The 55947-nt window shown below is 68.5% G+C and carries 54 protein-coding genes, 1 other RNA gene, 1 pseudogene and 1 riboswitch (2 of these 57 cut by a window edge); of the genes and pseudogenes, 12 read left to right on the top strand and 44 right to left on the bottom strand.

What is annotated here, in order from left to right; all coding sequences use genetic code 11:
- Both secA and AC3IRM_RS13620 read right to left on the bottom strand, forming a co-directional pair.
- On the bottom strand, positions 1 to 114 hold the beginning of the coding sequence (gene secA, locus AC3IRM_RS13615; RefSeq protein ID WP_489203619.1) for a preprotein translocase subunit SecA. It extends 2640 nt beyond the left edge of the window; the window shows 114 of its 2754 coding nt (coding positions 1–114); the start codon lies at positions 112 to 114; its stop codon lies beyond the left edge, outside the window.
- A gap of 392 nt (positions 115 to 506) precedes the next feature.
- Positions 507 to 1418, bottom strand: a complete 912-nt coding sequence (locus tag AC3IRM_RS13620) for a M23 family metallopeptidase (protein WP_489203620.1) — start codon at positions 1416 to 1418, stop codon at positions 507 to 509.
- A gap of 8 nt (positions 1419 to 1426) precedes the next feature.
- Between AC3IRM_RS13620 and AC3IRM_RS13625 the strand changes: the two genes are divergently transcribed.
- Positions 1427 to 1891, top strand: a complete 465-nt coding sequence (locus AC3IRM_RS13625; RefSeq protein ID WP_489203621.1) for a DciA family protein — start codon at positions 1427 to 1429, stop codon at positions 1889 to 1891.
- A 215-nt stretch (positions 1892 to 2106) separates the two neighbouring features.
- On the opposite strand, the gene lpxC is transcribed toward AC3IRM_RS13625, so the two are convergent.
- The 17 genes from lpxC to rsmI form a co-directional block, all read right to left on the bottom strand.
- The gene (gene lpxC, locus AC3IRM_RS13630) at positions 2107 to 3015 is read right to left on the bottom strand and encodes a UDP-3-O-acyl-N-acetylglucosamine deacetylase (protein WP_489203622.1); all 909 of its coding nucleotides are present in this window, start codon (positions 3013 to 3015) and stop codon (positions 2107 to 2109) included.
- A 319-nt stretch (positions 3016 to 3334) separates the two neighbouring features.
- On the bottom strand, positions 3335 to 4618 hold the full coding sequence (gene ftsZ, locus AC3IRM_RS13635) for a cell division protein FtsZ (RefSeq protein ID WP_465076410.1): 1284 nt from the start codon (positions 4616 to 4618) through the stop codon (positions 3335 to 3337).
- Between the two features lie 136 nt (positions 4619 to 4754).
- Positions 4755 to 5990: a cell division protein FtsA gene (gene ftsA / locus AC3IRM_RS13640; protein ID WP_310233257.1), complete on the bottom strand. Its 1236-nt coding sequence runs from the start codon at positions 5988 to 5990 to the stop codon at positions 4755 to 4757.
- On the bottom strand, positions 5987 to 6811 hold the full coding sequence (locus AC3IRM_RS13645; RefSeq protein WP_489203623.1) for a cell division protein FtsQ/DivIB: 825 nt from the start codon (positions 6809 to 6811) through the stop codon (positions 5987 to 5989). Before AC3IRM_RS13645 ends, ftsA begins: the two co-directional genes overlap by 4 nt.
- Positions 6808 to 7782: a D-alanine--D-alanine ligase gene (locus AC3IRM_RS13650; RefSeq protein WP_489203624.1), complete on the bottom strand. Its 975-nt coding sequence runs from the start codon at positions 7780 to 7782 to the stop codon at positions 6808 to 6810. The genes AC3IRM_RS13645 and AC3IRM_RS13650 overlap by 4 nt, the downstream gene beginning before the upstream one ends.
- A complete protein-coding gene (gene murC, locus AC3IRM_RS13655) occupies positions 7779 to 9233 on the bottom strand; it encodes a UDP-N-acetylmuramate--L-alanine ligase (RefSeq protein WP_489203625.1) in 1455 nt (484 codons plus the stop codon). The genes AC3IRM_RS13650 and murC overlap by 4 nt, the downstream gene beginning before the upstream one ends.
- Complete coding sequence (gene ftsW, locus AC3IRM_RS13660) at positions 9230 to 10570, bottom strand: putative lipid II flippase FtsW (RefSeq protein ID WP_489203626.1); 1341 nt, start codon at positions 10568 to 10570, stop codon at positions 9230 to 9232. The genes murC and ftsW overlap by 4 nt, the downstream gene beginning before the upstream one ends.
- Entirely contained in the window at positions 10570 to 11655 is a 1086-nt protein-coding gene (gene mraY / locus AC3IRM_RS13665; protein WP_489203627.1) for a phospho-N-acetylmuramoyl-pentapeptide-transferase, read from the bottom strand. Before mraY ends, ftsW begins: the two co-directional genes overlap by 1 nt.
- Complete coding sequence (locus AC3IRM_RS13670; RefSeq protein WP_489203629.1) at positions 11645 to 13027, bottom strand: UDP-N-acetylmuramoyl-tripeptide--D-alanyl-D-alanine ligase; 1383 nt, start codon at positions 13025 to 13027, stop codon at positions 11645 to 11647. Before AC3IRM_RS13670 ends, mraY begins: the two co-directional genes overlap by 11 nt.
- Positions 13024 to 14502 (bottom strand): UDP-N-acetylmuramoyl-L-alanyl-D-glutamate--2,6-diaminopimelate ligase, encoded by a 1479-nt coding sequence (locus AC3IRM_RS13675; RefSeq protein WP_489205929.1) that lies wholly within the window; start codon positions 14500 to 14502, stop codon positions 13024 to 13026. The genes AC3IRM_RS13670 and AC3IRM_RS13675 overlap by 4 nt, the downstream gene beginning before the upstream one ends.
- An 8-nt stretch (positions 14503 to 14510) precedes the next feature.
- Positions 14511 to 16397 (bottom strand): peptidoglycan D,D-transpeptidase FtsI family protein, encoded by a 1887-nt coding sequence (locus tag AC3IRM_RS13680; RefSeq protein WP_489203630.1) that lies wholly within the window; start codon positions 16395 to 16397, stop codon positions 14511 to 14513.
- Positions 16394 to 16663 (bottom strand): cell division protein FtsL, encoded by a 270-nt coding sequence (gene ftsL, locus AC3IRM_RS13685; RefSeq protein WP_425491041.1) that lies wholly within the window; start codon positions 16661 to 16663, stop codon positions 16394 to 16396. Before ftsL ends, AC3IRM_RS13680 begins: the two co-directional genes overlap by 4 nt.
- Positions 16660 to 17607: a 16S rRNA (cytosine(1402)-N(4))-methyltransferase RsmH gene (gene rsmH, locus AC3IRM_RS13690; protein WP_489203632.1), complete on the bottom strand. Its 948-nt coding sequence runs from the start codon at positions 17605 to 17607 to the stop codon at positions 16660 to 16662. Before rsmH ends, ftsL begins: the two co-directional genes overlap by 4 nt.
- A 20-nt stretch (positions 17608 to 17627) precedes the next feature.
- A complete protein-coding gene (gene mraZ, locus AC3IRM_RS13695) occupies positions 17628 to 18077 on the bottom strand; it encodes a division/cell wall cluster transcriptional repressor MraZ (protein WP_310150322.1) in 450 nt (149 codons plus the stop codon).
- Between the two features lie 498 nt (positions 18078 to 18575).
- Positions 18576 to 18938, bottom strand: an RNA gene (gene rnpB / locus AC3IRM_RS13700) — RNase P RNA component class A.
- A gap of 100 nt (positions 18939 to 19038) precedes the next feature.
- Positions 19039 to 20244, bottom strand: a complete 1206-nt coding sequence (gene chrA, locus AC3IRM_RS13705) for a chromate efflux transporter (RefSeq protein ID WP_489203633.1) — start codon at positions 20242 to 20244, stop codon at positions 19039 to 19041.
- 2 nt (positions 20245 to 20246) lie between these two features.
- Positions 20247 to 21092, bottom strand: coding sequence for a 16S rRNA (cytidine(1402)-2'-O)-methyltransferase (gene rsmI / locus AC3IRM_RS13710; protein WP_489203634.1), 846 nt, complete (start codon positions 21090 to 21092; stop codon positions 20247 to 20249).
- Positions 21093 to 21148: 56 nt separating this feature from the next.
- Here rsmI and AC3IRM_RS13715 point away from each other — a divergent pair, with 56 nt between their 5' ends.
- The 3 genes from AC3IRM_RS13715 to AC3IRM_RS13725 are packed head-to-tail and all read left to right on the top strand — an operon-like array spanning position 21149 to position 22958.
- A complete protein-coding gene (locus tag AC3IRM_RS13715; protein WP_489203635.1) occupies positions 21149 to 22390 on the top strand; it encodes a penicillin-binding protein activator in 1242 nt (413 codons plus the stop codon).
- Positions 22387 to 22767 carry a YraN family protein gene (locus AC3IRM_RS13720; RefSeq protein ID WP_489203636.1) on the top strand — a complete coding sequence of 127 codons (381 nt, stop codon included), beginning with the start codon at positions 22387 to 22389 and terminating at the stop codon, positions 22765 to 22767. The genes AC3IRM_RS13715 and AC3IRM_RS13720 overlap by 4 nt, the downstream gene beginning before the upstream one ends.
- A gap of 29 nt (positions 22768 to 22796) precedes the next feature.
- On the top strand, positions 22797 to 22958 hold the full coding sequence (locus AC3IRM_RS13725; RefSeq protein WP_489203637.1) for a hypothetical protein: 162 nt from the start codon (positions 22797 to 22799) through the stop codon (positions 22956 to 22958).
- 737 nt (positions 22959 to 23695) lie between these two features.
- On the opposite strand, the gene thiL is transcribed toward AC3IRM_RS13725, so the two are convergent.
- From thiL to AC3IRM_RS13750, 5 genes are read right to left on the bottom strand one after another with little or no spacing between them, the layout of a single operon-like run.
- The gene (gene thiL / locus AC3IRM_RS13730) at positions 23696 to 24652 is read right to left on the bottom strand and encodes a thiamine-phosphate kinase (protein ID WP_489203638.1); all 957 of its coding nucleotides are present in this window, start codon (positions 24650 to 24652) and stop codon (positions 23696 to 23698) included.
- A 15-nt stretch (positions 24653 to 24667) separates the two neighbouring features.
- Positions 24668 to 25132 carry a transcription antitermination factor NusB gene (gene nusB, locus AC3IRM_RS13735; RefSeq protein WP_310156278.1) on the bottom strand — a complete coding sequence of 155 codons (465 nt, stop codon included), beginning with the start codon at positions 25130 to 25132 and terminating at the stop codon, positions 24668 to 24670.
- Positions 25129 to 25596: a 6,7-dimethyl-8-ribityllumazine synthase gene (ribH, locus tag AC3IRM_RS13740; RefSeq protein WP_489203639.1), complete on the bottom strand. Its 468-nt coding sequence runs from the start codon at positions 25594 to 25596 to the stop codon at positions 25129 to 25131. Before ribH ends, nusB begins: the two co-directional genes overlap by 4 nt.
- Before the next feature lie 41 nt (positions 25597 to 25637).
- Positions 25638 to 26738 (bottom strand): 3,4-dihydroxy-2-butanone-4-phosphate synthase, encoded by a 1101-nt coding sequence (gene ribB, locus AC3IRM_RS13745; protein WP_489203640.1) that lies wholly within the window; start codon positions 26736 to 26738, stop codon positions 25638 to 25640.
- Complete coding sequence (locus tag AC3IRM_RS13750; protein WP_489203641.1) at positions 26735 to 27352, bottom strand: riboflavin synthase; 618 nt, start codon at positions 27350 to 27352, stop codon at positions 26735 to 26737. Before AC3IRM_RS13750 ends, ribB begins: the two co-directional genes overlap by 4 nt.
- 98 nt (positions 27353 to 27450) lie before the next feature.
- Positions 27451 to 27599: riboswitch (FMN riboswitch) on the bottom strand.
- Positions 27600 to 27994: 395 nt separating this feature from the next.
- Here AC3IRM_RS13750 and AC3IRM_RS13755 point away from each other — a divergent pair.
- The 3 genes from AC3IRM_RS13755 to AC3IRM_RS13765 are packed head-to-tail and all read left to right on the top strand — an operon-like array spanning position 27995 to position 30851.
- A complete protein-coding gene (locus AC3IRM_RS13755; RefSeq protein WP_489203642.1) occupies positions 27995 to 28627 on the top strand; it encodes a hypothetical protein in 633 nt (210 codons plus the stop codon).
- The gene (locus tag AC3IRM_RS13760) at positions 28624 to 30291 is read left to right on the top strand and encodes a hypothetical protein (RefSeq protein ID WP_489203643.1); all 1668 of its coding nucleotides are present in this window, start codon (positions 28624 to 28626) and stop codon (positions 30289 to 30291) included. Before AC3IRM_RS13755 ends, AC3IRM_RS13760 begins: the two co-directional genes overlap by 4 nt.
- Positions 30291 to 30851 carry a hypothetical protein gene (locus tag AC3IRM_RS13765; RefSeq protein WP_489203644.1) on the top strand — a complete coding sequence of 187 codons (561 nt, stop codon included), beginning with the start codon at positions 30291 to 30293 and terminating at the stop codon, positions 30849 to 30851. Before AC3IRM_RS13760 ends, AC3IRM_RS13765 begins: the two co-directional genes overlap by 1 nt.
- Before the next feature lie 17 nt (positions 30852 to 30868).
- On the opposite strand, the gene ribD is transcribed toward AC3IRM_RS13765, so the two are convergent.
- The 3 genes from ribD to glyA form a co-directional block, all read right to left on the bottom strand.
- Positions 30869 to 31966, bottom strand: a complete 1098-nt coding sequence (gene ribD, locus AC3IRM_RS13770) for a bifunctional diaminohydroxyphosphoribosylaminopyrimidine deaminase/5-amino-6-(5-phosphoribosylamino)uracil reductase RibD (RefSeq protein WP_489203645.1) — start codon at positions 31964 to 31966, stop codon at positions 30869 to 30871.
- Between the two features lie 119 nt (positions 31967 to 32085).
- On the bottom strand, positions 32086 to 32607 hold the full coding sequence (gene nrdR / locus AC3IRM_RS13775; protein WP_159680275.1) for a transcriptional regulator NrdR: 522 nt from the start codon (positions 32605 to 32607) through the stop codon (positions 32086 to 32088).
- 105 nt (positions 32608 to 32712) lie between these two features.
- Positions 32713 to 33981, bottom strand: coding sequence for a serine hydroxymethyltransferase (gene glyA, locus AC3IRM_RS13780; protein WP_489203646.1), 1269 nt, complete (start codon positions 33979 to 33981; stop codon positions 32713 to 32715).
- Between the two features lie 161 nt (positions 33982 to 34142).
- On the opposite strand from glyA, the gene ettA reads away from it, so the two are divergent.
- The 3 genes from ettA to pyrF all read left to right on the top strand — a co-directional run bounded on the left by ettA (position 34143) and on the right by pyrF (position 37576).
- A complete protein-coding gene (gene ettA, locus AC3IRM_RS13785) occupies positions 34143 to 35804 on the top strand; it encodes an energy-dependent translational throttle protein EttA (protein ID WP_310156259.1) in 1662 nt (553 codons plus the stop codon).
- 195 nt (positions 35805 to 35999) lie between these two features.
- Complete coding sequence (gene map / locus AC3IRM_RS13790) at positions 36000 to 36737, top strand: type I methionyl aminopeptidase (protein ID WP_489203647.1); 738 nt, start codon at positions 36000 to 36002, stop codon at positions 36735 to 36737.
- An 8-nt stretch (positions 36738 to 36745) separates the two neighbouring features.
- Complete coding sequence (pyrF, locus tag AC3IRM_RS13795; protein WP_489203648.1) at positions 36746 to 37576, top strand: orotidine-5'-phosphate decarboxylase; 831 nt, start codon at positions 36746 to 36748, stop codon at positions 37574 to 37576.
- Positions 37577 to 37865: 289 nt separating this feature from the next.
- Here the strand turns inward: pyrF and AC3IRM_RS13800 are convergent, their stop codons facing one another.
- From AC3IRM_RS13800 to AC3IRM_RS13880, 17 genes and pseudogenes are all read right to left on the bottom strand, one after another.
- On the bottom strand, positions 37866 to 39377 hold the full coding sequence (locus AC3IRM_RS13800; protein ID WP_489203649.1) for a CehA/McbA family metallohydrolase domain-containing protein: 1512 nt from the start codon (positions 39375 to 39377) through the stop codon (positions 37866 to 37868).
- 231 nt (positions 39378 to 39608) lie between these two features.
- The gene (locus tag AC3IRM_RS13805) at positions 39609 to 40469 is read right to left on the bottom strand and encodes a glycosyltransferase family 2 protein (protein WP_489203650.1); all 861 of its coding nucleotides are present in this window, start codon (positions 40467 to 40469) and stop codon (positions 39609 to 39611) included.
- Positions 40470 to 40639: 170 nt separating this feature from the next.
- Positions 40640 to 41467, bottom strand: a pseudogene (locus tag AC3IRM_RS13810) (glycosyltransferase family 2 protein); the annotation flags it as partial.
- A gap of 28 nt (positions 41468 to 41495) precedes the next feature.
- Positions 41496 to 43775 (bottom strand): type II secretion system secretin GspD, encoded by a 2280-nt coding sequence (gene gspD / locus AC3IRM_RS13815; RefSeq protein ID WP_489203651.1) that lies wholly within the window; start codon positions 43773 to 43775, stop codon positions 41496 to 41498.
- Between the two features lie 10 nt (positions 43776 to 43785).
- On the bottom strand, positions 43786 to 44646 hold the full coding sequence (locus tag AC3IRM_RS13820; RefSeq protein WP_489203652.1) for a type II secretion system protein XpsN: 861 nt from the start codon (positions 44644 to 44646) through the stop codon (positions 43786 to 43788).
- On the bottom strand, positions 44636 to 45298 hold the full coding sequence (gene gspM, locus AC3IRM_RS13825) for a type II secretion system protein GspM (protein ID WP_489203653.1): 663 nt from the start codon (positions 45296 to 45298) through the stop codon (positions 44636 to 44638). Before gspM ends, AC3IRM_RS13820 begins: the two co-directional genes overlap by 11 nt.
- Positions 45288 to 46475, bottom strand: coding sequence for a PilN domain-containing protein (locus tag AC3IRM_RS13830; RefSeq protein ID WP_489203654.1), 1188 nt, complete (start codon positions 46473 to 46475; stop codon positions 45288 to 45290). The genes gspM and AC3IRM_RS13830 overlap by 11 nt, the downstream gene beginning before the upstream one ends.
- Positions 46475 to 47332 (bottom strand): type II secretion system minor pseudopilin, encoded by an 858-nt coding sequence (locus AC3IRM_RS13835; RefSeq protein WP_489203655.1) that lies wholly within the window; start codon positions 47330 to 47332, stop codon positions 46475 to 46477. Before AC3IRM_RS13835 ends, AC3IRM_RS13830 begins: the two co-directional genes overlap by 1 nt.
- Positions 47329 to 47964, bottom strand: coding sequence for a type II secretion system protein GspJ (locus AC3IRM_RS13840; protein WP_489203656.1), 636 nt, complete (start codon positions 47962 to 47964; stop codon positions 47329 to 47331). The genes AC3IRM_RS13835 and AC3IRM_RS13840 overlap by 4 nt, the downstream gene beginning before the upstream one ends.
- Positions 47961 to 48386 carry a type II secretion system protein XpsI gene (gene xpsI / locus AC3IRM_RS13845; protein ID WP_489203657.1) on the bottom strand — a complete coding sequence of 142 codons (426 nt, stop codon included), beginning with the start codon at positions 48384 to 48386 and terminating at the stop codon, positions 47961 to 47963. Before xpsI ends, AC3IRM_RS13840 begins: the two co-directional genes overlap by 4 nt.
- Positions 48383 to 48847 carry a type II secretion system protein XpsH gene (gene xpsH, locus AC3IRM_RS13850; RefSeq protein ID WP_489203658.1) on the bottom strand — a complete coding sequence of 155 codons (465 nt, stop codon included), beginning with the start codon at positions 48845 to 48847 and terminating at the stop codon, positions 48383 to 48385. Before xpsH ends, xpsI begins: the two co-directional genes overlap by 4 nt.
- An 80-nt stretch (positions 48848 to 48927) precedes the next feature.
- Positions 48928 to 49398 (bottom strand): type II secretion system major pseudopilin GspG, encoded by a 471-nt coding sequence (gspG, locus tag AC3IRM_RS13855; RefSeq protein WP_489203659.1) that lies wholly within the window; start codon positions 49396 to 49398, stop codon positions 48928 to 48930.
- 23 nt (positions 49399 to 49421) lie between these two features.
- On the bottom strand, positions 49422 to 50639 hold the full coding sequence (xpsF, locus tag AC3IRM_RS13860; protein ID WP_489203660.1) for a type II secretion system protein XpsF: 1218 nt from the start codon (positions 50637 to 50639) through the stop codon (positions 49422 to 49424).
- Between the two features lie 155 nt (positions 50640 to 50794).
- Positions 50795 to 51058, bottom strand: coding sequence for a GIY-YIG nuclease family protein (locus tag AC3IRM_RS13865; RefSeq protein ID WP_489203661.1), 264 nt, complete (start codon positions 51056 to 51058; stop codon positions 50795 to 50797).
- An 84-nt stretch (positions 51059 to 51142) separates the two neighbouring features.
- Complete coding sequence (gene gspE / locus AC3IRM_RS13870; RefSeq protein WP_489203662.1) at positions 51143 to 52876, bottom strand: type II secretion system ATPase GspE; 1734 nt, start codon at positions 52874 to 52876, stop codon at positions 51143 to 51145.
- 70 nt (positions 52877 to 52946) lie between these two features.
- Complete coding sequence (locus AC3IRM_RS13875; protein WP_489203663.1) at positions 52947 to 53582, bottom strand: DUF2242 domain-containing protein; 636 nt, start codon at positions 53580 to 53582, stop codon at positions 52947 to 52949.
- A 109-nt stretch (positions 53583 to 53691) separates the two neighbouring features.
- Entirely contained in the window at positions 53692 to 54099 is a 408-nt protein-coding gene (locus AC3IRM_RS13880) for a hypothetical protein (RefSeq protein ID WP_489203664.1), read from the bottom strand.
- 281 nt (positions 54100 to 54380) lie between these two features.
- Between AC3IRM_RS13880 and AC3IRM_RS13885 the strand changes: the two genes are divergently transcribed.
- Together AC3IRM_RS13885 and AC3IRM_RS13890 are read left to right on the top strand one after the other, a co-directional pair.
- The gene (locus AC3IRM_RS13885) at positions 54381 to 55544 is read left to right on the top strand and encodes an acyltransferase family protein (protein WP_489203665.1); all 1164 of its coding nucleotides are present in this window, start codon (positions 54381 to 54383) and stop codon (positions 55542 to 55544) included.
- A 28-nt stretch (positions 55545 to 55572) separates the two neighbouring features.
- Positions 55573 to 55947 carry the 5' end (the start) of a serine hydrolase gene (locus AC3IRM_RS13890; protein ID WP_489203666.1) on the top strand. It continues 792 nt past the right edge of the window, so the window shows 375 of its 1167 coding nt (coding positions 1–375); its start codon is at positions 55573 to 55575; its stop codon lies off the right edge, out of view.

The following is a 55947-nucleotide window of genomic DNA, read 5'->3' on the forward strand; positions in this document are numbered from 1 at the left end:
CAGCGCCTCCATCTGCGGCTCGAGCGCGTTGATCTTCACCACGATCTTCTCGAGCTGTTTGACGAAACGGTCGTTGCGGCTACCGAAGACGCTGGTGAGCAGGCGATTGAGCATTGGAAGTCCGGGTTCTGGAGACGGAACGCGGCCCGGGGCGGTTTCCCCCGAATCCGCAAACAAGAAAAAGGGCGCTTGGCGCCCCTCGATGGCAACACGCATTGTAGCTTGGGGAGCGCGGGGGTGTTTTCAAGCACTGGGCCGTTCGTGCGCGACCTGCCTTCGACCGCGCACGACATGGCGAGCGAAACATCACCTGCGCCGACGGACTTGAAGCCCTCCCCTGCGACGCGGGTGAGGCTTGGGTGGGGCAATCAGCGCAGCGTGGAGTGCGTGATCAGGCGCGATATCAGTGCGATCCCCACACGGGCGCGAGCGGGAGGTTCGCCCCCATCCCGGCCTTCGACCCGTGAAGGGTCCAATGCCCCGCAAGCGGAGGAAGGAGCAAAGCCCTACTGCCGGCTGACACCCATGTCGCCGAGGAACTTGCGCGGGTTCTGCACGCGGCCGTTCTCCCAGACTTCGAAATGCACGTGGGCACCGGTCGAGCGACCGGTCGAACCGGCCTTGGCGATCTCGTCGCCGACGCGGACCAGGTCACCCACCTTCACCACGTTGCGGGAGTTGTGCGCATAGCGGGTCACGAAGCCGTTGCCGTGGTCCACTTCGACCACGTTGCCATAACCGCTGCGTACGCCCGAATAGCTGACGACGCCATCGGCGACCGTCATCACGCGATCACCGGTGCGGGCGTCGAAGTCGATGCCCTTGTGGAACTGGGCACCACGACCGAACGGATCGGCGCGGTAGCCGTAAGCCGAAGTCATGAAGCTGCTGGCGACCGGCGAGCGTGACGGCAGGGCGTTGCGTTCGATGCGGCGATCGAACAGCAGGGCTTCGAGCACCGAGAGCTGCTGGCCGGAGTTGGCCAGATCGCCTTCGAGCGCGTCCATGCCGCCAAGCAGCTTGCGGGCAGGCATGTCGCGCGCAGGTTCCGCACCACCCTGTCCGACCGGGCGATCGAAATCGAATTCACCGTCTTCCAGGCCCGCACCACGCGCGAGCCGGTCGCCGAGGGCGTTGAGCCGGTTGGCCTGCGCCTGCAGTTCACCCATACGGGCGGCAAGCGCGTTGATCTCGCGCTGCGCTTCGCGGCGGGTTTCTTCGATGCCGCGTTCGTTCGCCGAGGCCACGCCGTGCATGCGCGCGATTTCCGCTGCATTGAGCGCGGCGCCGCCGCACAGGCTGGCGACCGCAACGGCGGTCATGACGGTGAGGGGCTTGCGTGTCGCGAGTGCGCGGGCCTTGGCGGCCACCTGCGCAGCGCGGCCGCGCATATCATTCAACAACGTGTCTAGAGTCATGCGTGCCAATGTCTGATTTCAGGTCCAGGTTCAAGCCACCCCGCATCGGCGCCTCCCGTACCGGGATTCCGACGGCCGCACTGGATGCGGCACTGGGTGGTGCGTCGGCCGATCCGATCCGCCGGGCCATGTGGCTCGACGCGCTGGATCGCCGCCTCGTTCCCCTGTTGCCTCCTTCGCTGGCGCCACATGCGCGGCTGGCCAATGTCGACGGCAACAGGCTGGTCTTCCTCGTCGATTCGCCCATCTGGCACGCCAGGCTGCGCCTGTCGGCCGATGTGCTGCTCGACGCCGCCCGGTCCATCGGGCTGGATGTCAGCGACATCGTGATCAGGACCTCGACCCGGCCGCTGCGACCGGAGGTCGATGCAGGCCGCGTACGCCCGAAACCGCCGTCCGCCGTGGCCCGCAAGGCCGTGGCGGCCGCGCTGGCCTCGTTGCAAGCGCCGGATGGCGACGACAACGGGACATGATGGGTCGGGTGATCCCTTCTCCCCTGGTCACCGACGTCGACGTCGGGTGAAGGGGAGCGGGCATCCTACCGACGGTTCCGCGGTAGGAAGTTAACTGAAAATTAAGTTCTCAGAAATTTAAAGTTAAAATTCTGTTAGCGGCAGGGTCGGCCCTGAACCATGCGGCGAATCCGCCGTCAAAGTTCATCCGCGATTTGCGTAGGTGAATGCCGCAATCAGGCGATCGCGGGCGTGCCGTAGGCGACCGGCGCGGGTGCGGTCTGGTCGAAGCTGACCTTCTCCCACGCATCCGCCTCGGCCAGCAATGCGCGTACCAGCTTGTTGTTGAGCGCGTGACCGGACTTGTAGCCGATGAAGCGGCCGAGAATCGGGTGTCCGGCGAGATACAGGTCGCCCACCGCGTCGAGGATCTTGTGGCGCACGAACTCGTTGGCGTAGCGCAGGCCGTCGTCGTTGAGCACGCGGAACTCATCGAGCACGATCGCGTTGTCCATCGAGCCGCCGAGGCCGAGGTTGCGCTCGCGCATGTATTCGAGATCACGCATGAAACCGAAGGTGCGTGCGCGACTGACCTCGCGGATATAAGCCTCGGTCGAGAACTCGACTTCGGCGCGCGACTGCGCGACCGGAATGGCCGGGTGATCGAAGGCGATGGTGAAGTCGAGCTTGAAGCCGTCGTAGGGTTCGAAGCGCGCGATCTTGTCGCCTTCGCGGACTTCAACCGGCTTGAGCACGCGGATGAAGCGCTTGGGTGCGTCCTGCTCGACCACGCCGGCCGACTGCAGCAGAAACACGAAGGGACCGGACGAGCCGTCCATGATCGGCACTTCGGCCGCGGACAGTTCGATATAAAGGTTGTCGACGCCCAGGCCCGCAAGCGCGGACATCAGGTGCTCGACGGTCTGCACATTGGCCGGGCCACAACTCAGGCCGGTGCACAGTGTGGTTTCGGTGACGAGGTTGCCGTCAGCCGGAATCTCGACCACGGGGTCCAGGTCGACACGGCGGAACACGATGCCGGTGTCGGGCACTGCCGGACGCAGGGTCAGGAACACTTTCTCGCCGCTGTGCAGGCCGACGCCTGTCGCGCGGATCACGTTCTTGATGGTGCGCTGGCGGGGCATGGGGGAGTCCGCAGGGAGGAAGGATCCGCGTGTCCGTCATGGGACTGTCATCGGAACCGGGGGGCAGATTATCACGGCACCGCCTGAACCTGAACGAAAGCGCGGCGGTGTTTCAAGACGCTGGAGGCATGCGGAAATCCATACGACAGCGCCGGAAAACGGTCCACCGGAAAAACCCGGTGGACCCAAAGGCGCCGCGCGGACAACGCGACGCCGGGCAAAACGGCATGGCGGGAGGACGATCCGCCATGCAGCGGCATGCCATCGCCGCGCACCGGTCAACGGTGCGCGCGCAACGGACTGCCGCGATCAACGCGGATCAGTCGGCCTGGCGGCGCAGAAACGCCGGAATATCCAGGTAGCTGCTGTCGCTGCCGAAATCGGCCGCCTTCGGCGCGTCCGACGACTCGGCGCGGGTCGCACCGCGCAGTGGCGATGCCGCCGACGCGCCACCACCGTTGCCGCGCAGCGATGCCGCGATGCTGTGACCCGGGCTGTACGGGGCCACGGCGTCGGACTCGTCTTCGATCAGCATGCCGGTCGTGCCGTCGCGGACGCCACGCTGGTTGTTGCTGATCAGCTGCACCTGCGGCTTGCCGCGGCCGGCGCTGTCACCGTTGTAGCCGGTGGCGCGCGCGGGCGCGCGGTTGAGGCCGGTGGCGACCACGGTCACGCGGACTTCGTCCTGCATGTCGGGATCGAGCACGGTGCCGATGACGATGGTCGCGTCTTCGCTGGCGAAGTTCTCGACGGTGCGGCCGACTTCGTCGAACTCGGCCATCGTGAAGTCAGCGCCGGCGGTGATGTTGACCAGGATGCCGTTGGCGCCGGCCAGGTTGACGTCGTCGAGCAGCGGATTCTGGATCGCGGCTTCGGCAGCGGCCTGCGCGCGGTCGTCGCCACGTGCGTTGCCGGTGCCCATCATCGCCAGGCCCATTTCCGACATCACGGTGCGCACGTCGGCGAAGTCGACGTTGATCAGGCCCGGACGGACGATCAGGTCGGCGATGCCCTGCACGGCGCCCAGCAGCACGTCGTTGGCGGCGCGGAAGGCCTGGATCATCGTGGCGTTGCGGCCGAGCACGGTGATCAGCTTTTCGTTGGGAATGGTGATCAGCGAGTCGCAATGCGCGGACATCTCCTCGATGCCCTTGAGCGCGACCTGCATGCGGCGGCGGCCTTCGAACGGGAACGGCTTGGTGACCACGGCGACGGTCAGGATGCCCATCTCCTTGGCCAGCTGCGCGACGACCGGGGCTGCGCCGGTGCCGGTGCCGCCGCCCATGCCGGCGGTGATGAACACCATGTCGGCGCCCTGCAGCGCGTCCATGATGATCTCGCGATCTTCGAGTGCGGCCTGACGGCCGACCTCCGGGTTGGCGCCCGCGCCCAGACCCTTGGTGACGCTGCTGCCGAGCTGCAGCTGCAGCTTGGCGCCGCAGTTCTTGATCGCCTGCGAATCGGTGTTGGCGGTGATGAACTCCACGCCGTCGACGCTGTTGTTGACCATGTGTGCGACCGCGTTGCCGCCGCCGCCGCCCACGCCGATGACCTTGATCACCGCGTTGGGAGCCATTTTTTCAACCAGTTCGAAATGTGCCATGTCCGTCGTCCTCTGGGTTTGGGCCGGGTTCGGCGTGGTATCCACGTCCTTCCCGGCATCTATTGATTTAGGTACTGCCTGCCGCACTTGCGTCTGTCGCCGTCGCCCTGCCCGCCGCATCCCGCACTGGCGCGAATCAGAATTCGCCGTTGAACCGCGCCCACATCTTTTTCAGCCACCCGCCGGCGCGACCGCCGGACACCACCGGACGGCGCGGATGTTCGATCTGGCTGCCCATCAGCAGCAGGCCCACGCCGCTCGCGTGCACCGGATTGCCGACCACTTCGCCCAAGCCCGTGACGTGCTGCGGGATGCCCACGCGCACCGGCATCTGCAGCATTTCCTCGGCGAGCTCGACCACGCCTTCCATCTTCGAGGCGCCGCCGGTCAGCACCATGCCGGCGCGCACGTGCTGCTCGAAGCCCGAGCGGCGCAGTTCGGCCTGCACCATCTCGAAGATCTCCTCGTAGCGCGCCTGCACCGCCTGCGCCAGCGACTGCCGCGGCAGGCGGCGCGGCGGACGATCGCCGACGCTCGGCACCTGGATCGATTCCTCGCTGGTCGCCAGCTGCGCGAGCGCGCAGGCGTAGCGGACCTTGATCTGCTCGGCTTCCGGCGTCGGCGTGCGCAGCATGTGCGCGATGTCTTCGGTGACCTTGTCGCCGGCGATCGGCAGGCTGGCCGTATGGCAGATCGCGCCCTGCACGAACACCGCCAGGTCGGTCGTGCCGGCGCCCATGTCGACCAGCACGACGCCGAGTTCGCGCTCATCGGACGTGAGCACGGCGGTGCTGGAGGCCAGGGACGACAGGATCAGATCGTCGATCGACAGGCCGCAGCGCTGCACGCACTTGCTGATGTTGGCCGCGGCCGACTGCGCGCAGACCACGAGGTGCGCGTGCACCTCGAGGCGCACGCCGGTCATGCCGACCGGATTGCGGATGCCTTCCTGGGAATCGTCGAGCACGTACTCGCGCGGAATCGCGTGGAGGATCTTCTGGTCGGCCGGGATCGCGACGGCCTTGGCAGCGTCGAGCACGCGGTCGAGATCCGCCCAGGTCACTTCGTTGTCGCGGATCGGCACGATGCCGGGCGAGTTGCGGCACTGCACGTGGTTGCCGGAGATCGACGCGTAGACCGAACGGATCTCGCAGCCGGCCATCAGCTCGGCTTCCTCGACCGCACGCTGGATCGACTGCACCGTCGATTCGATATCCACGACCACGCCGCGCTTGAGCCCGCGCGATTCGTGGCTGCCGATGCCGATGACTTCGATCGGGTTGCCCGGCGAGTACTCGCCGACCAGCGCCACCACTTTCGAGGTGCCGATGTCGAGTCCGACGATGAGCGTCTTGTCGCCTTTGCGGTTCATGTGAGGCCGTGCTTCTGGATGCGTGCGTGGGAGATCGGAGCCACCGCGACGCGGTTGGCGGGTGTGCCGGCAGGCGCCGCAGCGCCTGCCTCGGCGGCGGCTTCGGCCGCTTCGGGCTGCGCCCAGACGAGGGCGAAGCCATTGGTGTAGCGGAGATCGGCGCGTGCGAGCGGCTCGGTGCGGCCGGTGGTCAGGCGCGGCAGCATCCGCGCGAAGCGCGCGAGGCGCAGGCGTGCTTCCTGGCTGCCGACGAGGACTTCGGTGCCGCTCGAGAGCGTCAGCTGCCAGCTGCCGCGCGCATCGAGCGCCACGCGCTCGACCCGCACGCCGGAACCGCCGAACAGATCGCGGGATTCGTTGTAGAGCGCGACGATGTCGGCGATGCGGTTCTCGGGACCTTCGAAGCGCGGCATGTCCGCAGGCGCCTCGACACCCTCTGCGGCGAACAGCCGGCCACGCGTCGACAGCAGGCGTGCGTCGCCCCAGTGCGCGAACGGCACGTGTTCGGCGATCCGCACTTCCAGCACGTCGGGCCACTTCTTCCGCACTTCGACGCCGGCGACCCACGGCACGCGCGCGATGTCGCGCTGCGCATCGCCCAGATCGACGGCGAAGAACCCGCGCTGCGCATGGGGCAGCACCGCGGCGCGCACGCGCGCGGTGTCGACCTGCTCCAGGCCGTCGTTGAGGCGCAGCACGCGCAGCGGCCAGCGATCGGCACCGATCCAGCCGTTGACGACGGCGACCACCGGCAGGGCTACCAGCGCAATCGCCAGTGCCCACGCCAGGACCCGCGCCATCGTGCCGAGCGCCTGGTTCATCGCGGCGCCACCTCCGACGGAACGGTCGCTTCGAGCACGCGCCAGCACAGCGCCGGATAATCGATACCGATCTTCGCCGCCGCCTTGGGCACCAGCGAATGGCTGGTCATGCCCGGCGCGGTGTTCACTTCGAGCAGCAACAGCGCGCCGGTGCGGCGGTCGCGCATCACGTCGACGCGGCCCCAGCCGCTGCAGCCGGCAGCCACGAACGCGTCGACGGCGAGCGCACCGATGCGCGCCTCGTCGTCGCCGTCGAGGCCCGGGCACAGGTACTGGGTATCGTCGGACACGTACTTGGCGTCGTAGTCGTACCACGCGCCCTTGGGCACGATGCGGATCGACGGCAGTGCAAGCGGGCCTTCAACGTCTTCGATCACTGCAACGGTCAGTTCGTCGCCCTCGACCATCTGCTCCATCAGCAGTTCGCCGGGATAGCGCGCGGCGAGCGCCACCGCGGCGTCCAGATCGGCGTCTTCGAACACCCGGCTGATGCCGACGCTCGAACCTTCCTTCGACGGCTTGATGATCACCGGCAGGCCGATCTCGCGCGCAGCGGCATGCACGTCATCGCCCGGCTGCAGACGGCGGTAGCGCGGCGTCGGCAGATCGAGACTCATCCACACCTGCTTGGTGCGGATCTTGTCCATGGTCAACGCGGAACCCAGCACGCGCGAACCGGTATAGGGCACCGCGAAGGCCTCGAGCAGACCCTGCACCACGCCGTTCTCGCCATCGCCGCCATGGAGGATGTTGAAGACCCGATCGAAGCGGCCGGCCACGATGTCCTTCGCGAGCGCGGGCACGCCATCGACGGCATGCGCATCGACGCCGCGCGAGCGCAGCGCGTCGAGCACGCCCTGCCCCGACTGCAGCGAGACTTCGCGCTCGGACCCCGGGCCGCCGAGCAGCACGGCGACGCGACCAAACACGGCCGGATCGGTGAAACGCGGCGGCGACAGCGTCAGGCTCATCGCGCGGCCTCCGTCGTCTGGAAGCCGGACTGCGCCAGCTGCTGGACGGCCGCGCCGATATCGCCGGCGCCCATCATCAACAGCAGATCGCCGTCCTGGAGGATGTCGGGCAGCACGCCGGCGAGTTCGTCGGCGCCGTTGACGACGACGGGATCGATGCGGCCACGTGCACGGATCGCACGCGCCAGCGCTTTCGCGTCCGCGCCGGCGATCGGTGCTTCGCCGGCCGGATACACCTCGGTCAACACCAGCGCGTCGACATCCGACAGCACGCCGGCGAAATCGTCGAACAGATCGCGGGTGCGGCTGTAGCGATGCGGCTGGAACGCCACGACCAGACGGCGATCGCCCCAACCGCCGCGCGCGGCTTCGAACACCGCGGCGAGTTCCTTGGGGTGATGGCCGTAGTCGTCGACCAGCTGCACGCGCGCGCCGGTCGGGGTGACCAGTTCGCCGAGCAGATTGAAGCGACGACCGATGCCCTCGAAGCGGCCGAGCGCGGCGACGATGGCCTCGGGTGCGACGCCGAGCTGCCAGCCCACCGCAGCGGCGGCGAGCGCGTTGAGCACGTTGTGGCGACCGGGCAGCGCGAGACGCGCACGCACGCGGGTGTTCTCGGGCAGGCACAGCGTGAACGTCATCGCCGCGCCGTCCTGGCCGATGTCCTCGGCGCGCACGTCGGCGTCTTCGGACAGACCGTAGGTCATCACGTGGCGCGGCGTCTCCGACGCCAGGCGCGCAACTTCGGCATCGTCGATGCACAGCACCGCCAGGCCGTAGAACGGCAGGCGGTGGAGGAATTCGTGGAACGCGGCCTGCACACGGGCGAAATCGCCGCCGTAGTTTTCCAGGTGATCGGCGTCGATGTTGGTGACGATCGCGACCAGTGGATTCAGGCGAAGGAAGCTGCCGTCGCTTTCGTCGGCCTCGGCCACCAGCCAGTCGCCGCTGCCCAGGCGCGCATTCGCGCCTGCGGCCAGCAGCTGGCCACCCACGACGAACGTCGGGTCGAGGCCACCTTCGGCGAGCACGCTCGCGGTCAACGAGGTTGTCGTCGTCTTGCCGTGCGTGCCGGCCACCGCGATGCTGCGGCGGAAGCGCATCAGCTCGGCGAGCATTTCGGCGCGCGGCACGACGGGAATGCGCTGCGCGCGCGCTTCCATCAGTTCGGGATTGTCGTGGCGGATCGCGCTCGACACGACCACGCAGTCGGTGCCCAGCACGTTGGCCGCGGCATGGCCGCGATGCACCGTCGCGCCCAGGCGCGTCAGGCGGCGCGTGGTCGCGCTGTCGGCGGTGTCGGAGCCCGACACCTTGTAGCCGAGCGTGCACAGCACTTCCGCGATGCCGCTCATGCCGATGCCGCCGATGCCGACGAAATGCACGCGCGAGAACACCTTGGCGAAGTCTTCCTTCGACAGGCCGCGGGTCTGGTGGAGACGACGGATCATGCTTGGCTCCTGCCGCCGAAGCTCGGCTCGACACGCTGCTGCAGGCGGCTGGTGCCGCGCGACGGCGCGCCGGACTGCACGGGCAGCGGCGGCTGGGTGGTGGGCGGCACCGGGCCGGCCGGCGCCGGCGCCGCGGCATCGCCGCGCAACCGGGCGACCTGGCGCTGGGCGCGGTCGAGTTCGTAAGAGACGCGCAGCAGCAGGCCCATCGCGACGCAGGTCATCATCACGCTGGAACCGCCCGACGACACCAGCGGCAGCGTGAGGCCCTTGGTCGGCAGCAGACCGAGATTCACGCCGATCGAGACCATGCTCTGCAGGCCGATCATCAATGCCACGCCGAACGCGCAGTAGCCGGCGAAGTGGCGGCGCATCTCGACGCACTTCAGCCCGACCCAGAACGCGCGGCCGACCAGCGCGACGAACAGGCCGATCACCAGGCACACGCCGATGAAGCCGAGTTCCTCGGCCAGCACCGAGAAGATGAAGTCGGTGTGCGCCTCGGGCAGGTACGAGAGCTTCTGCACCGACGCACCCAGACCCACACCGGCGAACTCGCCGCGGCCCACCGCCATCAACGCATTGCTGAGCTGGTAGCCGGCGCCGAGCTGGTCGGCCCAGGGATCGAGGAACGAGGTCAGGCGACGCACGCGATAGGGCTCGAGGATCGCGATGAAGGCGAAGATCGGCAGGCCGATGATCACCGGCGCGGCCATGCGCGGCATGTGCACGCCGCCGAGCACCAGCATGCCGGCTGTCACCGCGAGGATCAGCGACGCGTGGCCGAAGTCGGGCTGCAGCAGCAGCAGCGCGACCAGTGCCACGGCGACACCAAGCGGCTTGAGCATCGCCGGCCAGGTCGCGTTGACCTCGTCGCGGAAGCGCACGAGGTAGCTCGCCAGCCACACGATGTAGATGACCTTGACCGCCTCGACGACCTGGAAGTTCGACACGCCCAGCCAGATCCAGCGGTGCGCACCGTTGACCGAGCGGCCGAGCCCCGGGACGAAGACCAGTAACAACAAACCGAAACAGGCCAGGAGCACGAAACGGTCGTACTTCTCGATCGTCTTGAGTTCGGTGCGCATCACGGCCAGTGCGAGGCCCAGACCGAGCGCGAGGAACATCAGGTGACGCGTGAGGAAGTAATAGCGGCCGACGCGCATGTCTTCGCCGATCGCGATCGAGCTCGACGCGACCATGATCACGCCGAGCGTCGCGATCGACACGATGATGCCGACCAGCCACGGATCGAAGCGACCGACGATGTCGTCGATCCGCGTCGCCTGGCGGGCGCCGGCGCCGTCGTGGGGCATCTGGTCGTAGGTGCGGGCCATCAGCGCACCTTCAACGTGGCGAGACCGATCAGCACCAGGATCACCGAGATGATCCAGAACCGCACGATCACGCGCGGTTCGGGCCAGCCCTTGAGTTCGAAGTGGTGGTGGATCGGCGCCATGCGGAACACGCGCTTGCCGGTCAACTTGAAGCTGGCGACCTGGATCATCACCGACAGCGTTTCGATGACGAAGATGCCGCCCATGATCACCAGCACCAGTTCCTGGCGCACGATCACCGCCATCGTGCCGAGCACGGCGCCGAGCGCCAGCGCACCGATGTCGCCCATGAACACCATGGCCGGATAGGTGTTGAACCACAGGAACCCGAGCCCGGCCCCGGCGATCGCCGCGCAGATGATCACCAGCTCGCCCGCGCCCGGCACCTGCGGAATCTGCAGATAGTTCGAGAACACCGCGTTGCCCGAGGCATACGCGAACACGCCGAGGCCGCAGGCGACCAGCACAGTCGGCATGATCGCCAGACCGTCGAGGCCGTCGGTGAGGTTCACCGCGTTCGAGAAGCCGACGATCCAGAAGTAGGCGATCGCGACGAAGCTGATGCCGGCCAGCGGCAATGCGATCGACTTGAACAGCGGGACGTAGAACGTCGTCGCTGCAGCCACGTCGGCATAGAGGTAGAGGTACAGACCGGCGGCGAGGCCGAAGATCGACTGCAGCAGATATTTCCAGCGGGACTTCAGACCATTGGGGTCGCGCTTGACGATCTTGATCCAGTCGTCGTACCAGCCGATCGCACCGAAGGCGACCATCACCCCCATCACGACCCACACGTACCTGTTGCGCAGGTCGCCCCACATCAGCACCGACAGGAAGATCGTCAGCAGGATCAGCGCGCCGCCCATGGTCGGCGTGCCGGCCTTGGAGAAATGCGTCTGCGGGCCGTCCTGGCGGATCGGCTGGCCACCCTTGAACTGGGCGAGCTTGCGGATCACCGCCGGACCCAGCCACAGCGACAGCAGCAGCGAGGTCAGCGCCGCGAGGATGCCGCGGAACGTGAGGTACTCGAACAGCTTGAAGAAGTCTTCCAGACCCTGCAGCCAGCGGGCGAGTTCAAGCAGCATGTCCGGTTCCTTCAGTGGTGCGCAGCGCGGTGACCACACGGTCCATCGCACTGCCGCGCGAGCCCTTGACCAGCACGCGCGCATCGGCGTGCAGGTCGGCCCGCAGCGCTTCGATCAGCGCTTCGTGGGTATCGAATCGGCGCGCACCGTCGCCGAAGGCATCGGCCGCGGCCGCACTCAGTGCGCCCAGCGCATACAGCCGCGCGATGCCGGCCGACTTCGCGCGCACGCCGGCCTGGGCGTGCATCGCCGTGCCGTCGGTACCGAGTTCGCGCATGTCGCCCAGTACCAGCCAGCGGTCACCACCGCCGGCGGCGAGCGTGTCGATGGCGGCGTTGAGCGAGCCGGGATTGGCGTTGTAGCTGTCGTCGATCAGCACCGCGCCTTCGGCCACCGTGTAGCGGACCAGACGACCCGCGACGGCCTCGGCGCTGCCGAGCGCGACGACGATGGTCGCCAACGGCACGCCGGCGGCGAGCGCGATGGCCGTCGCGGCGAGCGCGTTGCGCACGTTGTGGCGGCCGGGCAACGGCAGCGCGACGTCGGCCTCGCCCGCAGGCGTGACCAGGCGGAAGTGCGCGCCGATATCGTCGAGCCGCACGTCGCGCGCGGACACGTCGGCCGTAGCCTCGATGCCGAAACGCAAAAGGCGACGGCCGTGGGCACGCTCCGCGAAATACGGTGCGAACGCATCGTCGGCATTGATGATCGCGGTGCCGTCGGCCGGCAGCGCGTCGTAGATCGCGGCCTTGGTGTCGGCGATGCCGAGCAGGCTGCCCATGCGTTCCATGTGCGCCGGCGCGATGTTGTTGACCAGGGCGATGCGCGGCTGCGCGATCGCGGTCAGGTACGCGATGTCGCCCGGCTTGCCGGCGCCCATTTCGTAGACCGCGAAGACTGCGTCTTCCGGCGCATCGAGCACAGCCAGCGGCAGGCCGATCTCGTTGTTGAAGTTGCCGGGGTTGAAACTGGTAGGCGCATGGCGCGACAGGATCGCCGCAACCAGCTGCTTGACGCTGGTCTTGCCGTTGCTGCCGGTGATCGCCACGACCGTTGCGGCGCGTGCACGCTGCACCGCGGTCGCCAGCGCGCCGAGTGCGCGCTGCGGATCGGCGACGACGATCTGCGGCAGGGCGATGTCGAGCGGACGCGCGACCAGCGCCGCACGCGCGCCGCGAGCAGCGGCATCGGCGACATGGTCGTGCCCGTCGAAGTTTTCGCCCTTCAGCGCGACGAACAGCAGTGCGTGGACTTCGGCTGCGTCGAGCTTGCGGGTGTCGGTGGCCACGGCATCGATCGGAAAATCACTGTTGACGCCGTGCAGGCGACCGTTGACCAGCTGGGCGATGCGGGCGAGGGACAGCGGGTTCATCGCGCGCCCTCCGCATGACGTGCATCCAGCGCGGCCTGGGCGACGACGCGGTCGTCGAACGCATGCTGCACGCCGTCGATCTCCTGGTAGGGCTCGTGGCCCTTGCCGGCGATCAGCACGATGTCGCCCGGCTTCGACTCGCCGATCGCGCGTTCGATCGCACGGCGACGGTCGCGCTCGATGGTGACGGCGTCGGGCCTGGCGAAGCCGGCCATGATGTCGGCGATGATCGCGTCGCCGTTCTCGCCGCGGGGGTTGTCGTCGGTGACGATGACCCGGTCGGCATGCGCTTCGGCGATCGCCGCCATCTGCGGACGCTTGCCGGTGTCGCGCTCGCCGCCACAGCCGAACACGCAGACCAGTTCGCCGCGCAGGTGACCGCGCAGCGACTGCAGCGCCTGCTGCAGCGGATCGGGCTTGTGCGAATAGTCGACGACCACCAGCGGCTGCGTGTCGCCGCCACCGAGGCGGTTCATGCGGCCGGCGATCGGCTGCAGACCGGCGAGCACGCGCACGATGTCCGCAGGCGCGTAGTCCAGCGCGCGCAGCACGCCGGCGACGACCAGCAGGTTGTCGACGTTGAAGCGGCCCAGCAGCGCCGCGCGCACCGGCAGCGACTGGCCGTCGACGCGCAGCGTGAACGCGATGCCGCGATCGTCGAGCGCGATGTCGTGCGCGGCGATGTCGGCAGCGGTACTGCCGGCGGCGCTGGTGGTGATCGCGCGAACGCTGTCGGCGAGCTGCGCGGGCAGCGTTGCGCCGAAGGCATCGTCGATGTTGATGACCGCAGCCTTCAAGCCGTCGCGCACGAAGAGCTTGGCCTTCGCCGCGCCGTAGCCGGCCATGTCGCCGTGATAGTCGAGATGGTCGCGGGTGAGATTGGTGAACACCGCGACGTCGTAATGCACGGCGTCGACGCGGCCCTGGTCGAGCGCGTGCGAGCTGACTTCCATCGCCACCGCCTGCGCGCCGCCATCGCGCAGCTGCGCGAGCAGCGCATGCGTCTGCAGCACCAGCGGCGTGGTGAAGCCGGTTGGCTCGACCGCGCCATGCAGGCCGGCGCCGAGCGTGCCGATGGTGCCGGCGCGGGTGCCAATGGCCTCGAAGGCCTGGGCGAGCAGCTGCACGGTCGAGGTCTTGCCGCTGGTGCCGGTCACGCCGACCATCGTCATCGCGTGCGAGGGCTGGCCGTGGAACGTGTCGGCCATGATGCCCATGCGCGCACGCAGGCCGGCAACGGCGATCGCATCGGCCGGCAGCGACGGAATCTCCGGCGGCACCGGTGGTTCGAACAGGATCGCGCTGGCGCCGGCGGCGCGCGCGATGTCGGTGAAGTGCAGGCCGTGCGTGCCGAAGCCGCCGATCGCGACGAAGGCGTCGCCCGGACGGATCGCGCGGCTGTCCTGCACCAGACCGGTGATCACCGTGTCGGCCGGCACCGCGGCCACGTCGGACAGCAGTACGTTGAGCGCCATCGCGCGGCTCATCGCTGGCCTCCGGCGACATGCGTCGCGGCGACCGGCGTGGGCTGCACCGCGGACACCACAGGCGCAGCGGGCGCGGCCGCAGGCGTCGCGGGGACGGCACGGCCCTGCTCGCGCGCACGCTTGGCATCGGCCGTGGCCTGCGCGGCCAGCCAGGTGTCGATGTCGTCGGGCGGCACGTCCATCAGGCGCAGCGCGCCGTCCATCACGCGCTGGAACACCGGCGCCGACACGTAGCCGCCGCCGTAGGTCGAGCCGCCCTTGGAGGTGTCCGGATCGTCGATGACCACGGCCATCGCGAAGCGCGGATTCTCGACCGGCACCAGGCCGGCGAAGAACGCGAGATAACGACGTGCGTAACCGCCGCCGCTGGCCTTGCGCGCGGTGCCGGACTTGCCGGCGACGTGATAGCCGAGGATCGCCGCGCGCGTGCCGGTACCGCCGGGCTCGGTGACGGTCTGCATCATCCGCACGACTTCGTCGGCGACCGCGGCCGAGACCACCTGGCGCGATTCGCCGACGTGACCCTTGACGAAGGTCGGCGTGATCGAACGGCCGTGATTGCCGAGCGTCGCGTAGGCATGCGCGATCTGCATCGGCGTGACCGACAGACCGTAGCCGTAGGACATGCCCTGCTTGCTCGTTCCGCTCCAGCGCGACGGATCCGGGAACAGGCCCGCGGCCTCGCCCGGGAAACCGCTGCCGGTGCTCTGGCCGTAGCCGAAGCTGCGCACGAAGTCGTAGAAATACTGGTTCTCGAGCTTGTGCACGATCATCGCCGAGCCGACGTTCGAGCTCTTGGTGATGATGCCGGTCGTGTCGAGCACACCGTAGTTGCGGAAATCGCTGGTGCGGAAACGGCCGTTCGGGATCCAGCCGGGGCTGGTGTTGAACGTGCTGGCCGGCGAGATCACGCCCTTCTCCAGCGCCGCCGCCACGGTGATCGGCTTCATTGTCGAGCCGGGCTCGAGCAGATCGGTCAGCGCGCGGTTGCGGTGCGCGTCGCGGTTCTCGCCGGTGACACGGTTGTTGTTGTAGGTTGGCAGGTTGGCCATCGCCAGCACCTCGCCGGTCGCCACGTCCAGCACGACGATCGAGCCTGCGCTCGCACCGGTTTCTTCCAGCGCGCGGCGCAGTTCGCGATGCGCGAGGAACTGGATGCGGCGATCGATGCTCAGCACCAGATCCTTGCCCGGCTCGGCGGCGCGCACCAGGCTCACGTGCTCGACGATGCGGCCGTGGCGATCGCGGATCACGTTCTGCGCGCCCGGCACGCCGGCCAGCCATTCGTCGAACGCGAGTTCCACGCCTTCCTGACCGTTGTCGTCGATGTTGGTGAAACCCAGCACGTGCGAGACCGCTTCGCCCTGCGGATAGAACCGGCGGTACTCGCGCTGCGAGAACACACCCGGCACGCCGAGATCCAGCACGCGCTTGGCCGCCACCGGGCTGATCCGGCGGTGGCGCGGGATGTACATGAATTCCTTGTCGGCGCGCTGCGACACCGCGCGCGACAGTTCTTCGAGCGGCAGACCGGTGGCCTGGGCCAGCTCGGGCAGGCGGTCGGGATGCTTGCTCAGTTCCTGCGGATTCGCCCACAGCGATTCGACCGGCGAGGAGATCGCCAGCGGCTCGCCGTTGCGGTCGGTGATCATGCCGCGCGAGGCCGGAATCGGCACTTCGCGGCGGAAACGCGCGTCGGCCTTCTGCTGGTAGAAGGCGTTGTCGATGAGCTGCAGGTCCACCGCGCGGCCGACCAGCGCCACCGCGCCCAGGCCCAGCGCACCGCCGACCAGCATCAGGCGCAGGCGCAGATCGAACTGCGCGCGCTTGCGCGGCTTCTTGGCGTGGCCGTCGCCGGCCTTGATGAACCTGCGGAAGTTCATGGCCGCACCACGACGATCTCGGCCGTCTCGGGGAAGCGCATGCCCAGACGCTCGCGCGCGACCTGGTCGACGCGGTTGCTCATCGCCCAGGTCGCCTGCTCGAGCTGCAGACGGCCGAAGTCGATGTTGAGTTCGTCGCGCGCACGCTCCAGACGGGTCAGGTCGATGTAGAGCTGGCGATAGTCGTGGCGCGCGTGCACCACGCCGATCGCGGTGATCACGTTGGCGGCCAGCAGGATCGCGACGACGAGATGGCGCAGCTTCATGCGGCCGCCTCCAGGTCGAGCTTCTCGGCCACGCGCAGCACCGCGCTGCGGGCGCGCGGATTGGCGCGCAGCTCGGCATCGTCGGCCTTGGTCGCGTCGGCGACGATGCGCAGGCGCGGCACGAACGGCGCGGCTTCGGGCAGACGGCGATTGCCGGCCGGCGCCTTGGCGTGGCCGGCGATGAAGCGCTTGACGATACGGTCTTCCAGCGAGTGGAAGCTGATCACCGCGAGACGGCCGCCCGGGCGCAACGCCGCGAGCGCGGCATCGAGACCGGTTTCGAGATCGGCCAGCTCGCGGTTGATGTGGATGCGGATCGCCTGGAACGAGCGCGTCGCGGGATTCGTTTCCTTCTGGCCCGGCTTGGACTTGCCGCGCGGCACGTTGGCGCCGATCACCGCAGCCAGATCGGCGGTCCGCAGGAACGGCGCTTCGGCACGACGCGCGACGATCGCACGCGCGATGCGGCGGCTCATGCGCTCTTCGCCGTAGGTCCACAGCACGTCGGCGATCGCAGCCTCGTCGGCGCGCGCGATCCACTCGGCGGCGCTTTCGTCGGCGTCGGGATCCATGCGCATGTCGAGCGGACCGTCCTTGCCGAAGCTGAAGCCACGCTCGGCGACATCGAGCTGCGGCGAGGAGACGCCCAGATCGAACAGCACGCCGTCGAGCGGCGCTTGCGCGACCTCGTGCCAGCCGGTGAGCTCGATGAAGCTGCCACGGTAGATCGACACGCGCGGGTCGTCACCGAAGCGGGCTTCGGCGACGGCGATCGCTTCGGGATCCTTGTCCATCAGCAGCAGGCGGCCATCGGCGCCCAGCTGCGCGAGCACGCCGGCGGCATGGCCGCCGCGGCCGAAGGTGCCATCGAGGTAGCGGCCATCCGGGCGCACGTGCAGGCCGTCGAGCACCTGCGCGTACAACACCGGGAGGTGGCCGGACATGACATCCGTACCACCCGCGGTCACAACGGCAATCCTTCGAGATCGTCGCCGGCCATGTCCTCGTCGGTCAGGGTCTGGCGGATCTGCGCCTGGTGCGCCTGCTCGCTCCAGAGCTCGAACTTGTCGCCCATGCCCACCAGCACCGCGCGGCGGTCGATACCCACCGTGTTGCGCTGGCTGGACGGAATGCCGATACGGCCGCTGGCGTCGGGCTCGAGCACCGTGGCGGCGCCGACCAGCTTGAGCTGCAGGGTGCGGTTGCGGGCCAGCGTGCGCGGCAGCGCATTGACCTGGTCGCGCAGCGTCTCCCAGGCCTTGAACGGGTAGAGGTACAAGCCGCCGGCATCGAAGGGGTTGTAGGTCAGGACCAGCCGGTTGTCGCATTCACGCGCGACGAAGTCCCGATAGGCGGTGGGAATCGCCAGTCGGCCCTTCTCGTCGATGGTGATGGCGGTCTCGCCCTGCAACACGTCCGTTCCTGCCCGTTGAGTGCCCGTCTGTAGCGGGCTTTGGCGTTCGGAAAACCACGAAATTCCCGGTTTCCCCACGTGTCGCCACCTTAGGACCCGTCATTTGGGTTGTCAACAGCTTTGTCGAGAACTTTTCACCTGTCTGGTCAATGACTTGCGTCACGCTTCAGAGACTTGTTCAAGCTTTATCCACAAGCACCTGTTTCGTCTCAAATTTTGAGATTTGGCCGATTTTGGCAACCAACGGAACCCTCACGCAGGCTTCACGGAATCAGCGCCGCTGCGGTGCAGCAACGCCGCGCCTGTTCAGGGTTCCCGGGTGTGGGTTGCGCAGGTCTGGGTGGCCGGACGGCCTGGCGCAGATGCTGGCCGGCCCGCCTTGACTGGCCCGGCGCACGTCGTCCCGCCGAAGGAGCGCGGCGGTGTCGTGCGGAATCGGCGTCGACGGCAGCGCTGACGACGCAGCCTCCATTCCTCTGGAGGCTTCGGATATCGAGGTGGCGGAGCCGGCCGATAAGCCGGGTTCTGTCGTGGACAGTCATTCCTCTAGGCGCACCGTCACCGGTACGCTCGAGCAACCTACCCGGACCCGACGCGGGCAACGTCATGAGGTCCCTATTTGGTCTTGCTCCAGGTGGGGTTTGCCGTGCCGGCCTGTTACCAGGCTCGCGGTGCGCTCTTACCGCACCATTTCACCCTTGCCGTCCTGCCGAAGCAGTCTTGGGCGGTATCTTTCTGTTGCACTTTCCGTCGGCTCGCGCCGCCCAGGCGTTACCTGGCACCTTGCCCTGTGGAGCCCGGACTTTCCTCGGCACCGCCGGATGCAAGCACCCGGGGTGACGCGACTGTCTGGCCGACTCCGCCGTGCGCATTCTCGCACGGGACGCCCTGCCGCAGCCGTCGCGCTGCGCAGCGCCGCACGATCATTGCGCCGGAAACTCCAGCGCGGTCAGACGATCCGTCAGATCGTGCCCAGCGCCCACCCGCCCAGCGCCATGGCTGGCACCAGCAACCACACGGGGACGCGCAGCCCGACCAGCGCCAGCAGCGCGACACACACCAGACCCAGGTCGCGCCAGCCGGAGACCGCGCTGGTCCACAGCGGATCGACGAGCGCCGCCAGCAGCAGTCCGACCACCGCTGCATTGATACCCGCCAGCGCGGCGCGCATGCGGTGCCAGCGGCGGATCCGCTGCCAGGCCGGCTGCACACCGACGACCAGCAACATTCCGGGCAGGAACACCGCCACCAGCGCCAGCAAACCACCTGCCCAACCGCCCGGCCCTGCCTGCATGCCCGCGCCGAGGAAGCCGGCGAACGCGAACAGCGGGCCCGGCAGCGCTTGCGCAGCCCCGTAGCCGGCCAGGAACGAGGTCTCCGTCATCCAGCCCGGCGACACCACACTGGTTTCCAGCAGCGGCAGCACCACGTGGCCGCCGCCGAAGACCCACGCGCCGGCGCGATAGAAGGCCGCGAACACGGCGCCATTGGAGGCCGGCATCGTATGGGCCAGCAGAGGCAGGCCCAGCAGCAGCACCGTGAACACCAGCAGCGCGATCCGCGCCGGCCATCGCGCCCCGGAGATCGGGACGTCTGTGCTCGGCAGGCTGTCGTCGATGCGCCACCACCCGGCGCCCAACACCGCGCCCACGCCGATCACCACCAGTTGCATGCCGGCGAAAGGCCAGAGCAGCAACGCGGCCGCCGCACACAGCGCCACCGCCACGGCGGCCGGGCGACGGCAGAACACCTGCGCCATCGTCCACACGGCCTGCGCGACCACCGCCACCGCCACCAGTTTCAGGCCGTGCACCACGCCCACCGGCAATCCGGCGTCCGACTGCAGCAGGCCCAGCGCGAAGCCGATCATCAGCAGCGCCGACGGCAGGGTGAAGCCGCACCACGCCGCGAGCGCGCCCCGCAGTCCGGCCCAGCGCAGGCCCAGCGCCATGCCCACCTGGCTGCTGGCCGGGCCCGGCAGGCACTGGCACAGCGCCACCAGCTCCGCGTAGTCGGCTTCTCCCAGCCAGCGCCGGCGCACCACGAAGGCATCGCGGAAGAACGCCAGATGCGCCGCCGGGCCGCCGAACGAGGTCAGGCCCAGGCGCAGGAACACCCGGAAGATCAGGCCGGGTGTGATGTCCGGCCCGGCCGGGTCGGCACGCACGGTCACGGCTCCGACGGCGCGCCGTAGAGCGACTTGCGCGGCGCCCCGGTGATGTCGGCGGCGAGCTTCGCGGCCAGCGACGGCTTCATCTCACGGGCCAGCAGCGCATAGACCCGGCGACCTTCGGCCAGCCGCGCATCGACGTCGTCGCCTGCACCCTCGATCAGCACCACGAACTCGCCCTTGCGCTGGTCCGCCTCGCCCGCGACGCGCGCGGCCAGCGTCTCCAGCGGGCCGTCGAGCACGGTCTCGAACAGTTTGGTGAGTTCACGCGCGACCACGGCAGGACGTCCGCCGCCGAAGGCCTGCACCGCGTCGGCCAGCATCTCTTCGATGCGGTGCGAGGACTCGTAGAACAGCACGGTGCGCGGTTCGGAGGCGAGCGTCTGCAGGCGTTCGCGCCGCGCGCCCGCCTTGGCCGGCAGGAAACCTTCGAACACGAAGCGGTCGCTCGGCAAACCGGCAACGCTGAGCGCAGCGATCAACGCGCTCGGCCCCGGCGCCGGCGACACCCGCAGGCCGGCGACGCGGGCCGCGCGCACCAGCCGGAAGCCGGGATCGCTGACCAGCGGCGTGCCGGCGTCGCTGACCAGCGCCAGCGATTCGCCGGCCTGCAGCCGCTCGACCAGGCGCGCGGCCAGGCCGTCTTCGTTGTGTTCGTGCAGGGCGATCAACGGGCGCTCGATGCCGAAATGGCCGAGCAGCTGGCGCGTATGCCGGGTGTCCTCGGCGCAGATCGCATCGACGCTGCGCAGCACCGCCTGCGCGCGCGGCGACAGGTCGCCCAGGTTGCCGATCGGCGTCGCCACGACGTGCAGGACGCCGGGGGCGCGGGAAGGGTCGCTCATCGTCTGCACACCAGGAACGCTAGAATGCGCCCATTATCCCGCAGCGGAACCGCGACATGGCAGCAACGGCCCAGCCTTCGAACGCCAGCACGCGCACGACGCGCGCCTTCGGTGCGCAGCCCCGCGCATTGCGCCTGCTCGCCGGCGCCGCGCTGGCCGCGATGCTCGCCAGTTGCGCGACCGTGCAGACCACCGGCAGCGCCGGGCCGGTTGCCGCGCCGTCGGAGGCCCCGGCCGCGCCCGGTCGCTGGACATTCGACGACAGCCGGCCCGCCGCCGAACGTGACGGTTATCGTCCGCCGCGCAAACTCGCCGTGCTTCTGCCGATGAGCGGATCGCTGGCGACCGCCGCCGCGCCGGTGCGAGACGGCCTGCTCGCCGGTTACTACGGCGAACGCCGCGCACGGCCCGAACTCGCGTTCTACGACACCGCCGGCACCGCGACCGGCACTGCGGACGCCTACACCCGCGCGATCGCCGAAGGCGCCGACCAGATCGTCGGTCCATTGGGCCGCGAGGAAGTCGACGCGCTGTTCCGCAGCCCCGCGCAGGTACCGGTGATCGCCCTGAATCGCGGTTCGATGCAGGCCCCCGACAATGCCGCCGCGTTCTCGCTGGCGCCGGAAGACGAAGGCGACGCTGCCGCGCAGTACCTGCTCAAGCGCAACGCGCGCAACGTGCTGGTGCTCAGCAACGGCGAGGACGCTGCGCGCCGCAGCGTCGATGCGCTGACCGCGCGTCTGGCCCAGAACGGCGGCAGCGTGGTCGGCACGCTCGCGATCATCGGCGACACCCCGGTCGACCAGACGCCGGCGCTGCAGAACGCGCTCGCCAGCGGCGCCGGTGTCGATGCGGTGTATCTCGCGATCCGCGGCAACCAGGCACGCGTGCTGGCGCCACAACTGTCGGTCGCCGGGCTTGCCACGCGTCCGCGCGTCGGCAGTTCGCTGCTCTCGCAGGGCACCGGCAAGGCGGAGGAAGACCAGATCCTCGACGGCATCGTGTTCCCGACCGAAAGCTGGTCGACCGGTGCCAGCGCGCGCTCGCTACCGCCGCTCACGACCGTGTCGCGCGATCTGCCGACCGCACGCGGCGGCGCTGCGCGCCTGTTCGCATTCGGTTTCGACGCGTGGTTGCTGAGCGGCTATCTCGAACACCTCGCCCGCACGCCCGATGCCGCGATCGGCGGCGCGACCGGCATGCTGCGCATCGCCGGCGACGGCAATGTCATGCGACAGCCGGCGTGGGCGACGTGGCGCAACGGCCACGTGGTGCCGCAGGCGGACGCCGGCGGTTGAACGACCGGCGGCGCGATGGCGCTGCCGTCGAGCAGGCCGCGGCCGCGCACCTGCAGGCCGCCGGCCTGCAGCCCCTCGCCGCGAACGTCGGTTTCCGCGGCGGCGAACTCGATCTGGTGATGCTCGACGCGCGCGGCGCGTCGCGCGTCGTCGTGTTCGTCGAGGTCCGGCATCGCCGCACCGCGGCGTTCGGCGGCGGCGCGGCTTCGGTCGATGCCGGCAAACGCCGGCGGCTGGTGCTGGCGGCGCAGCAGTTCCTGATGCGCGAGCGCGGCCTGCGCGACCTGCCCTGCCGGTTCGATGTGGTGGAAGCGAGCGGCGATGCGGATGCGCCGACGCTGCGGTGGATCGAGGATGCGTTTCGGGCGGACGACTAATCGGTCCTGCCAGGACGCGATTTCGCTTTGTGTTCGCTTTTTGGTTCCGTCGTGGACTTGCTGGCCTGGTTCTTTCTTCGGCTTTGGCTTTGGCTTTGGCTTTGGCTTTGGCTTTGGCTTTGGCTTTGGCTTTGGCTTTGGCTTTGGCTTTGGCTTTGGCTTTGGCTTTGGCTTTGGCTTTCAGCCTTTGACTTGAATCGAGCCGTAGAGCGAGCCGAGCACCGGAGCCTGGCGTGGCCGAAGAGCAGCCCATGTCTGAGCGCAGCGAGTTTGGGCTGCGTGCCGCGTCAGGCGAGGAGCGGAGGGGACCGATGCGGCTGCATCGCATCGGCTCGCGTCCGGCGAAGGGACCTTTTGGTTCCTTTTGGGTCCATCCAAAAGGGACTCGCACGCGCAGCGGGCGAAAGCTCTGCACTTGCTTGTGCTTCTTCGCTCGTCGCTTTGCGACTTTGATGTTCATGCCGAAGATGAAGATCAACCGCAGGAGCAAAGATCAAGTACAGGGCTTCCGCGCTGTCGCGCGGCTTACTTTTGTCTTGGCAAAAGTAAGCACGACAGTGCGATGCACTGGCGAACGGCGAAGCCGGCCCGAAGGGCGAGCGCCGAAGGCGTGAGTCAAACCGTCTTCGCCGGACGCGTTCCGCCACGATACAGCCGCGACGGTCCCCTGCGCTTCTCGGACGACGGGGCACATTGGGACCTTCACGGTTCCGCAGCCCAAACTCGCTGCGCTCAGACATGGGCTGCTCTTCGACCCCGCCGCCCTGCGATGCTCGGCTCGCTTTACGGCTCGATTCAAGTCAAAAGCTTGAAGCCAAAGCCAGAAGCAAGAACAAAGGCAGAGGCAGAGGCAAAAGCGCGGCAGACCGACCAGACAAGCAGCCGAGAATGCCACCCTAGTATGACCGAGCTCCGACGACGGAGCGCTTCAAGCGGTGAAATGATCCCAGCCGACGCGCGCCGGCGTCCAAGGTGTCCCGTCCGTGATCGTCGCGACGACGCCCTGCCCTCCGAAAATGCGCCCGATCCGGGTCACCGGCACATGCGCATCCAGCGCAGCCGCAAGAATGGCGTCGCGTTGCGCGACCGGCGCGGTGAAGCACAACTCGTAATCGTCGCCGCCGCTCGCCTGCAGCGCGCGACGTGTCTCAACATCGGACACCGCAGTGCGCAGTGCATCCGACACGGGCAAGGCATCCACGTCGACCTCCGCACGCACGTTGCTCGCGCGGCAGACATGCGCGAGATCGGCCAGCAAGCCGTCTGAGATGTCGATCGCAGCATGCGCCACTTCGGAGAGTCGCAAACCGAGTGCGACCCGCGGCGTCGGCCGGTCGAGCCGCGCGCGGAGCACATGATCACGCGCAGCACCGGCCGACCACTGCGCGAGCGCAGCGGCCGCATCGCCGGGCGTGCCGCTGACCCAGACCTCGTCGCCGACCCGCGCTGCATCACGCCGCAGCGCGCGGCCCGGCGCAACGAAACCGAACACCGTCACGCAGACCGATAGTGGCCCGCGCGTGGTGTCGCCGCCGACCAGCGCCACCGCGTGCTGACGCGCGAGCGCGTCGAAGCCATCGAGAAATGCATCCACCCACGCTGCATCGGGTTCGGGCAGGGACAACGACAGCGTGCACCAAGCGGGCACCGCGGCCATTGCCGCGAGGTCGGACAGGTTCACCGCCAGCGCCTTCCAGCCGATGTCGGCCGGCGCGGTGTCGTGCGGGAAATGGATGCCGGCGTTGAGCGTGTCCATCGCCACGACCAGCTGCATGCCGGCGGGCGGCCGCAGCAGCGCGGCATCGTCGCCGATGCCCAGCACCACGTCGTCGCGCGTGACGATGCGCGCAGCGATGCGGTCGATCAGGTCGAATTCGCCGGCCATGCAGCCGTGCCGGGCTCAGCGCCCGCGCAGCGCCCCGACTTCCGGCGCGCGCCATGCGGCCGCGGCCTTGTCGAGCACGCCGTTGACGTAGGTGTGGCCGTGTTCGGAGCCGAAACGCTTGACCGTCTTCAGCGCTTCGTCGATGACGACGCGGTACGGCACGTCGACGCGGTGCTGCAGTTCGTAGGCGGCGATGCGCAGCATCGCGCGCTCGATCGGATCGACCTCTTCGATGGTGCGGTCGAGGAACGGCGCCAGCGCCGCATCGAGCTCGCGATAACGCGTTCCGACGCCGTGGACCAGATCCTCGAAGTACGCGAGATCGGCGACTTCCTTGGCCTGCTCGTGTGCGAACTGGGCGACGATCTCGCGCGGCTCGGTGCCCGACATCTGCATCGCGTAGATGGCCTGCAGCGCGCGACGGCGCGCGCGCGAACGCAGTACAGGGTCGACGCCATGGGGTTTGCGGGTCTGGTTCATCCGATCTTGTCCAACAGGTTGCTCATTTCGATGGCGACCAGCGCCGCTTCTTCGCCCTTGTTGCCGTGGCTGCCGCCGGCGCGCTTCTCGGCGTCGACGTAGTCCTCGACCGCGAGCACGCCATTGGCGACCGGCACCCGGCTGTCGAGCGCCACGCGCATCAGGGCGTCGCTGCAGCCGTCGGCGACCTGCTCGTAATGGCGCGTGTCGCCGCGCACCACGCAGCCCAGACCCAGCAGCGCGGCGTGCGCGCCGGCCGCGGCCAGCCGCGCGCAGACCACCGGGATCTCCCAGGCGCCGGGGACGCGGATCACGTCGACCGCGTTTTCGGCGACGCCGTGATCGGCGAACGCCTTGCGCGCACCGGCGATCAGGGCGTCGGTGATCTTGGGATTCCAGCGGCTGGCGACGATCGCGTAACGCGCGCCGGCCGGGGCGCGCAGGTCGCCTTCGAGGTAGCTCATGGGCATGGGGATTCGCGCAAGGCCGGTCAGTTTAACGCGCGTCAGGGCGCGACGTACTCGACGACCTCGAGGCCGTAGCCGGCGAGGCCGACCTGCTTGCGCGGCGTGCCCAGCACGCGCAGCCGGCCAAGGCCGAGATCGGCCAGGATCTGGCCACCCGCGCCGTTGCGCCGCCACTGGCCCACATCCTTGTCCTTGCCGGGCGGCCGGACCACGGCTTCCTTGCGCAGCCGCGCCAGCAGCGCGTCCGAGTCACGCGGCGCCGACAGCACCACCATGACGCCCTGCCCGGCCTCGGCGATCGCGCGCAACGCATCGCTGCCGGCCACGCCGAAATCGTCGCGGCGCCAGTGCAGCAGGTCGGACAGCGGGTTCTCCACCTGCACGCGCACGAGGGTCGGCGTGTCGGCGTCGGGCGTGCCACGCACCAGCGCGAAGTGCAATTCGTGGACGATGCGGTCGCGATAGGTCACCAGATGGAAGGCGCCGAACTCGGTCTCGATCCCGCGCTCGTCGATGCGCTCGACCGTGTGTTCGGTGGCGAGGCGATGGGCGATGAGATCCGCGATCGAGCCCATCTTCAGGCCGTGTTCGCGGGCGAAGACTTCCAGCTCCGGGCGACGCGCCATGCTGCCGTCCGGATTGAGGATCTCGACCAGCACGCCGGCCGGCTCCAGACCTGCGAGCATCGCCAGATCGACGCCGGCTTCGGTATGACCGGCGCGGGTCAGCACGCCGCCGGGCTGGGCGACCAGCGGGAAAATGTGGCCGGGCTGGTGCAGGTCCTCGGGCTTCGCGTTCGCCTTCACCGCGGTGCGGATCGTATGTGCGCGATCGTGGGCCGAGATGCCGGTGGTCACGCCTTCGGCGGCCTCGATGCTGACGGTGAAGTTGGTCTGGAACTGCGCGGTATTCGCGCGGACCATCGGCGCCAGACCCAGCTGCGCGGCGCGGCTCGGCGTGACCGGCAGGCACACCAGGCCGCGGCCATGGGTGACCATGAAATTGATGTCCGACGGCTTGACCAGCTCGGCGGCCATGATCAGGTCGCCTTCGTTCTCGCGGTCCTCGTCGTCGACGATGACCACCATGCGACCCTGGCGGATCTCTTCCAGCAGTTCGGGAACCGGCGCGAAGTTCATGCCGCCGCTCCCGCCGGAACGACGCCCGCGCTGAGCAGGCGCTCGACGTAACGCGCGACCAGATCGACTTCCAGGTTCACCGCCTCGCCGACCACCGTGCTGCCGAACGCGGTGTGGGCGACGGTGTGCGGCACCAGTGCGACCTCGAAACCCGTCGCATCGACGGCGTTGACCGTCAAGCTGACGCCATCGACGCAGATCGAGCCCTTGTGCGCGACGTATTTCAGCAACGCGACCGGCGCGTCGAAGCGCCAGCGCTGCGCGCGCGCATCGTCGTGCACCGAAGCGACACTGCCGACGCCGTCGACATGGCCGCTGACCATATGGCCACCGAGCCGGTCGGTCGGGCGCATCGCGCGCTCCAGGTTCACCGCGCGGCCCGGCGCCTGCACACCGAGCGTGGTCAGCGACAGGGTTTCGGTGGAAGCGTCGGCCTCGAAATGCGCATCGTCGAACGCGACCACGGTCAGGCAGACGCCATTAACCGCGATGCTCTCGCCCATTGCCACGCCCTCGAACGGCAGCGTGCCGACCGCGATGCGCAACCGCGCGTCGCCGCCGCGCGCTTCGGTGGACACCAGGCGTCCGACGCCCTCGATCAGTCCGGTGAACATGTCGCTGTCTCCCTCCGCACGGGCCTCGCCCGCACGGTCAAGCCGAAAGGGAACGGTCCGGGACGCGACAGCGTGCGCGGCCGAAAGGCCACGCATGAGGTCGTCTTCTCGCATCCGGACTCTGACCGTCGGCTCCGGCATTCGACCGGATCTGCTGACCCGCCGGCGTGTGCCGGCAGCGCTCGCGGGCTCGCGCGTCGCCGCGCCTACCGCCGGTGGGGACTTCCACCCCGCCCCGAAGACATTCGATTGTGTTGCCGGCACCGCCGACCCGCGCATTCTACCAGCGCTGCTGGCGCGATCCGGGCGCCGAGACGGGACGCTTCATCGCGCGCGCCGCTGCACGTACCCGCCTGCGAGCCGGTCGTGGCCGACAGGCCGATGACCTCCTGCTGTGCCGACACTCCGGCGCCGCCGGCCGTGCCTCGATCGGAAAGCGCGCCCCGGCCTGTCGAGGCAATGCCTGACAGCAGGCGCCTTCAATCTCCTGCACCCTGCTCGCAAGCCTCTTCCCGGCATCGATCCGCATCCTCCGTGCTCCCGGAGTCCACCATGAAGCTGTTGCGCACCCGCGTCGCCGCGCTGCTGGCCTGTCTGGCCAGCGCGTGTGCGCACCCCGTCCCCCGACATCAGGACAGCGCCATGCCCGCACCGCCCCAGTCCCGTCACCCCGGCCTGCACATGCAGGATGAAGTGCCCGATATGAGCCCGGCGGAGATGGGCCGTCGGTTCCTGCAGCTGATCGACAGTCTGCAGCGTTACGACCAGCTCACCCTCGATCATGTGCAGCAGGTCATGCGGCTCGAACTGGAAGGTCAGCGCGGCAGGCCTGGTCCGCAGTTCAATGTGCGCATGCCGGAGTCCGGCTGGCATTACGCGATTGGGTTCTCCGAGAGCAATGGTGAGCCGAACCAGACCAGGGCTGAACTCGACTTCCTGCATCGCGAGGACGCCAGCTTCGTGGACATGGCGCCGGTCTGCGCGCTGGATTTCGAGGCGTACCACCAAGCGCTTCTCGCGATGGGTTTCCGTGAGCGCGAGGACCTGGTGAGCTACGAACTGCAGCACTACGTCCCCTTCACCAACGCGCGCGGTGAAACCGAGCACCGCTTGATGCCGCCCCAACCCGTCCCACTGCCGTATGCCGATTACTCGCGAGGCGATGTCGGCGTCAGCATCCGCTACCGGCCTGAGGTGGCGCGCATCGAATCCGACCGCCGGCGTCCCTGCGTGATGCGCATCGCTGTGGGCATGTCATCGGCGCCGCGGCCATGAGTGGCGCCGATGCTACCGATCCGCTGGAAACAGCCCTGCAACGCTTTGCACAGCGACCGGACGTGGATGCGATACAGGCCGCACAGCTGCGTAACGCTCTGAGCGGCGACGACGCGCTGGGCGCGGATTATCAGGCACTGGCTGCGCAGGGGCGCGTGCGCGACTTCATGCCGGCGCCGGCGGATTTGGCTCTGCCGATCGGCCGGTACGACCGCGCTGTCGGTCAGGTCACGGTGCCGGCGGACCAACTGCGGGGCGGCGATGCATCGGCAGCGTTGGCTGGCACCCTGCGCATCCAGCAGATGCTGGCCGGCTATGCACACGGACACTGGACCGATGCCCAGCACCGCGAACGGCCCGTCAGCCAGGACATGGTGGACAACCTGCAGGCCGCGTTGAATGGATCGCCGGCACTGACGGAACAGCTACGGCAGGCCCTCATTGCCCCGGCGCCCATGCAGCCCGCACCGGTGCGCGGTTTCGAATCGTTGCCCGGCACGATCAATGCGGGCGGCACTTACAACCCGGGCACGGGCACGCTGGCCCTGCCCCCGGCAGCACTGCATCGCCCACCGGCCGCCTTCCAGCAGGACGCCGGCGCGCGCACCGACCTGACCTTCGTGATGGGACACGAAGTGCAGCACGGCCTGAACGCTGCCGCCAAGCACGCCGAACGCACGCGATTCATCGAAGACATCACGCGGATCGCGCGCAGTGGCGGCCCCGCCTACGATTACACCGCGCCATTGGCACGCTATCAGCAAGCCGCGCGCACCGACGAGGCCAAGGCACAGATCGCCGGTTGGAACGCGACCTTGAGCGAACTGCAGCAAGGCAGCCCCGGTGCGAATTTAACGGAGATGTTCGAGCTGGCGAGTCGGACAACAGATAAAGGGACACAACGCATCCACGACTTTGTGCTGAAGGACGATCTCACTCGCAAAGTAGCGCCCAAACCTGGCCTCGCATTCGAGCCCGACGGCAGCCTGCGCATGACCGACGTCAACATTGCCGCCGTGGCGCGCCAATACTTCGACAAGTCGCCCGAACAGACCCGGATCGGCCACCATGGCGACTCCGACTATCCCAACTACTACGGCGCCGACGCGGTGACCGTGGTGATCTACACCCACCGGCAGCTCGCCCGACAAGCGGATGGCAGCACGCCGCCGATTCAACTGGACATGGACCAGCTGCGCCTGCGGGAAGTGCTGCTGGAGCGCAACGGCCTGGCATTCCCGCCAGGCAGCACGCCGCTTCCGACCGGCGCGGACACCGACGTGCGTCAGGCCTACCTCGACATCGGACAGGATCCACCCGTCGCCGGACATTTCGATTTCACCCGCACGCCCGAGGGCACGCCGCACCGGCACCAGCACCGCCCAATAACACCCTCCGGGCTGGCAGGGCCTGAATCCGGCACGTCGCAGCCCGAGACCCTGTCGACACAACTCGATCGCATGCTGGTCGCGCTGGAAACGGGCGATGCCCACACCTTCCGGCAGATGACCGATGCTCTCGCCCAACGCCCTGCCGTACAGGCGATGCAGGCAGACGCAGCTCACACGCTGGCGCAACGGGTGCAGGCCGCCGAGGACGAGATGCAGCATTTCAATGCGCCGCCGGTCCACGCCCAGCCCGCGCCCGTCATGGAGATGCGCTGATGCCGCCTGCGCCCACCGACATCACCCAGGACACGCTGCACGATCTGCTCGCCAAGATGGCGGTGCTGGTGGCCCAGTTCGACCGCCACTGTGCCCAGAGTGGCGAGGCGCTGCAGACATCCGCACGCCAGATACCGGAGCAGGTGCGCGCCTCGACCGACCAGCAGATGGCGCGACTGCACACGGCCCTCTCAGCGCAGGTCGGCAACGCGATCGAACGGCCGGTAGCGCGCTGTACGCAACAGCTGGACGCGTCGAGCGCGCAATTGCAACGGGCCTCGGACGCGCTGGCTGCACAGGCGCAACGGGCGGGCCGCGTGCACCGTGGCGTGCTGTGGACGAGCACCGGGGCCGCAGGCGTCGCCCTGCTCGCACTCCTGATCGCCGGGGCGGCGTTGACCCGGTACTACGCGGGAGAGGTCCAGCGCCAGCGCATTTCGGCCGATCTGCTCAGGGCATACAACGCGGCCGATGTGCGGTTATGCGGGGAACGCCTGTGTGTGCGCCCCGAGGCGGACGCTAATGCGCAAGGCGATTACGTACCGGCCGCGCTGCGCTGACGCATCGTCCGGCTCTATCAGGGCGCGGACGGACGCAGCAACAGGCGCAGATCGTCGCCGACCCGGCGCGTGTCGATCGTCTGCAGATGCAGACGCTGCGCCATCGTGTCGATGCCGAGCCCGTCGAACAGTGGCCGGCCGCGCTCACCCAGCAGCACCGGGGCGATATACAGCAGCAGCTCGTCGACGAGGCCCGCACGCAGAAAGGCGCCAGACAGCGTGGCCCCGGCCTCGACCTGGATCTCGTTGATGCCCGCATCGCCGAGCAACGCGAGCACGGCTGCCAGGTCGAGCTGGCCCGACGCCTCACGCGCGACGCTGGCCCGTGGTGCGTCGAAGCCCTTGGTCACTTTCGCGTCGTGGGCGTGCACGTACAACGTCGGGGCCGCGGCATCGCGGATGTTGCCGCGTGCGATCGTCGCCAGGCCCGGGTCCAGCACCACGCGCAGCGGCACCGCGAACGGCGCGTCCTCTACGAGGCGCACGGTCAGGTGCGGATCGTCGGCCAGCACCGTGCCGCTGCCCGTGAGCAGCGCGCCAGCGCGTGCGCGCCAGCGCATCACGTCGGCGCGCGAGGCTTCGCCGCTGATCCACTTCGAGTCGCCGTTTGCCATCGCGGTGCGTCCGTCGAGGCTGCAGGCGAGCTTGACCCGCAGCCATGGCCGGCCGCGCTCGATACGCGACAGGAATCCGCGGTTGAGCGCGCGCGCCTGCGTTTCCATCAGACCGGACTCGACCGCGATCCCCGCCGCGCGCAGCCTGTCGAAGCCGGCGCCGTCGACCTGCGGAAACGGGTCGCGCATCGCCGCGACCACACGCGACACACCGGCTTCGATCAGCGCATCGGCGCACGGCCCGGTGCTGCCGGTATGCGCGCAGGGTTCGAGCGTCACGTACGCCGTCGCGCCGCGCGCGCGATCGCCGGCCGCCTGCAGCGCGACCACTTCCGCATGCGGGCCGCCTTTCTGCACGTGGAAACCCTCACCGACGACCGCACCGCCTGCGACGAGCACACAGCCGACCATTGGATTGGGTCGCGTCGTCCATGCGCCGCGCTCGGCGAGGCGCAGCGCCTGGGCCATGAAACGGTGATCGTCGGCAGTGAAAGCGGTCATGAGGCCTCGGCGGCGCGTGCGACAGAAGGAGACATTGTAGGAGCGCGCTTGCGCGCGACCCGGCATTCTCGTCGCACCCTCGCGCGCAAGCGCGCTCCCGCAAGGAACCCCGCGAAAGCTCAGCGTCTGCGAGGCGTCTTGACCGGCGCAGTCTCGCCTTCGAGCAGCGGCAGTTGACCATCGCCCGGCAGGTCGCGTTCGAGCCGGTCGAGTTCCTCGCGGAAATCGGCGACGTCCTCGAACGAGCGGTAGACCGACGCGAAGCGCACGAAGCCGACGTGGTCGAGCTTGCGCAGTTCGGCGATCACGAACTCACCGACCCGGCGCGAGGACACCTCGCGTTCCGCGGTCATGCGCAGGTGATGCACGACCGCGCGCACCGTCGCCTCGATCTGTTCCTCCGAGACCGGGCGCTTGTGCAGCGCGCGATCCATGCTCAGCCGCAGCTTGCGCGCATCGAACGGTTCCCGCCGCCCGTCGCCCTTGATGATCGTCGGCAGCTTGAGCTCGATCGTCTCCAGCGTGCTGAAACGCTCCCCGCAGGCTTCGCACTCGCGGCGGCGACGGATCGTCGCGCCGTCCTCGGACACGCGCGAATCGATCACGCGGGTGTCGGTGTGCTGGCAGAAGGGGCAATGCATCAGGCGCGGGGCGTCGGGAACAGCGTTGAAGACGATGACGCAGCAGCCATCCCGGAGATCAGGCGCTGGGCCAGACCCGAATCAAGACCCCTCATGCCCGGCCGATCAGCCATACACCGGATACTTCGCGCACTGCGCGGCGACCTTGTCGCGCACGGTGGCGATCACGCCCTCGTCCTTCGGGGCATCGAGCACGTCGCAGATCCAGTGGGCGAGATCCGTGCAGTCCTGCTCGACGTAACCGCGCGTCGTGACCGCCGGCGTGCCCAGGCGCAGACCCGAGGTCACGAACGGCTTGCGCGGATCGTTCGGCACCGAGTTCTTGTTGACGGTGATGTGGGCGCGGCCAAGGGCTTCTTCCGCGTCCTTGCCGCTGACGTCCTTGCCGATCATGTCGACCAGCATCAGATGGTTCTCGGTGCCGCCGGACACGATCTTGTAGCCACGCTCGATGATGACCTTGGCCATCGCCTGTGCGTTCTTCACCACCTGCTGCTGGTAGACCTTGAATTCGGGCTCCAGCGCTTCCTTGAAGGCCACGGCCTTGGCCGCGATCACGTGCATCAGCGGGCCGCCCTGGATGCCTGGGAACACGATCGACTGCAGCTTCTTGGCGATCTCGTCGAACTGCTCGCCGGCGCCGGCCTGGCTGGCGATGATGATGCCGCCGCGCGGGCCGCGCAGGGTCTTGTGCGTGGTCGAGGTCACGACATGCGCGTGCGGCACCGGCGTCGGATAGACGCCCGCGGCGACGAGGCCGGCGACGTGCGCCATGTCGACGAACAGATAGGCGCCCACCTTGTCGGCGATGGCGCGGAAGCGCGCCCAGTCGACGACCTGCGAATAGGCGGAGAAGCCGGCGATGACCATCTTCGGCTTGTGCTCCAGCGCGAGACGCTCGACTTCGTCGTAATCGATCAGGCCGGCATCGTCGACGCCGTACTGCACCGCGTTGAACAGCTTGCCGGATGCGTTGACCTTGGCGCCGTGGGTCAGATGACCGCCATGGGCCAGCGACATGCCCAGGATCGTGTCGCCCGGCTGCAACAGCGCGAAGAAGACGGCCTGGTTGGCCTGCGAGCCCGAATGTGGCTGCACGTTCGCGTAGTCGCCCTCGAACAGCTGCTTGAGACGGTCGATCGCGAGCTGCTCGGCGATGTCGACGTATTCGCAGCCGCCGTAATAGCGCTTGCCCGGGTAGCCCTCGGCGTACTTGTTGGTCAACTGGCTGCCCTGCGCCTCCATGACCAGCGCGCTGCAGTAGTTCTCCGAGGCGATCAGCTCGACGTGGTCTTCCTGGCGGCGGACCTCGTTCGCGATGGCCTGGGCGAGTGCGGGATCGTAGCTTTCGAGACGGGCGTCGCGCTGGAACATCGAGGGCTCCGGAACAGTGAACGGCGAGGCCGGCCATTGTAGCGCCGGGCCGCCCGGCGCGCGGCCCCGCCGGGCGTGAGCCGTTATAATCGCCGCCATCCCTTCCCCACCCGACGCCGCCCGACCGGGCCCCGGCGCGGGCCGGCACAACCGGAGCCCCCATGTCGCAATACATCTACACCATGAACCGCGTGTCCAAGGTGGTCCCGCCGAAGCGGCAGATCATCAAGGACATCTCGCTGTCGTTCTTCCCGGGCGCGAAGATCGGCCTGCTCGGCCTCAACGGCTCGGGCAAGTCCACCGTGCTGAAGATCATGGCCGGCGTGGACCAGGATTTCGAAGGCGAGGCACGTGCGCAGGCCGGCACCAAGGTCGGCTATCTGGCGCAGGAACCGGAGCTCGATCCCGAGATGACGGTCCGCGAAGCGGTCGAGGAAGGCGTGGGCGAAGTGCTGCAGGCCCAGGCCGCGCTGGACAAGGTCTACGACGCCTACGCTGAGGAAGGCGCCGATTTCGACGCGCTGGCCAAGGAACAGGAACGCCTGGAGGCGATCCTCGCCGCAGGCGACGCGCACACGCTGGAGAACCAGCTGGACGTGGCCGCCGATGCGCTGCGCCTGCCGCCGTGGGAAGCTAAGGTCGGCAATCTGTCGGGCGGCGAGAAGCGCCGCGTGGCGCTGTGCCGCCTGCTGCTGCAGAAGCCGGACATGCTGCTGCTCGACGAACCGACTAACCATCTCGACGCCGAGTCGGTGGAATGGCTGGAACAGTTCCTCGCGCGCTACACCGGCACCGTCGTCGCGGTCACCCATGACCGCTACTTCCTCGACAACGCCGCCGAGTGGATCCTCGAGCTCGACCGCGGCCGCGGCATTCCGTGGAAGGGCAACTACACCGAATGGCTGACGCAGAAGGACGAGCGCCTGAAGCAGGAAGACAACCAGGAGAAGTCGCGCCAGAAGGCGATCCAGAAAGAGCTGGAATGGTCGCGGCAGAATGCCAAGGGCGGTCGCACCAAGGGCAAGGCGCGTCTGGCGCGCCTGGAAGAGCTGCAGTCTGTCGACTACCAGAAACGCAACGAGACCAACGAACTCTTCATCCCGCCGGGCGAGCGCCTGGGCAATGCGGTGATGGAGTTCAAGAACGTCTCCAAGAAGTTCGGCGACCGCCTGCTGATCGACAACCTGTCGATGATCATTCCGCCGGGCGCGATCGTCGGCATCATCGGTCCGAACGGCGCGGGTAAATCCACGCTGTTCAAGATGATCACCGGACAGGAGAAGCCGGACTCGGGTGAGATCGTCGTCGGTCCGACCGTGCAGCTGAGTTACGTCGACCAGAGCCGCGATGCGCTGGAGGGCAACCACAACGTCTTCCAGGAAATCGCCGGCGGCCTCGACATCCTCAATATCAATGGCGTCGAGATCCAGTCGCGCGCCTATATCGGCCGCTTCAACTTCAAGGGCCAGGACCAGCAGAAGCTCGTGGGCACGCTGTCGGGTGGTGAGCGCGGCCGTCTGCACATGGCCAAGACCCTGCTGCAGGGCGGCAACGTGCTGCTGCTCGACGAACCGTCGAACGATCTCGATATCGAAACCCTGCGTTCGCTCGAAGACGCGCTGCTGGAGTTCCCCGGCAACACCTTCGTGATCTCGCATGACCGCTGGTTCCTCGACCGCATCGCCACGCACATCATCGCGTTCGAAGGCGACAGCCACGTCGAGTTCTTCCAGGGCAACTACCGCGAATACGAAGAAGACAAGCGCCGTCGCATGGGCGACGACGCCGGTCCGAAGCGTCTGCGGTTCAAGGCGCTGAAGTGACAGATCGGGCCCGCGCCTGTACCACAGGCGCGGCTTTGCCGGATCGCCATCCCCGCGCAGGCGGGAAACGCTTTCCAGCAGCCGAATGGCTGATCATCCATGGACCTTGTCGTTGGCTGACGTCCATGGACTCCCGCCTACGCGGGAGTGACGGTCAAGGGTGAACGCCAGCATCCCGTTCGTGAGGCCACTGACATGACCATCCAGACCCTGGAAGAACTCGAAGGCCTCAAGCGCGCCGGCGCGCTGGTCGCGCACATCCTCTCGACGATGCGCGATCACGCGCTGGCCGGCATCACACCGCAGGCGCTCGACGCCATCGGCGTCGGGATGCTCCACGACGCCGGTGCGCAGTCCGCGCCGGTGCTGACCTACGGCTTCCCGGCCGCGACCTGCATCAGCGTCAACCGGGTCGTCGCGCACGGCATCCCGGATGCCACGCCGCTGCGCGATGGCGACCTGGTCAACATCGACGTCTCCGCCGAACTCGACGGCTTCTTCGCCGACACCGGCGCCAGCTTCGTCGTCGGCACCGCGAGCGCCGCGCAGCAGCGCCTGCTCGATGCGACGCGCGACGCGCGCGACGCCGCCATCGCCCAGCTGCGCGCGGGCGAGCTGCTCAGCGGCATCGGCCGCACCATCGAGACCGTCGCCGCGCGCCGCGGTTTCCGCATCATCCGCAACCTGCAGAGCCACGGCGTCGGCCGTGCGCTGCACGAAGCGCCCGGCTCCATTCCCGGCTACTTCGATCGCCGCGATACCCGCCGTCTGCACGACGGCATGGTCATCACCGTCGAGCCGTTCCTGGCGACCCACGCCACCCGCACCGAAGACACGGACGACGGCTGGTCGCTGATCTGTCGCAAGGGCTATGGCGCGCAGTTCGAACACACGGTCGTCGTCACCCACGGCGCGCCGATCATCGTCACCTGAGACCTTTCATGACGCCCACCTTCATACAGGCGCTGCGTGCGCGCTGGCAAGCCGCCGACACGCTGGTCTGCGTCGGTCTCGACCCCGAACCGGCGAAGTTTCCCGCTCAGTTTGCCAACAATCCCGACGGGGTGTTCGCGTTCTGCCGCGATATCGCCGACGCGACCGCCGAATACGCCTGCGCGTTCAAGCCGCAGATCGCGCACTTCGCCGCGCTCGGCGCCGAAGACGCACTGCAGCGGCTGATCGCGCATCTGCATGCCGCGCATCCGGGCGTGCCGGTGATCCTCGACGCCAAGCGCGGCGACATCGGCAGCACCGCGCAGCGCTACGTCACCGAGGCCTTCGAGCGCTTCGAGGCCGACGCGGTGACGGTGAACCCCTACCTCGGCCGTGATTCTGTGCAGCCCTTCCTCGACCGCAGCGACAAGGGTGTCGTGATCCTGTGCCGCACCTCGAATCCGGGCGCGGCCGATCTGCAGGACCTGCCGGTCGCGCGCGCCGGTGGCGCGCGACCGCTGTATCAGCATGTCGCCGAGACCATCGCGCGCGAGTGGAACGGCCACGGCAACGTGTCGCTTGTGGTCGGTGCGACCTGGCCCGAACAGCTGCGCGAAGTCCGCGCGATCGTCGGCGACATGCCGTTCCTGGTGCCCGGCGTCGGCGCACAGGGCGGCGATGTCGAGGCGGTGGTCGGCAATGCGAAGACTGCGGACGGCACCGGTCTGATGGTCAGTTCGTCGCGCGCGATCCTCTACGCGTCGAACGGCGACGACTACGCGGACACCGCGGCGCGCGAGGCGCGTGCGTTGCGGGATGCGATCAACCGGTTTCGTTGAGGGCGCGCGCCTCGTCGCTTACTTGCTTCGAGCCCCTCTCCCCTTGGGGTGAAGCGGCACGCTTGCGAGCCAATGGCTCGCGTGCCGATGAACACCATCGCGACAGCGCGAGGGCCGGGGGGCGGAGCAGGGGTTGGGGTGAGGGAGCTTTACGGAAACTGCTCAGTAAAGCCCTGCCCTCACCCGACGCGCTTTGCGCGTCGACCCCGGATCAAGTTCGGGGCAGGCTCTCTCCCGAAGGGAGAGGTGCCTGCGTTACTGCGAAGGTGCAGGCGAAAGCGCTTCTTCCTCAGCGAACAACTTCCACGAACACCGGGTTCGAGTAGAACCAGAGGTCCTGCCAGGGATCCTCGCCGGCGGCGTCTGGGGTCGGCTCGATCTGCGGGTTCGACGTGCCGCGCACGCGCACGAAACCACGCGTCTGCGGCGCCGGCAGCGTGAGCTCGAATGCGATGCGGTTGCCGGTCCGCTGCCACTGCGTCGGGCGTACGGTGTGGACGGTCATGCCCGGCGTACCGTCGGCGGTCGCCTGCCCGGCGATCACGTCGATGTGGTCGATCGGATTGCGGTCGCCGTTGAAGTTGGTGCCTTCCGGCACGGTCACCGCAACCTGCACCGTCACTTTCGCCCCATCAGCCACCTGCAACGTGCCCCCCATCGTCGCCGGCATCTCGCCTTCGGTCTCGACCTGCAGATCCAGCGTGTCGATCAGATCGCCGGTCACCGCGAACATACGGCCATGCCGCAGGCCGTCGATCACATCCGCACTGTCGTGCCGCGCCAGCACGTAGGTCTTGCTGTACTCGCCCGGCCAGAAATCTGCGCCGCCGATGTCGACGTTGCGATGCGAATCGGAAGTCGAGGTGATCCAGAAGCGCCTGCCCTCGGCGAGCAGCGTGTCCCAGACACCGCCGAGCTGCGCCGTCATCTGGTCGAAGCCGCCCCACGTCTTGGCGGCATCGTTGCGGTACAGCCCGCGGTGACGCCGGTCGGCTTGATGACCGGGCGCGCCTTCCATTCCGACGAGCACGTCAGGCGCCGCGTCCTGCCAGGCACGCAGTTCGTCCGGCTCGACCTGGCCCCAGACGCCGACCGCGGTCGCAGTGCGCGAAGGATGGTTGACGAACATCAACGGCTGCGGCTGCTGCGCCTGCATGTGGCGCAGCGCGGCGATCATCGCCTCCGGTGTGTCGCGCGCGTCGTCGTCCACTTCGCGACGGCTGAAACGCCGTTCCAGATCGACCAGCATCGCGTTCTCGTGTGCGCCCGGCGCCATGATCAGGGACGCGTGCTCGCCGGCTGGCACGTCGAACTCCATGCCGTGGAACTGCAGCACCTCGGGGACGTCGGTGCGCGCCTGCTGCAGCGCGGGCCAGGCCGAATCATGGGTCACCGCCGAATGGTTCGGGCCGCCGTGATCGGTGTGCACCATCCAGGTCAGACCATGTCGACGTGCTTCCTCGGCGTTGCGTGTGCGCGAGTACGGTGAGTCGCCGCCGCGGATCGGCGTCGGCGGCGAGGTGGACGTATCCCAGTTGACGCTCCATTCGCTGTGCACGTGATGATCGCCGGCGCGCCAGGCGCGGCCGTCATCGTGCTCGGCAGCGGACGCACTGGCCGCCAGGGCGAGCAACAGGACGGAGAAGGACGCGCGGCGCGCGTGCCGGGAACAAGCAACGTGGAGGGTCATGCGGAGTCCGGACAATGGAGGAACACGGCGCGACACGCCGCAACCGCGTATTCCACGCCATCCCCATGTCATCCCGATGAAACCCGCGCGGGTTTCGTGTGCGGCGATCAAGCGGCCGCGTCGGCCTGCAGGCCGTACGCCAGGCGCAGATACGTCCGATAGCCCAGGCGTCGCACATGCTTTTGCCAGGCAATACGCTGCGCGTTGCCGCGGGCTGGCTGTTGCAGCGGACCATCTTGATGACGAGGCTGAGCAGCATCGGCCCCAGACCGCTGGTCAGACGCATGCCGACGCCGAAGGTCGATCTGCAGCGCCCGCCGGGGATGCGATCGCGGCTGTCGGTCAGACTGTCTTCTGCGATGCGCGGCGCAGCACCGCGATCGGGAAGCGTGTCCAGATCATCGTCCACACCGCGATGCGCTGCAGCCAGCTGCGATGCGCGGCTTCGAAATGCCGGAAGTAACGCCAGAGGCCGCGGTGCTTGTGCCATTCGACGAACACCGGCCGCGAGCGACTGGACACACCGCGCACGTGCAACACGGCGATTTCGTTGGCGACTGCGATCACCGCGCCGGCTTCGCGCGCGCGCCGGCACAGGTCCAGGTCTTCGGCATGCAGCCGGTAACCGGTATCGAAACCGTCGATGCGGTCGAACAGCGTGCGCGGCAGCAGCATCAGCGCGCCGGAGATCGCCTGCACGCGTTGCAGCGGCTGCGCGGGATCGCGCGGCACGGCGAGCACGCGGGCCTGCGGATCGCGCAACATCGCGGTGAAGTCCGGATCGCGGCGACGCGCGGCCGGATCGCGTGCGCCATCCTCGCCGACGAGGTCGGTGCCTAGCAGGCACGGCGTGGCCAGCGCATCGGCATGCACGCGCAGGCGCGCGAGCGTGTCGGCATCGACGAGGCAGTCCGGATTGACGAACGCGATCCACGGCGCGTCGCCATCGCGCGCGCCCTGGTTGCAGGCGACGGCGAAGCCGGGATTGTCGGGATTGCCGATGAAATGCACGCGCGGATCCAGCGAGGCGTGCCGCTGCACGATGGCCAGCGTCGTGTCATCGGATGCGTTGTCGACGATGCGGATCTGCGCGACGCCGTCGGCCACGCGCAGGCGCGTCAGACAGGCGTCGATCGTGCTGCCGCTGCGATGGGTGACGACGACGGCGACGATGTCGGGCGTAGCGGAATCTGCAGCGGTCACTTGGGCGGCGTGTCGTCGTTGGAAGCGACATTGTCTGCTGCGTCGGGTGCAGTTGGCGTATCGCGAGCGCCGGGTACCCTCACCCCACCATCCGCTTCGCAGATGGTCCCCCCCTCTCCCGGAGGGGAGAGGGGCATTGGCGGGCGGACTGCGTCCGCCGTTTCCTCGTGGAACAGCTGCTGCTGCGCGGGCGCGTTCTCCAGCGCATCGAAGCCGCGTTGCAGCGCCACGCGCGTCGCGTACAGCGGGTCCTGCATCAGGAAGGTCGCCAGCCGCGAATGCCAAGACGGCCAGCGCACCGCAAGCGCGTCCATGTCGCCGTCCGCCGGACCACCCTCGCCACCGCGCGCAACGAAGGCGGTCTCGCACAGCGCGTTGCGCCAGCCCAGACCCGCCATGCGCAGCGACAGGTCGATCAGCGCGGCGTACCAGGATCGGTAGCTGGACGCATCGAGTCCGCCGGCCTTGCGGCGCGCATTGCCGCGCAGCAGCACCGCATGTCCGATCGCGGCCGGCAGCTCGGGATAGAGCGGCGGAAGCGCCTGACACGCATGCGCGAGACGCGACGGCGCATCGGGCACCGGATTGATCTCGCCGATCCGCGGCCAGGCCGCAGACTCGCCGGCGTTGCACCAGGGCGTCGCGGTCGCGATCGACGCATCACGCGTGAAGCAGGCCGCGAGCGCGTTGGCCCAGCCCGGCAGCGGAATCGAATCGGGTGCGAGCACGATGACATCCGCATCCCCACAGGCACGCAGCACATCGTCGAGATGCGCGACCTCGCCGATCGAGCGCTGGCGGCAGGTGTAGTCGGCCTGCAACGGCGTGCTGGCGAGCCAGCGCTGCACGATCTCCGCGCCGCGCGGACCGATGCGCGCGTCGTCGGCCAGCCAGATCCGCGTGCCTGCGGGCGTGCCGGCATCGAGCGCGGCCAGGCATGCGTCGAGCGCGTCGTCGTCATGCCCGACCGGCAACAGGATCACCGGCAACTCAGCCATGCGCAGTGGCTCCGCGCATCGCGGCCCCTCAGTCCCGGGGGGTCTGCAATGGCTGCAGCGCGCGGAAGCGACGCCCGTATTCGTCGGTCAGCTGACGCGCTTCGAGCGGATTGCGCACGATGGTCGGGGTCAACAGCACGATGACTTCACTGCGCTCGGTACGCGATGTCTGCGAGCCGAACAGGCTGCCGATCACCGGGATGCGGCTCAGGCCCGGCAGGCCGCCCGAGGTGCGGCCGACCTGGTCGCTGATTAGACCGGCGAGCATTACCGTATCGCCCGCCTGCACCGCCGCCTCGGTCTTGAGCCGGCGCGTGTCGATACGCACGTTGCCCTGCGAGTCGGCCGTGTTCTGCGGCTGGGGGGAACTCACTTCCTGCACGATGTCGAGAAACACCATGCCGTCGCGGGTCACGCGCGGCCGCACTTTGAGGATCGTGCCGGTCTCGATGTACTGCACCTGGGTGAACTGGCTGTCGCCGAGGATCGGGTTCACGCTGCTCGACGAGATCGGAATGCTCGCGCCCACGTTGAACTCGGCCATGGCGTTGTTGCGCACGAACACCGACGGCGACTGCAAGATCTGCACGTCGGTCACTTCATCCAGCGCCCGGATCACCGCGGCCGCGTCGTTCTTGACCAGCGACCACGCCAGCCCGGAACCGGAAACACCGCCGATGCTCGCACCAAGCGTGCTCCAGCTGGTCGGACCCGCCAGGCCTTGCCCTGCGCCTGGCGGACCGAACGGGCCGAGGCCGTTATCGGTCACCCCCTTCTCGATGAACCAGTTGACGCCGTACTCCAGCGCACCGGTCAGCGCGACTTCCACCACCTGCGCCTCGATGTGCACCTGCGCGGGCATTACGTCGAGCCGCTCGACGACATCGCGAATCGAGCGCCACGCTGCGGGTGTCGTACGCACCAGCAGCGTGTTGGTTTCGTCGACGGCCGATACGCCGACGCGATCGCCTTCCACTTCCAGCGTGACGCTGCCCGGCCCTTCCTGCTGGTCGCTGAGCTCCATCTGGCCGATGCTGGCGCTACCGCCGCCACCGCGGCTCATGCCCGAGCCGCCGCCGCGATTGTTGCTGCCGAATCCGGAACTGCTCCCGCTGCCACTGTCGAGGCCTGAAGAGCCATCCGTGCCGCCGGTGCGCAGCGTGTTGCCGGTCAGGCCCGGCATCAGCGAGGCCGAATCCCGGCCACCACTGCTGCCGCTGCCGCCGCCGAAGACTTCCGACAGGCGCTGTGCGAGTTCGCGGGCCTTGATGAACTTCAGTTCGTAGGAGAACAGCTTCGGATCCTGGCCCGCATTGTCGATGCGCTCGAGCCACTGCTGGATCTCGCCGAGATAATCCGCCTGCGGCGTGATCACCAGCACCGCGTTCGCGCCTTCCAGCGGCATGAAGCGGAACATGCCAGAGACCGGCGATTCGCTGTCCGCGCCGAACACCTTTTCGAGATCGGCGACGACCTGGGTGGCCTTGCCCGACTGCAGCGGGAACACGCCGACCGACATGCCCGACAGCCAGTCGACGTCGAAGATCTCGATCGTGCGCAGGTAGTTGTCGAGTTCGGAGCGGCTGCCGGAAATCGTGATGACGTTGCGCGCGTTGTCGGCCGAGACGATCGCGTTCGGGCGCGCGTACGGCTCGAGCACCTTCTCCATCTCGGTCGCGGAGATGTAGCGCAGCGGCACGGTGCGCACCTCGAAGCCGCGGGCGGCGCCGGTGCTGCCGGTGCGCGGCGCGACGGTGCCGGTCGCGAGCGCGGTGTCGGCGGCGACGATGTTGTAGCGGCCGTCGCTGTAGATCATGCGGGCGTTGTTCCAGCCCAGCACCATCTCCAGCAGGCTCAAGGCCTGCGCCGCGCTCACCGGCTGCGGCGTCGCGAGCGTCACCGTGCCCTGCACTTCCGGCGCGATGACGTAGTTCTGGCCGAGCATGTCGCCGAGGATCGCCTTGGCGACGGCGTGCACCGATTCGCCTTCGAAATTGAACGAAGCCTGCCCGCTGGTCGCGCCCAGTGTGGGCGGCGCGGCGGACGCGGCGCGCTGGTTGATGACCGTGCCGCTGCCGCGGCGGATCTGCGGCTGCGGACGTTCGTCATCGCCGAGCAGCGGTTGCGTGCGTGCGCCCGGCGCGGACGCGGTATCGCCGGACGAGGTCCCCGCCTCCGTGCCCTGGCGCAGGTCGGCGTCGCGGCGCATCGAGGCAGTCGGCGCACTGGCGCAGCCGGCGAGCAGGGCGATACCGGTACCGAGGGCGATCGCCCGGAGGTGGAAGGCTGGCGTCTGGGAAGGCTTCATCGACGGGAGTCTAGTCCTGGGCGGAATTGGGTTGCTGTTGCTGCTGGCGCAGACGCGCGCGCCGTTCTTCGATCCGGCGACGGATCGCTTCGACCTGTGCTTCCGACGGACCGGCTGCTGGCGCGGCCTCGGGCGTCGCATTGCCGTCGCTGCCGGCGATTGCCGTCGCCTGCTGGCCGGCGGCACCACGTGGTTGCCCGTCGCCAGCCTGTGCATCGCTACCGGGCTGCTGGCGCGCGCCGTTGCCTGCGGCGCGTGCCGCATTCTGGGCAGCCTGCACAGGCGTCGCAGGCGGACGCGGCGCCGCCTGCGCCGGCGATTGGCCATCCGGCGGCGGTGTCGGCGTCATCGGCGTCGGCGGCTGTCCGCCAGTGCCGTCGAATACGCGCAGCTCCAGCGTCCGCGGGCCTTCGGGCGTGGTGAACACCACGCTGCGCGCGTCCACCGAATCGAGCAGCCAGTTCGAGGCCTCGGGCGGACCTTCGCCGACCTTGAGCCGGATCGAATCGCCGCCGCCACTGGGCTGCAGGATCGCCATCGCGAAATCGGGCGTGCGCAACACGCTGGTCAGCACGTAGTCGAATCCGGTGCCGGCGCCATCGCCCTCGTCCTGCGGATCGATGAAGAAGGGATGCGGTCGGCGGTCCCCGGAGAACAACGGACGCGCGGCCACCTCATTGAAGCTCGACAGCGGTGGCGCGGGCGCGGCGTTGCCGGGCGCGGGGCCGATCGGCGCGGCGACCACGCCGTCATCCTCCAGCGTGCCGATGCGGCTGCCGAGTCCGGCCAGCGACAGCAGCGCGAACAGCAGCGCCCAGCCGACGACCGCGGCGACCAGCCAGGTGCGCGCATTGGTGGCATCAATCCGCATCGCCGCCTCCGTTGGCCGCCGCCGGACGCGCACGCGCAGCGGCGTTGGCCGCAGGCGCCGCGCCGGGCGCCGGCAACACGTAGCCGGACAGGTCGAAACTCACGTCGACACCGCCACTGGTCGCACCGGCGGCGAGTGTATGCCGCTGGCTGAGGATGTTGAGGTTGTCGACGAACAGCCGCGGCGTGCCGGTCTCCAGCGAATACAGCACCGTCGCCAGTTCGGCATTGCCACAACGCAGGCGCACCTGCACGGTCGCGCGCGGGTACTTGTCGCTGCGCGGGCCGGCGATCGGCGAGCGGTTGCTGATCGCGCAACTGCGGTTGCCGGGGCTGGCCTCGAGCACCGCGCTTTCCAAGCGCTGCACGAGCGCCGCGGTCGCGAGCTCCACGCCGGACTGCGGCATGAAGCCCGGGGTCGCGTCCATCGCCGCGCGGGCGCGCTCGAGCTCGGCGCGCACCAGTGGCGCCTGCTCGAGTTCGCGGCGGATGCGCAACTCGCGCTCCTGCAGCGTGTCGATGCGTGTGCCGAGCTCGCGCATCGGCTGCGTCCACCACGGATGGATCAGCAGCAGGTAACCCAGCAGCAGCACGCCCAGCAGCAGCGCGAGCGCCAGCCAGCGGTCGCGGGCCGACACGGGCCTATCGGGCATCGTCCGCACGCACGGGCTCCTGCGGTGGGGGGGATGCGGACGCCGGCGCAGCAGCAGGCGGCACGAGTTCGGCGGTCAGGGTGAAGCGGTCCGAGCGCGTGCGCGGATCGTTCTGCAGCGCCCCGGCGAGCGCGGGTGCGCGCCACAGCGCGGAACCCGACAGTTGCCCGACCAGCGCCGAGGCTTCGGTGCTCAGGCCGATCAGCAGCACGCGGTCGCCTTCGATCGCGGCCTTCTCCAGCGACGTGGAATCCGGCAGCCTGCGCGCCAGTTCGTCGAGCACCGCGACCGTCAGTGGCCGCGCGGCGCGCTGCGCCTGCAGGAAGGCCATGCCTTCGCGCAGATCGGTCAGCTGCTGGCGCTGCGCCGAGGCCGCGCGTGCACGCGTGGCTTCGGCGGCGACGCGTGCCTCCAGTGCATCGGCGGCGGCGCTGCGGTTCTCGCGCATCTGCCACAGGCCGAACGCGGTCAGCAGCACCGCGATGCCGAGGATCAGCAATTGCACGCGCCGCTGCGGATCCTCGCGGCGGCGACGACGTGCATCGTCGATCAGGTTGACGCCGAGCGGACCGGATTCACCGTCCAGATCGATGCCGGCCAGCATCGGCGCCAGCGGGCCGAGTGCTCCGAGTTGCGCATCGATCGCCGCGCGCGGCACCACCACCAGTTCCACGTCGATCTGCCCATCGCCACGCCGGCCGAGGACGCGATGGTCATAGCGCACATCGGCGGCAGCGAACGGCGTCTGCCGGTCGATCTCGAAGCCGAGCACATCGTGCAGGCGATCGCCGGCGGCTTCGGGCAGGGTCAACTGACGGCGCAGGCCCGTGCGGGCGGGCAACAGCAGCCAGCGCGGCAAGTCGATCGTGCGCGGCGCGAGCAGTGCGGCGAGAGGATCGCCCACGGTTTCATCGAACGCGGCGCGCGGCACGCTGGCGAGATCACGTACGCCATCGGCCCCCTGCAACCGCAGGGCGATATCGGCACCGTTGCCCGCCAGCAGCAGACGCCGGCTGGCGAGTCCGAACAGTTCGCGCACGCGCGGCGGCAACCAGGCCGACAGTGCCGCGCCCCACCACGACAGGAACGTGCGGACGCGCGCAGACGTGCGGCCGTCCAGACGCCAGGCGCGGCGGCCGGGCACGGGCTCGCCCGGAGTAGCGGGTGTAGCGGACATCATCGTGGTGACGCTCCTTCCTCCCAACGCAGCACGGTGTAGGCCGTGCCCGGTACGGCGCCACCGCCGGTTCTGACGACTGCCCGCAGCCGCGCGATGCGCCCCTCCGGAAGCCGCGCCTGGCTCTCGATACTATACGTGCCGCTGCCGCCGCCCAGCAGGGCGCCGGCGAGTTGCGCGATGGTCGCCTGGCGGGCCGCGAGAATCGGGTCGGCGTCGACGCCCATCGCCTGCAGGACGGGACCGGCGGCGAACTGCGGGTCGGGCGTCGGCAGGCGGCTGTGGATCGTCAGATACAGCGCGACCGCCTCGTACAGCGCAGGCGTCATGCCCAGTACCTGCTCGACCTCTGCGACGCTTTCGAACGGCGCGTTCTTGGCGCCGTAGGGCCGCCCCGCGCTGGCGTAATCCGCCGCTTCCGCGCCGCCGGTGATCTGCACGAAATCGTCGCCGTCGCGCCAGTCGACGATCGCGCCCGCGATCTGCACGGCGACGCCCTGCTCGGCGCCGGTGGTCTGCAGCAGCGCGGCGATCAGCAGCGCATCGGCGGCGTTGAGATCGACCTTGCCGGTCTCGTCGACGATGTTCAGTTGCACATCGATGTCATGGAAGCGCCAGGCATACGGACGCCCGTCGGGCTGCCACTGCAGCGCGGGATCGTCCATGGCCAGCCGGGTCAGGGCATATTCGAGCCCCGCCCGCGCGGCCTGGTCGCCGGCGACGCCGCGGCTGAGCACGCGACCCTGCTGCTGTTCGATGCGTGCGGTCAGCGCGAAAGCGCCCACAAGCGCCGCCAGCAGCGTGATCAGCCACAGCACCAGCAGCAACGCGGCCCCGCGATGCAGGCGCGCGCTCATGGCACCGCCACCGGCGCGGCCTGCCCGGTGCCCTGCGGCAGCGTAACCACGAGCGCGGGCCAGGCGCCATCGCGCTCGGTCTCGATCTGCACTTCGACCTGCAAGGGCAATGCAGCGGGTCCCCAGCGCTCCTGCCATTCGCCGAGCGCACCCGTTTCGTCGAAGCCGCGATAGCGCAGGCGCAGTTCGACCAGATCGTCGACCAGCGGCTCGGGCGGGCGCGGACTGGGCGGTTCGATCGTGCGCCCGGTCATCACCATGCCGAACGCAACCGTCAGCCGCTGCGCACCGCGCACCTCGTCGACCGCGATGTCGTGCAGATGGGGCCCGCCCTGCCCCAGATAGTTCGGCAGATCGGCGACGAAACGCAGGCGCCGGGGCTCGCCGACGAACTGCGAGATCTCACCGGTGTTCTCGTCGGTCTGGAACGCGATCTGCTGCGCGGATGCGATGCGCCGACGCAGGAAGCCTTCCACCGCACGCATGCGCTCGCTGCGCTGCGACAGCGCTTCGCCGCGATCGACGGTCGCGGTCGCGGCGCGCAACGTGGTCAGCGCCAATGCGAGTCCGGCGGCCAGCAAGACCGTCGCCAGCAGCACTTCGATCAACGTGAAACCGCGTGCGTGCTTCATGGCGTCAGCACCCCGGGCGCATCGGGTTCGCGCAGCCGCAACGTGTGCACCTGCAGCCGCTCGCGTGGACCGCGCTCGCCCCAGTCAACGGCCAGCGCGATCTCGAACAGCTGCTGCCCAGAAGCATCGAGCAGCGTCGGCGGCATTTCCGGATCGATGTAGGGCGCGATCTCCAGCGTCCATCGATAACGACCGTCCTCGAACTCGCCGGTGGTGCTGCCCGGCGCCACCGGGATGTCGATCCCGATGCCGTCCAGCAGCGACTGCGCATGCAGCGCTGCGCGCCCTGAATCGGCGGCCCAGCGCACCTGGCGCGTCCCGTTGGACAGGGTGCCGAGCAGCAGCATCAATGCGATGCCCAGCACCGCGAAGGCCACGATGACCTCGATCAGGGTGTATCCGCGCTGGCTACGCGTCCTCATTCGGTCGCGTTCGCGCGGGACAGACGCACTTCGCCGGTCAGCCAGGCCACATCGACCTGCCACGCCGCGTCGCGCAGCAAAACGCGCACACGCCCGCCGGTGGCCGCACCGTCGGCGAAGAACAGGATCGCGCCTTCGCTGTCGCTCGACTGCAACTCACGCGCGCCGGTGAACTCGACCGCGAGCGGCTCGGGAATCGTGCCGTTGCGGCCATTCGGCGCCTGCCAGGTGCGCGCCTGTGGATCGATCACGAAACGCTGCGGCTCGCCGGTCGAGATCGCCTGCGCCCGCGTGTAGCGCAACTGCGCGGCGATGGTCTTGCTCGTGGACTGCAGGGCGATGCGATCGAAACCACCGCTCATTGCGGCTGCCGCCAGCACGCCGGTCACGGCGATCAGGCCGACGACCAGCAGCATTTCGAGCAGCGAGAAACCGCGAACCCTGGCGATGCGATGCGACATCTGGTGCGGTGGCGTTCCGGAGCGGGAGCAACCCCGGAATCTAGCATCATCGGCGCCGGTTTCCCCGGCGCGCGGATGCGTTATTCGTAGCGGATGTCGGCGTTGACGCTGTCGCCGCCCGGCTTGCGATCGGCGCCGTAGCTGACGATGTCGAACGGCTGGCTGTTGCCCGGCGTCGCGAACTCGTAAGGCGTGTTCCACGGGTCGCGCAATTCCGCATCCTTCGCGTACGGACCGAGCCAGCCGCTGGCGCCGCCGGGCTGCGTCACCAGGTCACCCAGCGCATTCGGCAGCGTGCCGGTATCCATTTCGTACTGGTGCACCTTCTCGGCCAGCGTCTGCACCTGAGCCTTGGCGAGGTTCACGCGCGCGCGGTCGCCGCCGCCGAGGATGCGGGTCGCGGCGAACGCGACGATGCCGCCGATCAGTACGACGACGAGGATGATCTCGATCAGGCTGAAACCACCCTGCGCGTTGCGCGGGCTGCCGAGGGGACGCGATCTGCGGATGTGCTGCATCGACACTGCCTCGCTCAAGAGTCTGGTCCGCATTGTATGACGCCGCGCAGCTGAACCTAGCCGATGACGCTGGTCAGGTCGTAGATCGGCACCAGCACCGCGAGGATCACCACCATCACCACCAGCGCGAGCAGCATCGTGATTGCAGGCACCAGTGCGGCGAGCATGCGGTCGAGCGATGTACCGGTCTGCTGGTCGAAGGTGTCCGCGGTCTTGAGCAGCATGGCGTCGAGCGCGCCCGACTCCTCGCCGACCTGGATCATCTGGATCGCCAGCCGCGGAAAGCGCTTGCTGCGGCCCAGCGCGGTCGACAGGCCGACACCGTTCTTGACCTCGGACTCGGCCGCTTCCACGTCCGCCGACAGCGCCAGATTGCCCAGCACCTTGCGGCCGATGCCCAGCGCCGCGATCAGCGGGACGCCGTTGCGCAGCAGGGTCCCGAGCGTGCGCGCGACCCGCGCGGTCTCGATGCGCGCCACCAGCGGCCCGAAGATCCGCCGCTGCAGCAACCATCCATCGAACCGCAACCGGAACCGCGCATCGCGCAGCTTCAGCACGAACGCGTAGAGCGCGATCACCGGCAACGCCAGCATCAGGATCCACCAGTCGCGCACGAACTCGCCCAGGCCGAGGACGATTTTCGTGAACACGGGCAGCTCGGCATCGAGGCTGTCGTACATCGCCGCAAATTGCGGCACGACGTAACCGAGCAGGAACATCAGCGACGCGCCGACCATGACGATCAGGATCGCCGGATAGATCAGCGCGTTGACCACGCGCCCGCGCAACAGGCGCGCGCTTTCGAGGTAATCGGCCAGCCGCTGCAACGTGTCCTCGAGGCTGCCACCGGCCTCGCCGGCGCGCACCATGTTCACGTACAGCCGCGAGAACGTGCCGTGCTGGCGCTCGAGCGCGCTCGACAGCGACACGCCGCCTCGCACCGCATCACGCAGTTCGGTGATCGTGCGCCTGGCTTCGGGTTCCTCGGGAAGATCGAGCAGGATCGTCAGTGCGCGATCCAGCGGCTGGCCGGCATTGAGCAGCGTCGCGAGCTGCTGGGTGAACTGCACCAGCCGCTGTCCGGAAAACGGCTTGGGCTTGAACAGCGCCTTCCAGTCCTCGACCGCCCGTGCCTCGCTCGCCGGCCGCGCCTCGATCGGCAGATGACCCTGCTCCTGCAGGCGCAGCGCGACCTCGGCTTCGCTGCCGGCGTCCATCGTGCCGTCGAGCGTTTCGCCGCGGGTGTTGAGGGCCTTGTAGCGGTAGAGGGTCATGGGATTCGCGTTCTTCGTAGGTGGAACTTTACGTCCATGGATTCCCGCCTACGCGGGAATGACGATGCCGGCTCCTGCCGTCATTCCCGCGAAGGCGGGAATCCGAGGACGTTGGCGGTTGGCACCTGCTCCGTGATGTCAGGCCAGAGATCACGCTATGAGGGGTTCGCCTCGTCGATCAATCGCATCTTCCAGGCTCGATTCCACTTCTTGATCCGCTTCTCGCGACAGATCGCCGACTCCATCGTCTCGTGCTGCTCGAACCAGACCAGATGATGAATGGTGTAACGCGCGCTGAAGCCTCCCACTGCAGACGTCCGATGCTGCCAGACCCGCTGCACCAAGTTCGATGTGACACCGGGATACAGGGTGCCGTTGCGATGGTTTGCGAGCAGATAGACGCAGGGCTGCCTGTCCATATCTGTCGGCCTCTTCCTTGAGGTGGGGAAGAGCGGCCGGCGCGACATGTCCGGGACGCAACTTCCGTGTCGGCGCATTGGCCATCACGCGTCCTCCGTCACCCGCAGCACTTCCTCGATCGTCGTCTCGCCGGCCAGCGCCTTGAGGATGCCGTCCTCGTACATCGTGCGCATGCCGGATTCGCGAGCGAGCTGTTCGAGTTCACCCATGCCCGCGTGACGCATCACCGCGCGGCGCAGCGTGTCGTTCATGACGAGGAACTCGACGATCGTGGTGCGGCCCAGATACCCCGTGGGCGCACTGCCCGATGGGCCCGGGCGATACAGGACGATCTCGCCTTCGGGCTGGAAGCGGCGCAGTTCGAAGCGTTCGATCTCCTCCGGCGATGCGGCATAGCGCACCCGATGCATCGGTTCGAGCTTGCGCACCAGGCGCTGGGCGAGGATGCCGTTGACGGTCGAGGTGAGCAGATAATCTTCGACACCCATGTCGAGCATGCGGGTGATGCCGCCGGCTGCGTTGTTGGTGTGCAGCGTGCTGAGCACGAGATGGCCGGTCAGCGCGGACTGGATCGCGATGCGCGCGGTTTCCAGGTCGCGCATTTCGCCGATCATGATGATGTCCGGATCCTGGCGGACGATCGAGCGCAGCGCATGCGCGAAATCGAGGCCGATCTGCGGCTTGGCCTGGATCTGGTTGATGCCTTCGATCTGGTACTCGACCGGATCCTCGACGGTGATGATCTTGACGTCCGGCGTATTGAGCTGCGACAGCGCGGTGTAGAGCGTGGTCGTCTTGCCCGAACCGGTCGGCCCCGTCACCAGCAGGATGCCGTGCGGCTGGTCGAGCACCTTGTTGAACTGCGGCAGGAATTCGTCGGTGAAGCCGAGCCGGTAGAAATCGAACACCACCGTCTCGCGGTCGAGCAGACGCATCACCACACTCTCGCCGTGCGCGGTCGGCATCGTCGACACGCGCAGGTCGAGCTCCTTGCCCTGCACGCGCAGCATGATGCGGCCGTCCTGCGGAAGGCGGCGTTCGGCGATGTTGAGCCGCGCCATGATCTTGATGCGGCTGATCACCGCGGCGGTCAGGTTCACCGGTGGGCTCTCGCCATCGATCAGCACGCCGTCGACGCGATAGCGCACTTTCAACCGGCTTTCGAACGGTTCGATGTGGATGTCGGACGCGCGCAGTTCGACCGCACGCTGGATCACCAGATTCACCAGCCGGATCACCGGCGCCTCGGACGCGAGATCGCGCAGATGCTCGACGTCGTCCACATCACCGCCGCCCTCGCCGTCGGCCGATTCGATGATCGTCCCCATCGCGCTGCGGCCCTGGCCGTACCAGCGTTCAATCAGATCATCGATCTCCGAGCGCAGACCGACGGCAGGCGCGATGTCGCAGCCTGTCGCCAGCCGCACAGCATCGAGCGCGTAAGCATCAAACGGATCGGACATCCACACGTGCAGGCGACCGCGACTTTCGCCGATCGGCAGCACATGGAACTGGCGCAGGAAACGCACCGAGAGCGGCTGGGCGCCATCAACGAGTTCCGGCGGCTCTTCAGGCACCGACTTGGCAGGCAGCAATTGCAGGCCCAGTTCTGCGGCGCAGGCTTCGGCGTGGTCGCGCTCCGACACCAAGCCCAGACGCCCCAGCAACGTAAGCAGGCTGCCGCCCGCCTCGGCGTGCAGGCGCTGCGCGCGCGCCAGATCCACATCCTTGAGCCGGCCACTGGCGCGCAGGCGCGCGACGATGCGCGCCTCGGGCGCGTCGGGGGTCGCTGTGGAATCCTCGAGCACCGCATTCACTGCACGGCCATCCCATCGATTTCGGATCGGCCGACTTTAGCAGTTCGACGGCGCCGGGCGCCGCGACAGATCAGCCCTGCGGCAGCTCTTCCGTCGCCGGCGCCGCGCGCTGCTCAAGGTCGGTCGGTGGCGGGTCCTCGCGGCGCATCTCGTCTGCGCTGGGTCTGCGGTCGCGCGTGCTGGGCGCCGGCACGTAGAAGCCGACGCGTTCGAAGAAGCGCCGGTAGAAGCCAGCGTCCTGCACGGTGCTGCTGGCGGTGCGGACCAGCGAATCCTCGCGGCTGCCGACCGGCAGCGACAGCGAGCCGATCCCGCCGACACCGACGCTGGCCGAATTGGAACTCTTGCGCATCACGTAGCGATCGAGCAGTGCGCTGACGAACAGCAGCGAGCGCTCGTTGCCACGCGACACGCAGGAGACGCGCACCGACAGCTGCGTATGCACGTCGTCCTCCGGCTGGAAGTTCTTGGTGGCCTCCACCGCGTCGTCGCTGGACTTGCCTACCGCATAGCCCTGGCCCAGCAGCGCGAGACGCGCGGCGCTGCAGATCTGCGCCGGCGGCAGCTCATAGGTGCGCGAATAGGTCTCGTCGGAATCGAAGGATTCCCCCATGAACGGCACGTCCTCGCGCGCGTTGCGCCCGCACGCGGCCAATACCAGAATAGCGACGGCTATAGCGGACACACGCGGCAGGGATCGGAGCAATCGCATCGGAACAGGTCGGAAGACGGGACCGCGGCATGATACCGGCGCGGCGACACGCACATCCCGTTGCGTCCTGCGCGTTCATCGTGCAGACGGACGGAATGGGCAGTCAGTGCGTCGCCGCCGGCGGCTCGGGCGGCGCGTTGCGTGTGCGCCGCTCGGCCTCGAGCCAGTCGAGGTGTTCGACCAGCGTGCGGCCCTCGGACTGGGCCTCGGCGCTCGCAGCGGCATCGAGCGCCTTCGACACCGACAGCTTCGTGGCGATGCCATGCGCATGGCGGGACGCTGCGGTGTGCCGCAGCATCGCCAGCACCATCGCCGCGCTCGGCGTGGTGGCGACAGGCTCGCCCCTGAGCAGCAATGTCCACTCGCCCTCGTGATAGGTCGCGCCTGCGAGCACGCGCTCATCAGGCCCCTTGAGCTGCGCGTGTACCTGCGGGGCACCGGCGACGCCGTCACTGCGACGCGGCGCGTTGCGACGTTTTGCGTCGCGGCGGGACTTGGATGAGATGGACATCGGACTGCGATCGTACGTGAGCCTGGCGCGACAGTATCCCAGATCGTCGCGGACCCGCTGACCGCTCCGTCACGTGCGCACTGCTGGAATGCAAGGCCGAGACCTCGAAGGATCCGCATGGTCCAGGTGCCGCGCTCCACCCGCGTGCTGCCCGCGCTGCGCCGTCGCGAACCGGCTGACAGGGTCTGTTTGCGCTGCGACGCAGGTGATGGTGGGACCACCGTGATGCGGTTCCCGCGGACACACCGCCGCACCCGACCTGCCGGTGACGAGGGCACGGCATGACCAGGACGACCGAATCGGCGCAGGAATCCCCGCGGCCACCAGGCCCGGAGGTCTCCACGGCCTATACCGCACGCATCGGCGCCATCGATCTCGCACGCGGATTTGCGGTCTGCCTGATGATCCTCAGTCACGGCACCAATGGCCTGATGCCGTTCGACGATTTTCCCGCGTGGGGCCAGGTGCCGGTCCACGCGATCACCAAGTTTTCCTCGTCACTGTTCGTGATCGTGTTCGGCATCGCGCTCGCCGTCGCCTTCGTGCCCAAGACCAGCGCGCCCGACTGGCCGCAGCGGCGCAACCGTCTGCTGTGGCGCGGCCTCGTGGTGCTGTTCTGGTACAAGGCTCTGACCGTCGTGGAGATGTACGGCCGCCACGACACCGCCGCGATCGTCGACACGCTGCTGTACCGGGATTTCCCGTCGTTCGTCGAAATCCTCGGCTTCTATGCGATCGCCCTGCTGTGGATCCCGTGGCTGTTGCCGCTGTGGGCGAGGACGCCGGCCTGGCTGCGCTGGATCAGTCCGGTTCCGGTCGCGTTCGCATCGTGGTGGCTGCTGCACCACTTCGATTTCTGGGGCGTGCCGCAGTTGCAGGCGCTGATCGTCGAGCATCCCGACTACTACACCTGGGGCCAGCTCGCCCGGGGTCCTCTGATCCTCGTCGGCCTGTTGATCGGCGGCGTGCTGCTGCAGGCCTACCGTCAGCCGAGGACGCGCTGGGCACTGGCAGGCGTGCTGGCGCTGGTGTCGGCGGCGCTGTTCGCCTGGTTCGTGATCCGCGCCGGCGACCTGCGTCCGCTGCTGGTCGAGATCGCCCGCAATACAGGCAAGCATCCGCCGCAGTTGATGTTCATGCTCTTCAGTACGGCCGGCGCGTTCGCGCTGCTCGCGCTCACGGTCGCAGGCGGCGAATGGCTCGCGAAGTGGCTGCGCCCGATCGCGGTCATCGGCAGCGATGCGCTGATTGCCTTCATCGTGCACATCAGCGTGATCTTCCTGCTGCTGCGCGAAGCGATGGGGCTCTACCAGTCGGTGACCTACGAACGCGCGCTGTTGCTGACCGTCTTGCTGCTGGTTGCGACTGCGACCTGGATCTGGCTGTGGGGCACGATGAAGCGCGCATTGAAGCGCGCGCCCGACCCGGAAGTTCAGCGCAAGTGAAGCGGCGCGTCACCAGGCTTCCGTATCCATGCTGAGACATCCGCGCCACGTGCTCGTTGCCGCCTCGCTCGCGCTCTTCTGGACGGGCGGCGCGGCGCTTGCGCAACCGATCACGGCGATTGCAACCGCGCCGATGCCGGTCGAACCCGTCAGCGGAAAGACGGGGACCGCAATGCCGCCGCCTGGGGCCACGCCCCCGTGGGCGATGGAACTGGACCGGCGCGTGCGCGCGGTGGACGCGCGTTTCGCCGGTGAACTGGGCATGCACGTGCAACGACTCGGTGACGACGGCACATACGATTTCCGCGGTGACGAGATCTGGTACCTCGCATCCGGCGTCAAGGTGCCGATCGCGATTGCGGTGCTGCGCGAGATCGAGCAGGGCTGGCTGACGCTCGACACG

This window comes from Luteimonas sp. KH_071 (assembly GCF_057838005.1).

What these genes read in the sequence shown, in the direction of transcription:
- AC3IRM_RS13620 (WP_489203620.1), bottom strand. Translation starts at nt 1,418, where the DNA reads ATGACTCTAGACACGTTGTTGAATGATATGCGCGGCCGCGCTGCGCAG.
- AC3IRM_RS13625 (WP_489203621.1), top strand. Translation starts at nt 1,427, where the DNA reads ATGTCTGATTTCAGGTCCAGGTTCAAGCCACCCCGCATCGGCGCCTCC.
- lpxC (WP_489203622.1), bottom strand. Translation starts at nt 3,015, where the DNA reads ATGCCCCGCCAGCGCACCATCAAGAACGTGATCCGCGCGACAGGCGTC.
- ftsZ (WP_465076410.1), bottom strand. Translation starts at nt 4,618, where the DNA reads ATGGCACATTTCGAACTGGTTGAAAAAATGGCTCCCAACGCGGTGATC.
- ftsA (WP_310233257.1), bottom strand. Translation starts at nt 5,990, where the DNA reads ATGAACCGCAAAGGCGACAAGACGCTCATCGTCGGACTCGACATCGGC.
- AC3IRM_RS13645 (WP_489203623.1), bottom strand. Translation starts at nt 6,811, where the DNA reads ATGAACCAGGCGCTCGGCACGATGGCGCGGGTCCTGGCGTGGGCACTG.
- AC3IRM_RS13650 (WP_489203624.1), bottom strand. Translation starts at nt 7,782, where the DNA reads ATGAGCCTGACGCTGTCGCCGCCGCGTTTCACCGATCCGGCCGTGTTT.
- murC (WP_489203625.1), bottom strand. Translation starts at nt 9,233, where the DNA reads ATGATCCGTCGTCTCCACCAGACCCGCGGCCTGTCGAAGGAAGACTTC.
- ftsW (WP_489203626.1), bottom strand. Translation starts at nt 10,570, where the DNA reads ATGGCCCGCACCTACGACCAGATGCCCCACGACGGCGCCGGCGCCCGC.
- mraY (WP_489203627.1), bottom strand. Translation starts at nt 11,655, where the DNA reads ATGCTGCTTGAACTCGCCCGCTGGCTGCAGGGTCTGGAAGACTTCTTC.
- AC3IRM_RS13670 (WP_489203629.1), bottom strand. Translation starts at nt 13,027, where the DNA reads ATGAACCCGCTGTCCCTCGCCCGCATCGCCCAGCTGGTCAACGGTCGC.
- AC3IRM_RS13675 (WP_489205929.1), bottom strand. Translation starts at nt 14,502, where the DNA reads ATGGCGCTCAACGTACTGCTGTCCGACGTGGCCGCGGTGCCGGCCGAC.
- AC3IRM_RS13680 (WP_489203630.1), bottom strand. Translation starts at nt 16,397, where the DNA reads ATGAACTTCCGCAGGTTCATCAAGGCCGGCGACGGCCACGCCAAGAAG.
- ftsL (WP_425491041.1), bottom strand. Translation starts at nt 16,663, where the DNA reads ATGAAGCTGCGCCATCTCGTCGTCGCGATCCTGCTGGCCGCCAACGTG.
- rsmH (WP_489203632.1), bottom strand. Translation starts at nt 17,607, where the DNA reads ATGTCCGGCCACCTCCCGGTGTTGTACGCGCAGGTGCTCGACGGCCTG.
- rsmI (WP_489203634.1), bottom strand. Translation starts at nt 21,092, where the DNA reads ATGAGCGACCCTTCCCGCGCCCCCGGCGTCCTGCACGTCGTGGCGACG.
- AC3IRM_RS13715 (WP_489203635.1), top strand. Translation starts at nt 21,149, where the DNA reads ATGGCAGCAACGGCCCAGCCTTCGAACGCCAGCACGCGCACGACGCGC.
- thiL (WP_489203638.1), bottom strand. Translation starts at nt 24,652, where the DNA reads ATGGCCGGCGAATTCGACCTGATCGACCGCATCGCTGCGCGCATCGTC.
- nusB (WP_310156278.1), bottom strand. Translation starts at nt 25,132, where the DNA reads ATGAACCAGACCCGCAAACCCCATGGCGTCGACCCTGTACTGCGTTCG.
- ribH (WP_489203639.1), bottom strand. Translation starts at nt 25,596, where the DNA reads ATGAGCTACCTCGAAGGCGACCTGCGCGCCCCGGCCGGCGCGCGTTAC.
- ribB (WP_489203640.1), bottom strand. Translation starts at nt 26,738, where the DNA reads ATGAACTTCGCGCCGGTTCCCGAACTGCTGGAAGAGATCCGCCAGGGT.
- AC3IRM_RS13750 (WP_489203641.1), bottom strand. Translation starts at nt 27,352, where the DNA reads ATGTTCACCGGACTGATCGAGGGCGTCGGACGCCTGGTGTCCACCGAA.
- AC3IRM_RS13755 (WP_489203642.1), top strand. Translation starts at nt 27,995, where the DNA reads ATGCCCGCACCGCCCCAGTCCCGTCACCCCGGCCTGCACATGCAGGAT.
- AC3IRM_RS13760 (WP_489203643.1), top strand. Translation starts at nt 28,624, where the DNA reads ATGAGTGGCGCCGATGCTACCGATCCGCTGGAAACAGCCCTGCAACGC.
- AC3IRM_RS13765 (WP_489203644.1), top strand. Translation starts at nt 30,291, where the DNA reads ATGCCGCCTGCGCCCACCGACATCACCCAGGACACGCTGCACGATCTG.
- ribD (WP_489203645.1), bottom strand. Translation starts at nt 31,966, where the DNA reads ATGACCGCTTTCACTGCCGACGATCACCGTTTCATGGCCCAGGCGCTG.
- nrdR (WP_159680275.1), bottom strand. Translation starts at nt 32,607, where the DNA reads ATGCATTGCCCCTTCTGCCAGCACACCGACACCCGCGTGATCGATTCG.
- glyA (WP_489203646.1), bottom strand. Translation starts at nt 33,981, where the DNA reads ATGTTCCAGCGCGACGCCCGTCTCGAAAGCTACGATCCCGCACTCGCC.
- ettA (WP_310156259.1), top strand. Translation starts at nt 34,143, where the DNA reads ATGTCGCAATACATCTACACCATGAACCGCGTGTCCAAGGTGGTCCCG.
- map (WP_489203647.1), top strand. Translation starts at nt 36,000, where the DNA reads ATGACCATCCAGACCCTGGAAGAACTCGAAGGCCTCAAGCGCGCCGGC.
- pyrF (WP_489203648.1), top strand. Translation starts at nt 36,746, where the DNA reads ATGACGCCCACCTTCATACAGGCGCTGCGTGCGCGCTGGCAAGCCGCC.
- gspD (WP_489203651.1), bottom strand. Translation starts at nt 43,775, where the DNA reads ATGAAGCCTTCCCAGACGCCAGCCTTCCACCTCCGGGCGATCGCCCTC.
- AC3IRM_RS13820 (WP_489203652.1), bottom strand. Translation starts at nt 44,646, where the DNA reads ATGCGGATTGATGCCACCAATGCGCGCACCTGGCTGGTCGCCGCGGTC.
- gspM (WP_489203653.1), bottom strand. Translation starts at nt 45,298, where the DNA reads ATGCCCGATAGGCCCGTGTCGGCCCGCGACCGCTGGCTGGCGCTCGCG.
- AC3IRM_RS13830 (WP_489203654.1), bottom strand. Translation starts at nt 46,475, where the DNA reads ATGTCCGCTACACCCGCTACTCCGGGCGAGCCCGTGCCCGGCCGCCGC.
- AC3IRM_RS13835 (WP_489203655.1), bottom strand. Translation starts at nt 47,332, where the DNA reads ATGAGCGCGCGCCTGCATCGCGGGGCCGCGTTGCTGCTGGTGCTGTGG.
- AC3IRM_RS13840 (WP_489203656.1), bottom strand. Translation starts at nt 47,964, where the DNA reads ATGAAGCACGCACGCGGTTTCACGTTGATCGAAGTGCTGCTGGCGACG.
- xpsI (WP_489203657.1), bottom strand. Translation starts at nt 48,386, where the DNA reads ATGAGGACGCGTAGCCAGCGCGGATACACCCTGATCGAGGTCATCGTG.
- xpsH (WP_489203658.1), bottom strand. Translation starts at nt 48,847, where the DNA reads ATGTCGCATCGCATCGCCAGGGTTCGCGGTTTCTCGCTGCTCGAAATG.
- gspG (WP_489203659.1), bottom strand. Translation starts at nt 49,398, where the DNA reads ATGCGGACCAGACTCTTGAGCGAGGCAGTGTCGATGCAGCACATCCGC.
- xpsF (WP_489203660.1), bottom strand. Translation starts at nt 50,639, where the DNA reads ATGACCCTCTACCGCTACAAGGCCCTCAACACCCGCGGCGAAACGCTC.
- AC3IRM_RS13865 (WP_489203661.1), bottom strand. Translation starts at nt 51,058, where the DNA reads ATGGACAGGCAGCCCTGCGTCTATCTGCTCGCAAACCATCGCAACGGC.
- AC3IRM_RS13880 (WP_489203664.1), bottom strand. Translation starts at nt 54,099, where the DNA reads ATGTCCATCTCATCCAAGTCCCGCCGCGACGCAAAACGTCGCAACGCG.
- AC3IRM_RS13885 (WP_489203665.1), top strand. Translation starts at nt 54,381, where the DNA reads ATGACCAGGACGACCGAATCGGCGCAGGAATCCCCGCGGCCACCAGGC.